Annotated in this window: 57 protein-coding genes (1 of these 57 running past the window's edge); 38 read left to right on the top strand and 19 right to left on the bottom strand. The window is 44.9% G+C overall.

What is annotated here, in order from left to right:
- Positions 1-420: the 3' portion of a GGDEF domain-containing protein gene (locus tag I8J31_RS13635; RefSeq protein WP_199469128.1), read on the top strand. 1,260 nt of this gene lie to the left of the window's left edge; only the last 420 of its 1,680 coding nucleotides appear in the window; its start codon lies beyond the left edge, outside the window; it ends in the stop codon at positions 418-420.
- A gap of 2 nt (positions 421-422) precedes the next feature.
- Here I8J31_RS13635 and ilvY read toward each other — a convergent pair whose 3' ends face one another.
- Positions 423-1,307 (bottom strand): HTH-type transcriptional activator IlvY, encoded by an 885-nt coding sequence (gene ilvY, locus I8J31_RS13630; RefSeq protein WP_199469127.1) that lies wholly within the window; start codon positions 1,305-1,307, stop codon positions 423-425.
- 241 nt (positions 1,308-1,548) lie between these two features.
- Here ilvY and ilvC point away from each other — a divergent pair, with 241 nt between their 5' ends.
- The gene (ilvC, locus tag I8J31_RS13625; protein ID WP_199469126.1) at positions 1,549-3,024 is read left to right on the top strand and encodes a ketol-acid reductoisomerase; all 1,476 of its coding nucleotides are present in this window, start codon (positions 1,549-1,551) and stop codon (positions 3,022-3,024) included.
- Between the two features lie 122 nt (positions 3,025-3,146).
- Positions 3,147-4,631, top strand: a complete 1,485-nt coding sequence (gene modF, locus I8J31_RS13620; protein ID WP_199469125.1) for a molybdate ABC transporter ATP-binding protein ModF — start codon at positions 3,147-3,149, stop codon at positions 4,629-4,631.
- Positions 4,632-4,826: 195 nt separating this feature from the next.
- Here the strand turns inward: modF and I8J31_RS13615 are convergent, their stop codons facing one another.
- From I8J31_RS13615 to I8J31_RS13595, 4 genes are all read right to left on the bottom strand, one after another.
- The gene (locus I8J31_RS13615; protein WP_233402774.1) at positions 4,827-5,531 is read right to left on the bottom strand and encodes a lipase family protein; all 705 of its coding nucleotides are present in this window, start codon (positions 5,529-5,531) and stop codon (positions 4,827-4,829) included.
- Positions 5,532-6,138: 607 nt separating this feature from the next.
- Positions 6,139-6,846, bottom strand: a complete 708-nt coding sequence (locus I8J31_RS13605; RefSeq protein WP_233402773.1) for a ZIP family metal transporter — start codon at positions 6,844-6,846, stop codon at positions 6,139-6,141.
- Positions 6,847-6,886: 40 nt separating this feature from the next.
- Positions 6,887-7,471, bottom strand: a complete 585-nt coding sequence (locus I8J31_RS13600) for a hypothetical protein (RefSeq protein WP_199469124.1) — start codon at positions 7,469-7,471, stop codon at positions 6,887-6,889.
- A 110-nt stretch (positions 7,472-7,581) separates the two neighbouring features.
- Complete coding sequence (locus tag I8J31_RS13595; RefSeq protein WP_199469123.1) at positions 7,582-9,174, bottom strand: L-lactate permease; 1,593 nt, start codon at positions 9,172-9,174, stop codon at positions 7,582-7,584.
- A 448-nt stretch (positions 9,175-9,622) separates the two neighbouring features.
- Between I8J31_RS13595 and rsgA the strand changes: the two genes are divergently transcribed.
- Positions 9,623-10,732 (top strand): ribosome small subunit-dependent GTPase A, encoded by a 1,110-nt coding sequence (gene rsgA / locus I8J31_RS13590; RefSeq protein WP_199469122.1) that lies wholly within the window; start codon positions 9,623-9,625, stop codon positions 10,730-10,732.
- A gap of 81 nt (positions 10,733-10,813) precedes the next feature.
- On the opposite strand, the gene I8J31_RS13585 is transcribed toward rsgA, so the two are convergent.
- A complete protein-coding gene (locus I8J31_RS13585; protein ID WP_199469121.1) occupies positions 10,814-11,893 on the bottom strand; it encodes an alkene reductase in 1,080 nt (359 codons plus the stop codon).
- Between the two features lie 377 nt (positions 11,894-12,270).
- On the opposite strand from I8J31_RS13585, the gene I8J31_RS13580 reads away from it, so the two are divergent.
- The 3 genes from I8J31_RS13580 (at position 12,271) to I8J31_RS13570 (ending at position 15,857) form a co-directional block, all read left to right on the top strand.
- Positions 12,271-12,504 carry a YgaP family membrane protein gene (locus tag I8J31_RS13580; RefSeq protein WP_199469120.1) on the top strand — a complete coding sequence of 78 codons (234 nt, stop codon included), beginning with the start codon at positions 12,271-12,273 and terminating at the stop codon, positions 12,502-12,504.
- 8 nt (positions 12,505-12,512) lie between these two features.
- Complete coding sequence (locus I8J31_RS13575; RefSeq protein ID WP_199469119.1) at positions 12,513-14,492, top strand: putative bifunctional diguanylate cyclase/phosphodiesterase; 1,980 nt, start codon at positions 12,513-12,515, stop codon at positions 14,490-14,492.
- Between the two features lie 141 nt (positions 14,493-14,633).
- On the top strand, positions 14,634-15,857 hold the full coding sequence (locus I8J31_RS13570) for a sensor domain-containing phosphodiesterase (protein ID WP_199469118.1): 1,224 nt from the start codon (positions 14,634-14,636) through the stop codon (positions 15,855-15,857).
- Positions 15,858-15,928: 71 nt separating this feature from the next.
- Here the strand turns inward: I8J31_RS13570 and yghU are convergent, their stop codons facing one another.
- Together yghU and I8J31_RS13560 are read right to left on the bottom strand one after the other, a co-directional pair.
- On the bottom strand, positions 15,929-16,792 hold the full coding sequence (gene yghU / locus I8J31_RS13565; RefSeq protein ID WP_199469117.1) for a glutathione-dependent disulfide-bond oxidoreductase: 864 nt from the start codon (positions 16,790-16,792) through the stop codon (positions 15,929-15,931).
- 34 nt (positions 16,793-16,826) lie between these two features.
- Entirely contained in the window at positions 16,827-17,603 is a 777-nt protein-coding gene (locus tag I8J31_RS13560) for a ferredoxin--NADP reductase (RefSeq protein ID WP_199469116.1), read from the bottom strand.
- A gap of 250 nt (positions 17,604-17,853) precedes the next feature.
- Here I8J31_RS13560 and msrA point away from each other — a divergent pair, with 250 nt between their 5' ends.
- Positions 17,854-18,462, top strand: a complete 609-nt coding sequence (msrA, locus tag I8J31_RS13555; protein WP_199469115.1) for a peptide-methionine (S)-S-oxide reductase MsrA — start codon at positions 17,854-17,856, stop codon at positions 18,460-18,462.
- Positions 18,463-18,498: 36 nt separating this feature from the next.
- On the opposite strand, the gene I8J31_RS13550 is transcribed toward msrA, so the two are convergent.
- Positions 18,499-19,164, bottom strand: coding sequence for a 4'-phosphopantetheinyl transferase family protein (locus I8J31_RS13550; RefSeq protein ID WP_199469114.1), 666 nt, complete (start codon positions 19,162-19,164; stop codon positions 18,499-18,501).
- A gap of 250 nt (positions 19,165-19,414) precedes the next feature.
- On the opposite strand from I8J31_RS13550, the gene I8J31_RS13545 reads away from it, so the two are divergent.
- Genes I8J31_RS13545 through I8J31_RS13465 form a run of 17 tightly spaced genes read left to right on the top strand, consistent with a single transcriptional unit; the run spans position 19,415 to position 34,015 of the window.
- Positions 19,415-20,137: a beta-ketoacyl synthase chain length factor gene (locus I8J31_RS13545; protein ID WP_199469113.1), complete on the top strand. Its 723-nt coding sequence runs from the start codon at positions 19,415-19,417 to the stop codon at positions 20,135-20,137.
- Between the two features lie 9 nt (positions 20,138-20,146).
- The gene (locus I8J31_RS13540) at positions 20,147-20,911 is read left to right on the top strand and encodes a lysophospholipid acyltransferase family protein (protein ID WP_233402772.1); all 765 of its coding nucleotides are present in this window, start codon (positions 20,147-20,149) and stop codon (positions 20,909-20,911) included.
- Positions 20,904-21,170 (top strand): phosphopantetheine-binding protein, encoded by a 267-nt coding sequence (locus I8J31_RS13535; RefSeq protein WP_199469111.1) that lies wholly within the window; start codon positions 20,904-20,906, stop codon positions 21,168-21,170. The genes I8J31_RS13540 and I8J31_RS13535 overlap by 8 nt, the downstream gene beginning before the upstream one ends.
- Positions 21,167-21,424 carry an acyl carrier protein gene (locus I8J31_RS13530; RefSeq protein ID WP_325101208.1) on the top strand — a complete coding sequence of 86 codons (258 nt, stop codon included), beginning with the start codon at positions 21,167-21,169 and terminating at the stop codon, positions 21,422-21,424. Before I8J31_RS13535 ends, I8J31_RS13530 begins: the two co-directional genes overlap by 4 nt.
- A 9-nt stretch (positions 21,425-21,433) precedes the next feature.
- Complete coding sequence (locus tag I8J31_RS13525) at positions 21,434-21,973, top strand: COG4648 family protein (RefSeq protein ID WP_199469110.1); 540 nt, start codon at positions 21,434-21,436, stop codon at positions 21,971-21,973.
- Positions 21,970-23,676, top strand: a complete 1,707-nt coding sequence (locus I8J31_RS13520; RefSeq protein WP_199469109.1) for an ApeI family dehydratase — start codon at positions 21,970-21,972, stop codon at positions 23,674-23,676. Before I8J31_RS13525 ends, I8J31_RS13520 begins: the two co-directional genes overlap by 4 nt.
- Positions 23,654-24,418, top strand: coding sequence for a glycosyltransferase family 2 protein (locus tag I8J31_RS13515; RefSeq protein WP_199469108.1), 765 nt, complete (start codon positions 23,654-23,656; stop codon positions 24,416-24,418). Before I8J31_RS13520 ends, I8J31_RS13515 begins: the two co-directional genes overlap by 23 nt.
- Entirely contained in the window at positions 24,411-25,364 is a 954-nt protein-coding gene (locus tag I8J31_RS13510; protein ID WP_199469107.1) for a lysophospholipid acyltransferase family protein, read from the top strand. Before I8J31_RS13515 ends, I8J31_RS13510 begins: the two co-directional genes overlap by 8 nt.
- A 26-nt stretch (positions 25,365-25,390) precedes the next feature.
- Positions 25,391-25,798, top strand: coding sequence for an acyl-CoA thioesterase (locus tag I8J31_RS13505; protein ID WP_199469106.1), 408 nt, complete (start codon positions 25,391-25,393; stop codon positions 25,796-25,798).
- A complete protein-coding gene (locus tag I8J31_RS13500; protein ID WP_199469105.1) occupies positions 25,795-26,355 on the top strand; it encodes an outer membrane lipoprotein carrier protein LolA in 561 nt (186 codons plus the stop codon). Before I8J31_RS13505 ends, I8J31_RS13500 begins: the two co-directional genes overlap by 4 nt.
- A gap of 2 nt (positions 26,356-26,357) precedes the next feature.
- Complete coding sequence (locus tag I8J31_RS13495; protein ID WP_199469104.1) at positions 26,358-28,664, top strand: MMPL family transporter; 2,307 nt, start codon at positions 26,358-26,360, stop codon at positions 28,662-28,664.
- Positions 28,665-29,894, top strand: coding sequence for an NAD(P)/FAD-dependent oxidoreductase (locus I8J31_RS13490; protein ID WP_199469103.1), 1,230 nt, complete (start codon positions 28,665-28,667; stop codon positions 29,892-29,894).
- Positions 29,882-30,436: a DUF3261 domain-containing protein gene (locus tag I8J31_RS13485; protein ID WP_199469102.1), complete on the top strand. Its 555-nt coding sequence runs from the start codon at positions 29,882-29,884 to the stop codon at positions 30,434-30,436. Before I8J31_RS13490 ends, I8J31_RS13485 begins: the two co-directional genes overlap by 13 nt.
- Complete coding sequence (locus I8J31_RS13480) at positions 30,433-31,614, top strand: beta-ketoacyl-[acyl-carrier-protein] synthase family protein (protein WP_325101207.1); 1,182 nt, start codon at positions 30,433-30,435, stop codon at positions 31,612-31,614. The genes I8J31_RS13485 and I8J31_RS13480 overlap by 4 nt, the downstream gene beginning before the upstream one ends.
- Positions 31,611-32,066: a hotdog family protein gene (locus tag I8J31_RS13475; protein ID WP_199469101.1), complete on the top strand. Its 456-nt coding sequence runs from the start codon at positions 31,611-31,613 to the stop codon at positions 32,064-32,066. The genes I8J31_RS13480 and I8J31_RS13475 overlap by 4 nt, the downstream gene beginning before the upstream one ends.
- Entirely contained in the window at positions 32,059-32,784 is a 726-nt protein-coding gene (gene fabG, locus I8J31_RS13470; protein WP_199469100.1) for a 3-oxoacyl-ACP reductase FabG, read from the top strand. Before I8J31_RS13475 ends, fabG begins: the two co-directional genes overlap by 8 nt.
- A 1-nt stretch (position 32,785) precedes the next feature.
- Positions 32,786-34,015: a beta-ketoacyl-ACP synthase gene (locus I8J31_RS13465; protein WP_199469099.1), complete on the top strand. Its 1,230-nt coding sequence runs from the start codon at positions 32,786-32,788 to the stop codon at positions 34,013-34,015.
- Between the two features lie 60 nt (positions 34,016-34,075).
- On the opposite strand, the gene I8J31_RS13460 is transcribed toward I8J31_RS13465, so the two are convergent.
- Entirely contained in the window at positions 34,076-34,972 is an 897-nt protein-coding gene (locus tag I8J31_RS13460; RefSeq protein ID WP_199469098.1) for a dienelactone hydrolase family protein, read from the bottom strand.
- A 215-nt stretch (positions 34,973-35,187) separates the two neighbouring features.
- Between I8J31_RS13460 and nfsA the strand changes: the two genes are divergently transcribed.
- Both nfsA and I8J31_RS13450 read left to right on the top strand, forming a co-directional pair.
- Complete coding sequence (nfsA, locus tag I8J31_RS13455) at positions 35,188-35,925, top strand: oxygen-insensitive NADPH nitroreductase (protein WP_199469097.1); 738 nt, start codon at positions 35,188-35,190, stop codon at positions 35,923-35,925.
- A 52-nt stretch (positions 35,926-35,977) separates the two neighbouring features.
- Entirely contained in the window at positions 35,978-36,502 is a 525-nt protein-coding gene (locus tag I8J31_RS13450; protein WP_199469096.1) for a peroxiredoxin, read from the top strand.
- Positions 36,503-36,601: 99 nt separating this feature from the next.
- Here the strand turns inward: I8J31_RS13450 and I8J31_RS13445 are convergent, their stop codons facing one another.
- Entirely contained in the window at positions 36,602-37,837 is a 1,236-nt protein-coding gene (locus I8J31_RS13445; protein WP_199469095.1) for an NAD(P)/FAD-dependent oxidoreductase, read from the bottom strand.
- Positions 37,838-37,992: 155 nt separating this feature from the next.
- Between I8J31_RS13445 and I8J31_RS13440 the strand changes: the two genes are divergently transcribed.
- The 3 genes from I8J31_RS13440 to I8J31_RS13430 are packed head-to-tail and all read left to right on the top strand — an operon-like array spanning position 37,993 to position 39,057.
- On the top strand, positions 37,993-38,418 hold the full coding sequence (locus I8J31_RS13440) for a VOC family protein (RefSeq protein WP_199469094.1): 426 nt from the start codon (positions 37,993-37,995) through the stop codon (positions 38,416-38,418).
- 42 nt (positions 38,419-38,460) lie between these two features.
- The gene (locus I8J31_RS13435; RefSeq protein ID WP_199469187.1) at positions 38,461-38,754 is read left to right on the top strand and encodes a type II toxin-antitoxin system RelE/ParE family toxin; all 294 of its coding nucleotides are present in this window, start codon (positions 38,461-38,463) and stop codon (positions 38,752-38,754) included.
- Positions 38,755-38,766: 12 nt separating this feature from the next.
- Entirely contained in the window at positions 38,767-39,057 is a 291-nt protein-coding gene (locus I8J31_RS13430) for an addiction module antidote protein (protein WP_199469093.1), read from the top strand.
- 34 nt (positions 39,058-39,091) lie between these two features.
- Here the strand turns inward: I8J31_RS13430 and I8J31_RS13425 are convergent, their stop codons facing one another.
- From I8J31_RS13425 to hutU, 6 genes are all read right to left on the bottom strand, one after another.
- Complete coding sequence (locus I8J31_RS13425) at positions 39,092-39,334, bottom strand: DUF2442 domain-containing protein (RefSeq protein WP_199469092.1); 243 nt, start codon at positions 39,332-39,334, stop codon at positions 39,092-39,094.
- A 9-nt stretch (positions 39,335-39,343) separates the two neighbouring features.
- Positions 39,344-39,613, bottom strand: a complete 270-nt coding sequence (dhiT, locus tag I8J31_RS13420; protein ID WP_199469091.1) for a type II toxin-antitoxin system toxin DhiT — start codon at positions 39,611-39,613, stop codon at positions 39,344-39,346.
- A 152-nt stretch (positions 39,614-39,765) separates the two neighbouring features.
- Positions 39,766-40,596 (bottom strand): N-formylglutamate deformylase, encoded by an 831-nt coding sequence (gene hutG / locus I8J31_RS13415; protein ID WP_199469186.1) that lies wholly within the window; start codon positions 40,594-40,596, stop codon positions 39,766-39,768.
- A complete protein-coding gene (gene hutI / locus I8J31_RS13410; RefSeq protein ID WP_199469090.1) occupies positions 40,596-41,828 on the bottom strand; it encodes an imidazolonepropionase in 1,233 nt (410 codons plus the stop codon). The genes hutG and hutI overlap by 1 nt, the downstream gene beginning before the upstream one ends.
- A gap of 9 nt (positions 41,829-41,837) precedes the next feature.
- Entirely contained in the window at positions 41,838-43,376 is a 1,539-nt protein-coding gene (gene hutH / locus I8J31_RS13405; protein ID WP_199469089.1) for a histidine ammonia-lyase, read from the bottom strand.
- Positions 43,377-43,559: 183 nt separating this feature from the next.
- The gene (hutU, locus tag I8J31_RS13400) at positions 43,560-45,245 is read right to left on the bottom strand and encodes a urocanate hydratase (protein ID WP_199469088.1); all 1,686 of its coding nucleotides are present in this window, start codon (positions 45,243-45,245) and stop codon (positions 43,560-43,562) included.
- A gap of 267 nt (positions 45,246-45,512) precedes the next feature.
- On the opposite strand from hutU, the gene I8J31_RS13395 reads away from it, so the two are divergent.
- Positions 45,513-46,922, top strand: coding sequence for a formimidoylglutamate deiminase (locus I8J31_RS13395; protein ID WP_199469087.1), 1,410 nt, complete (start codon positions 45,513-45,515; stop codon positions 46,920-46,922).
- The gene (locus I8J31_RS13390; protein WP_199469086.1) at positions 46,912-47,520 is read left to right on the top strand and encodes a HutD/Ves family protein; all 609 of its coding nucleotides are present in this window, start codon (positions 46,912-46,914) and stop codon (positions 47,518-47,520) included. The genes I8J31_RS13395 and I8J31_RS13390 overlap by 11 nt, the downstream gene beginning before the upstream one ends.
- Before the next feature lie 23 nt (positions 47,521-47,543).
- On the opposite strand, the gene hutC is transcribed toward I8J31_RS13390, so the two are convergent.
- Together hutC and I8J31_RS13380 are read right to left on the bottom strand one after the other, a co-directional pair.
- The gene (gene hutC / locus I8J31_RS13385) at positions 47,544-48,299 is read right to left on the bottom strand and encodes a histidine utilization transcriptional repressor HutC (RefSeq protein WP_325101206.1); all 756 of its coding nucleotides are present in this window, start codon (positions 48,297-48,299) and stop codon (positions 47,544-47,546) included.
- 48 nt (positions 48,300-48,347) lie between these two features.
- On the bottom strand, positions 48,348-49,004 hold the full coding sequence (locus tag I8J31_RS13380) for a cytochrome b/b6 domain-containing protein (protein WP_199469084.1): 657 nt from the start codon (positions 49,002-49,004) through the stop codon (positions 48,348-48,350).
- 135 nt (positions 49,005-49,139) lie between these two features.
- Between I8J31_RS13380 and I8J31_RS13375 the strand changes: the two genes are divergently transcribed.
- The 6 genes from I8J31_RS13375 to I8J31_RS13350 all read left to right on the top strand — a co-directional run bounded on the left by I8J31_RS13375 (position 49,140) and on the right by I8J31_RS13350 (position 57,624).
- Complete coding sequence (locus tag I8J31_RS13375; RefSeq protein ID WP_199469083.1) at positions 49,140-50,177, top strand: AraC family transcriptional regulator; 1,038 nt, start codon at positions 49,140-49,142, stop codon at positions 50,175-50,177.
- A gap of 155 nt (positions 50,178-50,332) precedes the next feature.
- Complete coding sequence (gene pepQ / locus I8J31_RS13370) at positions 50,333-51,619, top strand: Xaa-Pro dipeptidase (RefSeq protein ID WP_199469082.1); 1,287 nt, start codon at positions 50,333-50,335, stop codon at positions 51,617-51,619.
- Between the two features lie 170 nt (positions 51,620-51,789).
- Positions 51,790-52,782, top strand: a complete 993-nt coding sequence (locus tag I8J31_RS13365) for a tripartite tricarboxylate transporter substrate binding protein (RefSeq protein ID WP_199469081.1) — start codon at positions 51,790-51,792, stop codon at positions 52,780-52,782.
- Between the two features lie 84 nt (positions 52,783-52,866).
- Positions 52,867-53,382 (top strand): tripartite tricarboxylate transporter TctB family protein, encoded by a 516-nt coding sequence (locus I8J31_RS13360; RefSeq protein ID WP_199469080.1) that lies wholly within the window; start codon positions 52,867-52,869, stop codon positions 53,380-53,382.
- An 8-nt stretch (positions 53,383-53,390) separates the two neighbouring features.
- On the top strand, positions 53,391-54,893 hold the full coding sequence (locus I8J31_RS13355; RefSeq protein ID WP_199469079.1) for a tripartite tricarboxylate transporter permease: 1,503 nt from the start codon (positions 53,391-53,393) through the stop codon (positions 54,891-54,893).
- 586 nt (positions 54,894-55,479) lie between these two features.
- Positions 55,480-57,624, top strand: coding sequence for a methyl-accepting chemotaxis protein (locus I8J31_RS13350; RefSeq protein ID WP_199469078.1), 2,145 nt, complete (start codon positions 55,480-55,482; stop codon positions 57,622-57,624).
- Positions 57,625-57,671: the final 47 nt, after the last annotated feature.

The following is a 57,671-nucleotide window of genomic DNA, read 5'->3' as shown; positions in this document are numbered from 1 at the left end:
TCTATTCTACTGATTGACGTGGATTTCTTTAAACAATACAACGACACCTACGGCCATCTCTGTGGTGATGAAGCACTACAAAAAATAGCGCTTATACTAAGCGGGAGCGCCCCAGACCCTACCACCCTAATTGCTCGCTATGGCGGTGAAGAGTTCACCATTTTGTTACCCAATACAACAAAACAAAAGGCTCAAGCCATAGCGCTAAAAATCATGAACAACATGCAAGTGGAAAACATTGAGCACAGTTCAAGCGAAGTGTCGGACATGCTCACGGTAAGTATCGGCATAGTGACTCGACAACAAAGCACAATCACCAATAGCGACACACTAATGAAGCAAGCAGATATCGCCCTCTACCATTCCAAAGAACAAGGTCGAGCTCAAATCACTCATATCGACGATATTAAGAAACCTTAACCTTATCGTCCTACCATCAAGTTCCAAAAAGCCTCAATTACAGGTTTTTTCAGGCTTTTCTTTAGGGTGAATAAACCAATATTGTAGGGTTCCAGTTCGGGCTTTACTTCTAGCACTTGCACCCTATCAACCAGCGGGCTGTTGTCGAGTACGATTTTAGGCACCACGCCGATACCAAAGCCCAAACTCACCATACTCACTATGGCTTCATTACCTGCTACTTGGGCGTAGATGGTTGGGGTAATGTCGAACTTACGGAACCACTGATCAATGCGATGGCGCGACACCCCTGCTTCCGACAAAATCATCGGCACCTTCGCCCATTCCTGTGGTGTCGCAGGAATGCTGGTCGGAACATTGGGTTGTTTTTCGTTCGGTGCGATAAACACCAAGGGGGACATGGTTATAGGCTTGAACGCCAAACCTTTATTCAGAATGGCTGGGCGAGCTGTTATGGTAATGTCTTCCTTGCCATCTAAGATTCGCGCTATGGCTTCATCTGGGTCGCCTGTGTGTAACTTAATTTCAACCCCTGAGTGGACTTGGCGAAAGCGGTTAAGCAATTCAAACAAAAAGCTGTAACTGGCGGTCACCGAACAATACAGGCTGATTTCCCCGTGGAGTTGGTCGGCACTGTCGGTTAATTCATGACGGATCAATCGCCATTGACTACTGGCTTCGCGGGCATAGGAAAGAAACTTTTGCCCCTCTTGCGTGAGTGTCACCGTACGATTGTCACGAGTGAACAGCGCCACGCCGAGTTCTTCTTCTAACTGGCGAATATTCCGCGACAAGGCCGAAAGGCTGATATTGCACTCTTCACTGGCACGCCCAAAATGCAGGGAATCGGCCAAGGCGAGAAATTGCTTTAACGTTCGTATGTTCACTTTAAACCCCTCGCTCGTGTGCTGACCTTGTTACTCAGTCGTTTGTAAAATGAGTCGTTTATAAAAGATGTTATCGGTAAGAATACTCCATCATTGCATAAAATGGGATACTGTATTGCGAATATATCAATTTACGAAAGACAACCTTTTCTATAAAGTCACCTCCATAGCATTTGATCGCAGTATGTCACTGGCGACAATACGTCTCTTTTTAAATATAAAAACCTTAGGATTACTAACAATGGCTACTAACTACTTCAATACTTTGCCGCTACGCGAGCAACTTGCTCAACTGGCTAAATGTCGTTTCATGGACAGCTCTGAATTTTCCGATGGCGTAGATGCGCTTAAAGGTAAAAAAATTGTTGTGATCGGTTGTGGTGCTCAAGGTCTTAACCAAGGCTTGAACCTACGCGACAGTGGCCTAGATGTTTCTTACACACTACGCGCTGCGGCCATTGCTGAAAAACGCCAATCTTGGAAAAACGCCACTGAAAATGGTTTTGTTGTTGGTACTTACCAAGAACTTATCCCAACGGCTGACGTTGTTTTGAACCTAACACCAGATAAGCAGCACACACCTGTTGTGACTGAAATCATGCCGCTTATGAAAAAAGGCGCTTGCCTATCTTACTCTCACGGTTTCAACATCGTAGAAGAAGGCATGCAAATCCGTGAAGACCTTACAGTCATCATGGTGGCACCTAAGTGCCCAGGTTCTGAAGTTCGCGCTGAATACGTACGTGGCTTTGGTGTTCCAACGCTTATCGCCGTTCACGAAGACAACGATCCTAAAGGCGAAGGTCTTGCACTAGCCAAAGCATACGCTGTGGGTACTGGCGGTCATAAAGCAGGCGTTTTGATGTCTTCTTTCATCGCGGAAGTAAAATCTGACCTTATGGGTGAGCAAACTATCCTTTGTGGTATGTTGCAAACAGGTTCTATCCTTTGCTTCGACAAAATGGTTGAAGAAGGTATCGATGCAGGTTATGCCTCTCGCCTAATCCAGTACGGTTGGGAAACCATCACAGAAGCTTTGAAATACGGCGGTGTGACGAACATGCTAGATCGCCTTTCTAACCCAGCTAAGATCAAAGCTTTTGATCTTTCTGAAGAACTTAAAATCATCATGCGTCCTTTGTACAACAAGCACCAAGACGACATCATCAACGGTACTTTCTCTCGCGTTATGATGGAAGACTGGGCGAACGATGACAAAAACCTACTAGGTTGGAGAGCGGAAACCGCAGAAACCAACTTCGAAAAAACACCTGCTGGCGATGTTGAAATCTCTGAGCAAGAGTTCTTCGATAACGGTATCCTAATGGTTGCCATGGTTAAAGCCGGTGTTGAGCTTGCTTTTGAAACTATGACAGCAGCGGGTATCATCGCTGAATCGGCTTACTACGAGTCTCTACACGAAACACCACTTATCGCGAACACCATTGCTCGTAAAAAACTTTACGAAATGAACGCGACTATCTCTGATACAGCGGAATACGGTTGCTACCTATACAACCACGCTTGCCTACCATTGCTAGCGGATTTCATGAAAGACATTAAAACTGACGTGATCGGTAAAGGTCTTTCTTTAGAAGATACGGGTGTTGATAACGCACGTTTGATCGAAGTAAACACAGCCCTACGCAGCCACCCAGTGGAAGCGATTGGTGGGGTGTTACGCGGTCACATGGCGGATATGAAGAAAATCGTTTAATTTGATTATACGACTACTGCGTTAATAACTCGTAACGTCGTGTTTTAAACTCAAAAAGCCGAGATCATTTTTAAATGTCTCGGCTTTTTTGTTTATCGTTTTATTCATTGAGATTGCATTTTATGGACAATACCACTCGTTTAGATAGCATCCACTTAGGCTCTATTCAATTAGAAAAGACAACCGTGAACTTTGATGACCGCTTCACACTGAGCGAGGTGGATTGGACCATAGAGCCAAACCAGCATTGGATGATTACCGGCACCAACGGATCTGGGAAATCGGCTCTTGCGGCGGTACTGGCGGGTGTGGGGGAAATAGAAAGCGGCACCATTACCAACCTACCTAAAAAAGTTGGTTTGGTCTCCTTTGAAGCGCAAGCGGAATTGATCGCCAAAGAGCTGAAAAAAGACGATGCCGATATTATGGATGTGATCGCCATTGGCACCCCAGTCCATGAGATGATTTTCGAGCACTGCGAAGACCAAACACTGGCCAAGGCACTGGTAGAAAAGTTCGGCCTAACGCCCCTACTCGACCGCGCTTTTCGTAAGCTTTCTACGGGCGAAACCCGCAAGGTGATGTTAATACGCGCCTTGTCTAGCAAGCCGGATTTACTCATCTTAGACGAACCTTTTGATGGTTTAGATGCCGACACCCTTGCCATGTTGCAAGCGCATTTAGCATCCATCATAGACACCACGCCCATGGTGTTGGTGCTCAACCGCTTTGATGAAATGCCCGACTTCATCACCCATGTGGCCTTTCTTGATAAAGACAGCTCAGATAAAAGCAGTTCAAATAAAGGCCGTTTGGCGCTGACCATAGAACGCCAAGACAAAGCGGCTTTTAACGAGCTTTACCAACTGCTGCATTTAAAAACTACCGATTTGAGTATTCCAGATGCCGACCCCACATCGGCTTTGCCCGCCCTTGATCCTAACCAACCCTTGGTCGCCCTCAAACAAGCGACGATCAAATACGGCGATACCATCATTGTCGATAAACTCGATTGGACGATAGAAGCCAACCAGCATTGGCAACTAAGTGGCCCAAACGGCAGCGGCAAAACCTGCGTTTTGTCCTTGATCACCGGCGACCACCCCCAATGTTATACCAACGACATTTTTGTATTCGGATTCCAACGGGGCAATGGCGAAAGCATCTGGCAGATCAAGCAATTCATCGGCTATGTCTCCACCGCTTTGCAATGGGAATACCGCGTTAGCACCAGCTGTAAAAACGTGATTATTTCCGGCTTTTACGACAGCATCGGCATGTATTCCAAATCATCCGATAACCAAAAGGCAATCGCCGACCAATGGCTAGCATTACTCGGCATGAAAGACCGCGCTGACCAACCCTTTAACAAACTTTCCTACGGCGACCAACGTTTGTTGCTCATCGCCCGCGCCATGGTCAAACACCCGCCCTTATTGATATTAGATGAACCCTGCCTCGGGTTAGACGACATGAACCGCCAACTAGTTTTGGCCTTAATCGAGAAGATCTGCCAAGGCTCGGAAACCACCGTGCTGTACGTCAACCACCACGCGGAAGATAAGATCAAAGGCATAGAAAACTACTTAGGGTTGGTGAAAAACTAGGTTTTTATATTAGCTCACTGCCTCAGATAGAAAACTGCAACTTATTAACGCAAGGCATTGGGCTTTTTGTACTTCTGGGGATAAATAAAACAGCGACGAAAATCGAATTCTTTGCATTGCGGAAAAACTCTTTATTTGACTAATATTCATCTCAACAGTGATGTTTTATTAGGGGTAACCGCTCTAATGAGAGCTTTACCTTCTTTCAAAAGCCCCTTCGTGCAGAAATGCCTTAACTTGCCGGATTACGTCTTTATCCCTCATTAGAAACGGGTGAGATACAGAAACCACTATATGGTCTGTCATGCCCTCTAACTTTGTACGTTCTACTGATACTTTTCCATCGTCTGGATTAGGCAGCATTTGAGAGAGTATTGGATTAATAGTAGAGCGACCAGCGATAATACCCACAGGGTAATTTACAGGTCCTAGTGAATTAGGAGCACTACTATCATCTGTTCCTAGCTGCATGCCAGCAGGGCCATTAATAAGTTTAAAACCTGGAATATTTTTAAGCTTATCAACCACCTCACTGCCTTTATTCGGCGGCCCGAGCATGACGACTCGCCCTAAGTTCTCTAACATATTAATGCTCAAATATTTACGTAGAACAATTCCGCCAAGAGAATGCGTAACAAAATTCACTGTCACATCAGGCTTACATTGAGCAACCGCTTTGGGAAGGTATTCTTTCGCAATGGTGGTGATGTCGTAACGAGTAGAGGGATAATCATAATTAATAACGGTATAACCCTCCGCCTTTAATACCTCTTCCATTTTATCCATGGATCGGTCTGTGCGCGCCATGCCATGCAGCAATACCACACATTCTTCGGCAATTGATGACGTACTCAATAGACACAGTAAAAAAACTAATGCTATCTTCTTCGTATGAACCATTCTTTATTCTTCTAACCGCTTAATTATGCCCATATATGGAGTCGCTTTTTAATGAATAAACGAAACCACACTACCTCGTAAAGCTGATTCTGCCACTCTTTTTGAATTCGAGTTTATAAGTCAGCGATGCTGACTGAGACGTTTTCTTCATTGGCGCGTTCCTTCGCGAGTAGTATCAGTTCCATGTCTTCCAGCTTATCCATTAACGTTTCATAAGCTTCAGCTGGTACACAGTAAAACGCAGGTTCGTTACGATTCAGTATCGCAATCGCTTCCCCATTCGCACTGCTAGCGACTTTATTGGGTTGGCTTTGAACTCTGTAATACTCACAGCCTCAAGGATAGAATTCTAGCAGTCATTTAAAAGTACCTTTAATCAACCTATTTAAAGGTCATTTAATTTTTAAATTGATCATTAAATAAGCACTTTAATGTATCAGAAACATCTAGGCACTCACTCCAATCAGACGTTTTGTCTAATTTGATTCTTCAATATCCAGATAAAAACCAGATCAATGCCGAGCGGATGTTTGCGCGCTTGCGCGCCGAAGCGAGGTGTTGTCTGGTTTCTTAATTCATCAAAAAACCTAATCGACAGCAAGCTCAATTATAGTACTTGCTTTCCTATCATCCCAACCGCGAAGCCCAATACCGCGCCGAGTGCTGGCACCCAATGTTGGTTAATCTTCGCTTGGGGAGCAATGTCTTGAAAGATGAGATAAACGATGCCACCGCCAGCAAAGGCCATGATGCTAGAAGTTATTATCGCTTGATCCTGAAGCAAGGCGTATCCGGCCCATGCTGCCAGCGGCCCAAATAAGCTAATAGCGAACAGAATCAACAGCGCCATACGAGAACGAATGCCAGAGTTTTCCATTTCCCGAAAAGCATTAAAACCCTCAGGTAAATTCTGAGCACCAATAAAAACAGCGAGTAATATACCGAGATGGGGGTCATGTACAAAAACAGCACCGAGGGCTAAGGCTTCCGGTAAAAAGTCCATTAGCATGGCTAACAGCTGCGCCTTGGGGCCACCATGTCGGCTTAACAACGCATCCAATAAACAAAACAACAATCCACCAAAACAGAACATCGCACCAAGAACGACAGGACGAAGCACAGCCATGGCTTCAGGCAGTAACGCAAACGCCACCGCGGCAATGAGAATACCGCCACCAAAGGCAATTATGCCGTGGTTTATCTCGCTCTTTGTTTCGGTATTTTCACCGCCAGAAACCAAGGCAACAATCCCACCAATGCAACCAGCTAAACCTGCAAGCCAAGCGGCAATAATAATGATAGTGAGTTGACTCATATTCCCCTACGCCCACTGTTTTTAAATTTAAACTGCCCTTTTATGGTCGATAGGGCTCTTCTTTTACTAAGTGGCTCACCAACAGTTTCAAATAAAACAATGGTAAAAACCACTCCAGCCCATATGGCGTTTCAAAAGCATACAGAACAAGTAATACAGCAATGGCATAAAATAATAATGAGATCGTCCGCTGTAAATATTGAGGGACTAAGAGAATGATTATTGCTGCAACCAGTAAATACCCGCCTGAATAGCCTACCCATAATAGGTCTAATGATAGATAGACCCAAGACACCAAAAGAAGGTGAAACAGGTGCAAGACAACGAAACTGAAATGTTTGGAAAATGTTTGTTCTTTTCTGTGATACCAACGTTTTGCGCTCGACGTTGAGTTAGTAATAACGCCTCCTGCAATATCGAAAGCTAATAACCCACAAAGACAATACTGCATAAAGCTCCATTCAACACTAATCGCCGCGGCATAAAGTGGCGCAGTGATTAGCACAATAAATGGTATCCCTAGCTGCAGAATAATCTCAGTAGATGTGGCACCAGGACCGACAAACTTGTCAAAAGCACCGAGAAGTCCTTTTCGTGGCTCTGGATACTGCCAATTAGTTTTCATAATAACGAAGCCCCTTTATTTTCTGTCAAACATCCACTCAGCAAAACAACGACATGAATACGGTAGTAGTTTTATATCTCAACAATTCCATACCCTTTCAAAAGTCTAACTTACATCACTATCAAAGCAGCCCCTACCAGCGCGGCAACCACGCCGTAGATCACCATAGGCAATATAGTTTGTTTGATTATATGGCCTTCTTTATTTTCAATACCTAAAATAGTCGCTACAGCGATGATGTTGTTGATGCAGACCATATTGCCCATAGCGGCACCAACAGATTGCAGGGCGAGTACAAGGGTAATCGGCAAGCCAACTTGCTCTGCAATACTCTGTTGAATGCCACCAAATGTCAGATTAGAAACCGTCGAAGAACCAGAAAAGAAGCTCCCTAAAGCGCCAAGAAAGGCGGCAAAGTAAGACCAACTGTCTCCCGTCAAACTAGAGAAGGTTTGCGCGATCAAAAAGATCGGCGAGTTATCTCCTCCTAGCATCATGAAGTTCACCATGATGAGTGCACCAACTAGCGATACCAATGGCAATTTAATACGACGGCCTGTATCGACAAAAGCCTCAAACGCTTTTGCACGAGACATGTTAAGTACAGGAATGGCAATCAGCACCACCAGCAAAAAAGGAATCAACGCGGGTACATACAGCGTCTTATAAGACCAGCTCACCGAGGTCTGCAAGATATGTTCAACCGATAACACCAAAGACGGGCTGATGCTGAAATAAGTACCGCCAAGGTCAATACCCAGCCAATGGCTAGTATCGGTCAATAAGTCTTTGATACCTAGCTGCCCAATACGGGTGACGATCAAAATAACAATTAATAAGACCAGTGGGGAGGCGGCCAATGCGAGTTTATGAAACTCGACCTTTTTGCCTCTTGGTAAATCGTTCTCATGGGCTTTCAATCCAATATGCCGCTTAGCTAGGAAAATACTCACCACCAACCCAATCGCGCCGCCGATCAAAGAAGGGAATTCATAATTCCAACTGGCAATCCAGTAATAAGGTAAGGTACAGGACAATATACTGAGGAAAATAAAGGCAATGTTGTTACGGATCAGCTGCCAACTGACCACGAATTTTAACGCCAGAATAGGAATAACCAGACCAGCCACTGAGTTGATTAAGGCCGTTTGACTCGATACGTCAAGCAATTGCTCTTGGCTTAGATTTAATGTCTCTAACCCAAACCAAATAGGTGTCCCCACCGCCCCAAAAGAAACTGGCACCGAGTTCATGATTAGCGCGAGTATCGCCACCTTGAGAGGATGAAACCCCAAGCCCACCAGCATGGGGGCAGCAATGGCGGCTGGCGTACCAAAGCCAGACGCCCCTTCTAACATAAAAGCAAAGGCCCAACCGATAATCATCAATTGCGCGACAGCGTTAGTACTGATGGACTCTAACCATTGGGCAATCACACTCTCGGCCCCCGATAGGGCCAGCACTCGGTTCAGTAAAATAGCCCCAGCAATAATAGAGATGGGCGTAAGCACGGATAACACACCAGAAATGCTATTGGCGACCAATAAACGACCGTCTGCCTGAAAATACAATAGCTGGATCAAGCCCACTAACAACGCGGTGATAGGCAAAGCGATATGCGAAGGCACCGCCTGCTTTTTGGTCATTAACCAAATCAGTAAAACAATAGGAAAAGCGGAAATTAGCGTGCCAGTAAAGTCCATGTCTACGTCACTTATGATGTGAAAACTCTAATAAGTCTTTTACCTTAGAGAGTTTACTTACTTTAGAAATAAAAAGCCGTGACCTTCATCATGACTTAACTCAACTATAATAAAAAATAATGACTCATCATCGTTTTCTCACACATTCTTTACAACTCACCCAATCTAGGGAAGATCCTTAGGCTTGACCTATTTGAAAAACGCCACCAATATGGAACCTTATTCAACAGGGCAAGGAGATTTTTAATGATTGTATTCAATTCAACGCCGACTCAGACAGCACAGAGCGTTAGCTTCTAAAATAGGCTTTTAGTACTTTCAACAGCCTTCATTTCAGTTTTCTGCGAACTGTTTCTCTTTTAAGGCCCCTTTCTAAGTGTCTTGATTCGCACTGTCGCATCCGGCGTTTTAGTTTTTACTTAACTATTTTTTTAGCCGGAGCTAAACATTGAATATTTCAACATTACAACCTTTGGGTTGGAGTCACTTTTTTCTACAGCAAATCGACACAGACACCTTTGAAAAACTGCAAAGCAATGAACTGGAGATTTTTCGCATCAGTGCAGTACATCGATCTGTCATCAAGGGCCTAGGTAGTACTTGGTCAGAAGGCGAGGTTGAGTTGCTCTGCCCTGACAGCTTTCACCCCGTGAGTGAGCATTTCTGTGTGGGTGATTGGGTTATCGCTCAACGCACTCATGAGCACTTGCGGATCGTTCAGGTACTCGACGCTAAGAACCAATTAGAGCGGTTGAGCAATCAAAAACGCCAGCTGATGGCGGCGAATCTAGACTACCTATTCATCGTTACCAGTGCGAATAGTGACTTTAATCTCAAACGATTAGAACGCTACCTTGCTATGGCTTACGAATCTCATATTGAGCCAGTTATTGTGCTCAATAAAATCGATTTAACTGACGATGTAGATTCTTTTTTAGACCAAGTTCGGGCTTTAAAGGTGTCTGAGGTCATGACCATTTCAATGCTAAAACCCGACTCCTTTTTATCGCTGACGCATTTCCTACAAGTGGGAACTACCATTGCTATGGTTGGCTCTTCTGGGGTGGGCAAGTCTTCTCTGATAAATGCGCTGTTCACTCACGTTCGAACTGAGAAATCATCTGATTCGGTTAATCTTCAAGCTATTGGAGAAATACGCGAAGACGATGACAAAGGCAAACACACAACCACATCAAGGCAGTTACTGATCAATGAACAAGGTGTCTTGTTCATTGATACACCCGGTATCCGTGAGTTGCAATTGCTCAATGCTCAGGAAGGCATAGAGCAAACCTTTGGCGACATAGTCAATTTTGCACAGCAGTGTAAATTTACCAACTGTACTCATCAAACCGAACCCGGCTGCCAAATACTAGCAGCGTTAGAGAGCGGGTCATTGACGCAATCGCACTGGGATAATTATCAGAAACTACTCAAGGAAAACGCTTTTAATGCCCGTACCGCACAAGGCTCGTACGCACAAAAGCAACACATGAAGACCTTTAGCAAGATGGTTAATCGAGAGCAAACACGGCACCGACAAGACAAGGGGAAATAAATTATGATGTAAAAAAAGAGGCCTTTCATTTGGGCCTCTTTTTTTATTACTCTGATCTAAAGCCGTTAAGAATTTTAACGTTTAAGACGCCGTCATAAAAGGATAGTCTGTGTAGCCTTCAGCACCCGGAGAATAAAAAGTATTTTGATCTGGCGCATTCAATTCGCTGCCTACTTTTATTCTCTGTGGAAGGTCAGGGTTGGCTAAAAAGGCGGTACCAAATGCCACACTATCGGCTTGTTTATTCGCTAACGTTTGGCTCGCTTCTTCAGCACTGTAACCCATATTTACCATCAGGTGTCCTTGGTAATTTTTACGGGCAACCGTCACCACATCCGCCGCTTGTACGCCAAAGAAATCAGCACGCATTAGGTGTAGATAAGCGAGGTTAAATTGATTTAAGTGACTCGTTAAAAAGCGCGTCCATTCAATGGGGTCACTGTCTTTCATGCTATTAAAGCTGTTTAGTGGCGATAGTCTAAGGCCAACACGACCACTGCCCATCACCTCTGTCACGGCGTGAATAATGTCGCTTAAGAAACGAGCACGATTTTCCAGTGAACCACCATATTCGTCGGTGCGTTGATTGCTACCATCACGTAAGAACTGGTCTATTAGATAACCATTAGCGCCATGAATTTCGACACCATCAAAACCAGCCGCTTTAGCATTGATCGCTGCTTGGCGGAAATCATTGACGAGATCCACTATTTCTTCTTTCGTTAACGCGTGAGGCACCGTATAAGGTTTTTTACCTTCCGGGGTATGGGTTTCATCGTCGATGGCAATGGCACTGGGGGCAACACAGTCTTTACCGCCATTTAACAGTGGGTGAGCGGCGCGACCAGCATGCCAAATTTGCATAAAAATACGCCCGTCTGCTTTATGTACCGCATCGGTTGTCAGTTTCCAGCCTTCTATTTGCTGCTCAGAGTAAATACCCGGATCATTACCAAAAGCCGAGGTACCTTCTGTCACCATGGTGCATTCCGTAATCAATAAACCCGCACTCGCACGTTGTGCATAGTATTCAGCCATCAGTGCATTAGGCTGATGATCGACAGCGCGACAACGGGTTAAGGGCGCCATGATAAAACGATTATTAAGCGCTACATCGCCTAATTGAATGGGGGAGAATAATGCATTTTCAGTAGTTGTCATATGAAGACTCCATTAGAAAATTTTGGTACTTAGACCAAAGACCTTCTATATCTATAGTTCCTAGGTAAAAATTCAATTGTGATGACAGTAATTCCTTAATTGCCTAATACTAGTATTGATAATGATCATTCTGTTACAAAAAAACACATAGTAAAAATATCTTTTCCAGACAATATAAGAATGCCCCCACCCCCTTTAAATAGAGACATTCACCAGCTTCATGCAAACCTGAGGCCCTAATAGATAAGATTACAAACAGAATATCGACAACATCCTTAGTACCTAAATATGCACTTCATTACAGTATTCAGCTTGTTTATCCATCACACAGGGTCGAAAATTTAGCCTATTAAAAATAAATTCAATGAAGGCAAAACATGGCGATTACCAAGAACCTGCATATTATTGACCGTACCATTCGAGGCGTAGTCGGCCTAGTACTAACTGGACTGGCGCTATTCAATGGGGATTTTCTACAAGACCCTCTTTTAGAAATTCTGTTAGGTATTTTTGGTACGCTCAACTTTATTTCATTACTCGTCGGATGGTGCCCTGTTTATCAGCTATCTAATATCAGCACACTGCCTTCTAACAAAAATAGCGCAGCCTAAGAGACCCCATGCCACCAATTTTAGAATTCCAAAGAGACAAATCCTTCCGCTTAAGGCTTATTGTTGTTTGCCTAGGCGTTGCTCTTTTGGTTTCTACTATTTATGTCACTGTCTCCTATCGACTTGCTTCTGACCTAGGTATTAACGCCGAGCAAACCTCCCTTCACCGGCAAGCCATGCTGCTTCATGCAGAATTACTTGAGGAAGGTGACGAAGGCGAAGATAACCTAGAAGAACGCATGGCCGAGCTCGTTAACCTTATTTACCTAAACGATCATATCCGTGCCAACAGCCTATATGTAGAAGCCCGTAGCAAAGACTTTGATTGGACACTTAGTAACAACATGAGCATCTATCAAATCGTGTCCCTCAAGAAGCGTCTAACGATAAAAAAGCAAGAAAGCATGAACCCGATGGCGAATGGTGTGGAGAAGCTCGATGGACAACGCTTTCTTTGGCAAGTGGTAGAAATGCAAGACTATAACATCCTCATCATTGAAGCACCGAAGAGTATTGAAGAAGCTCTTAGTCTTATTATTCGACGTTTATCTATTACCTCAATTATGATTTTTTGGCTGGCTGCTTGGCTGGCAATCACGATTTCTTCTTGGATGACTAAACGCGTTCAAGACAAAAATGACGCCCTCGCAAGATTAGCAACCCATGACTCACTTACCGGTTTACCTAACAGACTGTATTTAACGAACTTACTGCAAGACCTAATGCCTGATACACCACTCGCCGAGCTAGCGAAAGTAGATGACGCATTAATAGAAGAGCAAGTGAGTGGCAGTTTATTTGTGATTGACTTGGATAAGTTTAAAGAAGTAAACGATGCTTTCGGACACGCCGCAGGGGATACTTTATTAAAGAAAGTGTCGCAACGAATCTCAGCGACCTTAGAAAATAACCACACCCTAGTACGTGTAGGGGGTGATGAATTCATTGTTTGGGCTCCAGACCTTGAGATTGAAAAAGCCATTCTACTCGCTAAAGAACTGGTTTTAGTTTGCGACGAGCCTGTCATGATCAACAAATTGGCGATCAACACAGGCGCCAGCATTGGTATTTGCCATTATCCCACCCATGCCACCAATGCAGAAGCCTTGATCATTGGTGCGGACACCGCCATGTACGACGCCAAACAAGAGCGTACTGGTTGGAGCCTCTTCAATGAGCGAGATACAGAAATTGATCGCTTGCGCTTGCGCCTACGTGCAGACTTAGGAGAAGCACTGGTACAGCATCAAATTAAATTGTATTACCAGCCTAAAGTAGAACTAAGTACTGGTCGCATTGCGAGTGTGGAAGGTTTAGCCCGCTGGCATCACCCTACGGATGGCATACTAACGCCCCATAGCTTTATTGACTTGGTGGAACATAGTGGGCGGGTTCAAGAGTTTGGTCGCTACATTATTCACGCGGCAATAACTCAACTTGCTGAATGGCAAAAACAAGGCGTTCACATTCCTGTTGCCATCAATCTATCGCCCTATAACCTACTTGATCCAGGACTATTAAACTTTACGCTTCAACTACTAGACGAGCTTCGCATTAGCCCTAATATGTTGGAAATCGAATTAATCGAATCTTCTACCAACATTACTATTGAGCAAATTGCACCTCGCCTTAGTAAATTTAAAGAAGCTGGCATCAAATTGGCTATTGATGACTTTGGCACAGGCATGAGCTCCTTGTCTTACATTAGCAGCCTAAATGTGGATACCATCAAGATTGACCGCTCGTTTATTACGGAGATTAATATCGACCCTAAAAAACAAATCATCGTAGCGGCCGCACTCACCTTAGCCAATTCCTTTGGCAATCAAACCATCGCAGAAGGTATTGAAAACCAAGCCCAGTTAGAGATGCTCAAGCAGATGAACTGCCTTTATGGACAAGGTTATTACTTCGCTCGCCCTATGCCTGCGGATGAGATGTTCTCTTTGTTACAAAGCAAGCAATCTCTCCCAATAAGCGATACATAGATCCAACAAATGTACGCATAATAACCACTGTCAAATGTCTGCCAAAGACTACACTCACTATATCGGGTTTCAACAAAACAATAGGTTTAATCAAGCCCCTAGCCTAAAGCTTGAACAGACATCGTTCAAAGTGAGGAAAAAATGCAAGTTGATACAATAGAAAAATTCATTTTATCCGAGAAAAAAGCACCTACGGCAGCAACCATGGAAGAACTAGAAGGCATAGTTTCAGCAATAAGAGTTTATCTAAAAATGGACATCGCCATCATCTCTGAAGTAAAAGATGATAACTTGTACTTTCGCTATTTAGATGCCTCCCCAACCAGTACCTTTCCTCAAAGTAAGGCCCCTCATCCTTATCAAAACTCCTACTGCCGAGCATTGGTTGAAGGGCTTATTCCTGGCCTTATTCAAGACACGTTTAAACACCCAACGGCCTGTAAGCTACCGTCTACTCAGATGTTTCACATTGGCTCCTTTGTAGGGGCGCCTATTTACCTAGAAGATGGCGCTCTTTATGGCGCCATTTACTGTTTTCAAAACAAATCAGATAACACCCTCAATGACAGAGACCTGTCAATTATCACTTATTTCTCCGACCTAATTGGCAAAACCCTCGACTCTCATAGCAAGCAAAAACACAAGCACCATGAAGTAGAAAATCGGATTAATACAATCCTAGACAATAATTTTATTACCATGCATTACCAGCCTATCCTTGATCTCACTACCAACGATATCAGTGGCTATGAGTCCCTTGCCCGCTTTAACAGCGACCCTTATGTCACACCCGATATTTGGTTTGAAGAAGCACAACTGGTGGGGATGGGCGAGAAGCTTGAAATGCTCGCAGTGAAGTCTGCGCTTAAGCTTGATTACTACTTTCGCGACCATAACCGCTACTTATCGATTAATACTTCACCCGACTACATACTCAGCGGGGCATTAGAAAAAACCATAGGTCATCTGGCTTGCAATGTATTAATTGAAATCACCGAACACCAGCCTATTGCAGACTATCAAGCCTTCCAAAAAGCGCTTTCCCCTTTAAGAAGAGAAGGGGTAAAGCTGGCAATAGATGATGTGGGAACCGGCTATTCCAACCTCACTCACATTCTAGAACTAGAGCCAGATATTATTAAATTAGACTTGAGCCTAACAAAAGAGATTCATATGGATAGAAAGCGATGTGCACTGGCCTCTGCGCTTTGTACATTTGCGAAAGAAATACAGTGTGAGATTATTGCTGAAGGTATCGAAAGCGCAAAAGAACTGCACACACTCAAAGAGTTAGGCGTCAATAAAGGCCAAGGCTATTTTATTGGCAGACCTGCGCCTTTGCCATTAACGCGTTCCTGCGCATGAAACGAATAAGTCTAGTTCCAACTACCTTGGCCCTAGACTTATGAGGCTAGCGATATCACCTGAAGGTGGGGTTACAAGCCTAAAGCATCGAGATCAGAGGCATCATGACGCTCAGCAAGTTGTTGTCCCTCTCCCCACACGCGGTTAACTACACAACCACGTTTTACCGCTGGACGCAGCTCAATAGCTTTCGCCCAACGTAGAACATTTTTATAGCTGGCCACATCAAGAAACTCCGCCGCATCGTACAGGTTACCTAAGACTAAATTGCCATACCAAGGCCAGATCGCAATATCAGCAATCGAATATTCTTCGCCTGCCATATAAGTATTACTCGCTAATTGCTTATCCAATACATCTAATTGGCGCTTAGTTTCCATGGTAAAACGATCAATCGGGTACTGCATTTTAGTCGGTGCATAAGCGTAGAAGTGGCCAAAACCGCCGCCTAAATAAGGCGCAGAGCCCATTTGCCAAAATAACCAATTACGGCACTCGGCTTTCGCCGCAACATCTTTCGGAATCAATGCATCAAATTTTTCAGCAAGATACTGGAGGATAGAGCCAGACTCAAATAAGCGTGTCGGTGGTGTCGTGCTGTGATCCATCAAGGCAGGAATTTTAGAGTTCGGGTTGATCTCCACAAAGCCAGAAGAAAACTGATCACCTTCACCAATATTAATCAGGTAAGCATCGTATTCTGCTTCGGTTTTCCCCATGGCTAAAAGCTCTTCTAGCATGATGGTCACCTTCTGACCATTCGGCGTAGCAAGAGAATGCAATTGCAGTGGATGCTGACCAACAGGCAAAACCTTTTCAGCGGTCGCACCCGATATTGGACGATTGATGTTGGCAAATTTACCACCACTTCCGGCATCCCACTTCCAGACTTTTGGAGGAAGATAATCTTGACTAGACTTTGTATCAGAACTCATAACATCTCCTAAAATATGTATCTGCTAATAAGTATTAACGTTCAACAAACGCCCGCTCAATGACATAATCACCTGTCACACCAATTTTTGGTGACTCTTTAAAGCCTAACTCATCAAGCAAAGCGGATGTGTCTTTGAGCATATTAGGGCTACCGCAAATCATCACCCTGTCATTGGCTGGATCAAGCTGCGGCAAGCCTATGTCTTGTGCTAATTTGCCACTGCGGATCAAATCCGTCAAACGACCTTGATTACGAAACGGCTCACGGGTCACTGTTGGATAGTAAATCAATTTTTCACGTACTTGGTCACCAAAAAACTCATTATTAGGCAATTCTTTTTCGATAAAGTCAGCGTACGCTAACTCACTCACATGGCGTACACCATGAATTAAAACAATTTTTTCATACTCTTCATAAGCATCAAAATCTTGAATCACGCTCAAAAAAGGCGCTAACCCAGTACCGGTTGATAATAAATACAAGTGTTTACCCGGATGCAAATCCCGTGTCACCAAGGTACCAGTAGGTTTACGGCTCACTAAAATATCATCCCCAACCTGTAAATGTTGCAAACGAGAAGTTAATGGCCCATTTTCGACCTTAATGCTGAAAAACTCTAAATGCTCTTCATAGTTCGGGCTCGCAATACTGTAAGCACGCATCAAAGGACGTGTTTCGGTTTCTAAACCAATCATCACAAACTGACCATTGTCAAAACGTAAGCTCGGATTCCGAGTGGTTTTAAAGCTGAATAAATTATCATCCCAGTGATGGACACTTAACACACGCTCAGTAACAAATGCACTCATAATTACCCCATTAAAATTTGAAAAAACGGCTTAGATCTACGGTTTGATCACAGCAAACGTCATTGACTGATACGCATACTATAAGACAAGTCTATATTTGTTTAATTGATAATTTAGATGACTTTAATATGTTAAACATATATAGAATTCGTCAACGACAAATGTTTTACCTTTCACTGTAAGAAAACCACTCTCTGAAACGTCAAAGAACCACATAACATAATCGGTTAATGATTAAAGGGCATTTGAAATGAAGATATTAAACACCACATTGGGATTGCTAGTATTCGCTACAGCGACCTTCAGCGGCGCATCACAAGCCGCTCACCAAACCATGATTGTCGCTGGCGGTTGTTTTTGGTGTGTCGAATCTGACTTTGAAAAAGTACAAGGCGTACTCGATGTGGTCTCTGGCTACACAGGAGGACACACAGAAAACCCAAGCTATAGGCAGGTATCCTCTAAAGAGACAGGCCACTTCGAAGCCGCGAAAATCACCTTCGACGATGAAATCGTGTCATTAAAAACACTCTCTGATTACTACTGGAAAACCATCGATCCAACGGACCCAAAAGGCCAGTTCTGTGATAAAGGCAGCCCATACAAAACCGCCATGTTTTATCAAAACGACAACCAAAAAGCGGTTTTTCAAGCTTCTCTCGCTAAAGTAGAGAAAACCAAGCCCTTTAAAGCCGATATAGTCACACAACTGTTACCAGCCAAAACCTTCTACCCAGCTGAGCAATATCACCAAGACTATTATAAGAAGAACCCGATTCGCTATCGCTACTATCGCGCCAGCTGTGGCCGAGATAGCAGGATAGAAAGATTATGGGGAGAAGTGGCCAGTAAACACTGACAAAAACCTGCAAAGTTAAAGCACCATGCAGCTTATTCAGATCAAAGAAAGCAAGTCAATCTGTCTAAGCTGCACCCGCTCAACCTTCCCCATATAAGCAAGAGAAAGATGGTAGTTTTCAATATCAGTATCGAATATTGACCACCTCTTCTCGCCGTCAACAACACCGGAATAGGGCAATGTGTGTAAACTAGTTGTATTTTGTTCAGCTGGGCTCAATGCTTTAAAAATGGCTTCTTTTGTACACCAAACCTGATAAAAATAGTGTTTTTTTGCTTCGTCACTCACCAAGAGTTCTAATTCAGCCACCTCTTCCGCAGTCATAAAAAAGTGACTCTTTTCAATCGGGTTTGTTATGTCCTTTTTAAACTCAATATCCACACCAATAGGAGAGTTATGTAGCACGCAACAAACTAGTTGGTGACTATGTGAAATAGAGAGATACCAGTCATTTACGCCTTTTAGCTCTGGTGCTGAAGATGGCTTTTCCAAGATATCAGGCAAAGCAGAAAACGCATTATAAGTAACCAAAGCTTGTAACAATAATGTCCGCCCAACGATAAACTCTCTGCGTCTTTTATGAGTTTCAAACTTAAGCGCCTTCGCCTTTTGAGCATCAGGCAAACGGCTCAAAAGGCGATTCAACAGATCGTCTGATATTTTTTCACTGTCTGTAAGGAATAGCTCAATTACTTGCTGCATTTAAAACGACCTACCTGTGCTGACCATATCCAATTTACATCAGTTCTTTTTATAGGAAAAAAAGGCTTTTTGCATTGAAGTTCGTGGAAAAACATTAAAAACCGCAATATATACAGACATTTGAAATGAACTCCGTGATTTTCTTTACATAGACACTCCTTCATAAGTAAAATCCGTGTTCGTAAGAAGTAAGATAGCATTCTTAAGGCAGTCACTGTTGCAGACACAGTAAATATAGGGAATATGAAAAGTGCTAAGTTTTAAACTCAAGACTTGGAATGCATATGCACCAAGTCTGGAGTCCATTGATTCTTGGGGAAATTGGTTAAACGACAAAAACCAATCATCAGAAAAACAGCGGAACCCATCCTTAAAAAAACTGCCTTTAATGCTACGTAGACGATTTTCTGCTATTGGAAAATGCGCGGTAGAAGCAAGCATGCCTATGCTTGCAGAGGGTCAACACATTCCCCTAGTCTTCGCTTCACGCCATGGCGATGTCGGCTTAACCTTGTCCTTGCTTGAATCCATCGCAAAAAATGAACCGCTTTCACCGACCTCTTTTAGTTTAGCCGTACACAATGCAGTCAGCGGCTTACTTTCTATTGCCCGTAAAGACCCAAGTGAAACCACCGCTATCGCAGCAACAGAAAACCTAATCCCCTTAGCGTTATTGGAAGCGGCCAGCCAATTACAAGTACACGACCAAGTACTCTGCATTATTTGTGATATGCCTCTTCCGGATCTTTACAAGCCATTTGCTGATTCGCCTTTATTCCCCTATGCCATTGCCATCGTTTTAAGCCGGCAAGAAGGAGAGACTCTTTCTTTAGAAAACCAGCCGCTAAACAAATCGACTAGCTCACCTCAAGACGATGAGTTAAAAGAACTTATTGCACTACTTTGCCATCAATCCAGCACTGCGCATTTCTTGAATAAGCAGCTCAATACTGAATGGATCATCAAGAGGTAGAGTATTTTGTTGAGTAACATAGAATATTGTTGGCGCTGGCTCGCTACTGCGTTTAGTTTCTTTATATTTGGACTGGGGGGCATTTTACTGCCCATTATCGCCATACCTATTTTGTATTGTCTTCCAGCGACGACTTTAGTTCGTGAAGGCAGAGCACAGGCCATTATTCACCATGCCTTTCACTTCTACATTGAGCTGATGCGAACACTCGGTGTGCTCAGTTACGAAACGAAAGACCTATCTAAATTAAAGGATGCTCAACTGATCCTAGCCAATCATCCATCGTTAATTGATGTGGTTTTTTTAATCGCTTTCGTGCCCAATGCAAACTGTGTTGTAAAAGGAAAATTAGCTAAAAACCCTTTCACCCGAGGTCCGATAAAAACCGCAGGGTACATTATTAATGAAAATAACGAAGAAGTAATCGACATGGCCTCTCAGGCTTTTTCTAAGAATCACGCTTTAATTGTTTTTCCCGAAGGGACTCGGTCAACACCCAAGCAAGCTTTAACACTAAAACGCGGTGCGGCAAATATTGCTATCCGCACTCAAGCAGACATTACACCAGTTATAATTAACTGCACACCATCGACACTGACAAAAAGTGACCGCTGGTATCAGATCCCTAAAAAACGTGCACATTTTACGATTCGGGTAAAAAACAAGATCGCAATAAGCGATTACCTAGATGGAAGCTCACCCTCCGTCGCAGCAAGAAAACTGACCTATGACCTAACGAACTATTTTAATTCGGAGTTAAAGTTAAATGGCTAACTTACAGTTAGAACTAAAAGAAATGATCATTACAGCACTCGATCTGGAAGACATAGAAGCAGATGAAATTGATGACGCAGAACCACTCTTCGTAGAAGGCCTTGGCCTAGATTCAATTGATGCCTTAGAAATTGGTCTCGCACTACAAAAACAATATGGCATTAAATTGAAAGCGGATTCAAAAGAAACCCATGATCACTTTGCGAGCATCAACGCTCTTGCCGCACTGGTTGAATCACACAGAGGAACAAACTCGTGAGCACGACGAATATTAACCAAGAAGTCTACAATAGGGTATGCAATATCCTAGCGGAATTGTTTGAGTTATCTGTAGAAGACATAACACCAAGCTCAAATTTATACCAAGATCTGGATATTGATAGTATTGATGCCGTCGACTTGGTCGTTGAACTTAAGAAGATGACAGGAAAAAAAGTCAAACCGGAAGATTTCAAAATGGTCCGAACGGTTGAAGATGTTGTGACTGCTGTTGAAAAACTAATGACATCTTAAGGCTGTACCATGTTACTCAAAAGCATTCTGGTCATCATCACGATTTCGTACCCTTTTATTGTGTACTTTGGGCTTAATCGTTTTGAACCGAGTGTAGTCCTGTATTTTCTCGTCGTGCTACTCGCATTAAGATGGCGCATAGAAAAACAAAGCAGCATGCGTAAAGTCCTTATTTTTTCGGCCCTAGCAATATTAGTCATTGCTTATTTCATAGGGGATCTAGAAGGGTTAAAAATGTACCCTGTGACCGTCAACCTAGCCATGTTAATCCTGTTTAGCAGCAGCCTTTATGCCAAACAAAGCATCGTTGAAAAGCTCGCCCGCTTAAAAGAGCCAGACTTGCCTCCTGAGGCAGTCGCCTATACCAGAAAGGTAACTCAAGTATGGTGTGCATTTTTTGCCATTAATGGCAGCATCGCTTTCTTCACAGCCCTATGGACATCTAACGAAACATGGCTGTTTTACAATGGTTTTTTAGCATACATATTGATAGGCACATTGGTTTCTGGTGAATGGCTTATCCGCTATCGAGTTAAACGCCGTTTATGAAAAAGCTTTCTACATGGTTATCAGACACAAATGACAAGCCTATTGCCATACTGGCCGGCCAAGTCATCAGCAAAAGACAATTTTGCACCAAGGTAGCAGCTTGGCAAACACGCCTGCCACTCGTCCCGAAACAAAAGTGGGCGGTGTATCACAACGATGCAATTGAGTTTTTAGCGATTCTATTTGCCCTATGGCACTCCAAATGCATGGCTTGTATTCCCAGTGATAACTGCGAAGCAACCGTCACACGCCTGAGTGCAAACGTCGCGGGCTTTATTGGTGAATTTAGTCTTGTTGGTGATCAAGCTAGCGTATGGCAACTGGCGGACGGTTTTGATGAAAACAGCTTGGCCCAGCCTCTTTGGAACACCTTAGAAAAGAGCTTTCCGGCACTGGAAGTTTACACATCAGGATCTACCGGTGAACCTAAGCCCATCATCAGAACGCTTGAGCAAATTGATCATGAACTCGCGTCTTTAGAATTACTATGGCCGCTTTCAGCCTCTGCCATGGTGCTGTCAACGGTCACCCATCAACACCTTTTCGGCCTAACCTTTCGACTATTTTGGCCATTAGTAAAAGGACAGATATTTCAGGCTAAACATTGTCCATTTACCGAGGACATTTACCACCTAGCCACACAGTGTGAGCGCTTCATTTTGATTTCTACACCCGCTCACCTGAAACGCTTAAACGACCAACTTGACTGGTTAGGCTTAGCAGGCAAATGCGAGGCAACCATTTCATCTGCGGCACCATTAAAATATGAAGACAGCCTCTACGCCGCTCAATTGCTAAATGCCCCCATATTTGAAATTTATGGCAGTTCTGAAACCGGCGCGCTAGCATGGCGAAACCAATCTAAAAAAGACCAAGATTACTGGACCCTATTGCCTAACGTTAAACTAGAAGCCACCTCGACATCGGGCCGTTTTCTAGCGATAGGCGCTCATATTGCCCCAGAGTATCAAGCGTTATCGGATAATATTGAGCAAATTGCTGAAGACCGCTTTTATTTACGAGGTAGAACAGACCGTATTGTAAAAGTAGAGGGCAAACGCTTATCGCTTGCCAAACTAGAAAAGTGCCTTGAAGAGAGCGAATGGGTCCACACAGCAAAAGCATTGGTTGTTGTCAGAAAACGGGAAGAAGTCGCCGTTGTCATCGAATTAAGCAACTTGGGCTTATCCCTACTCAAACAAAGATCTGAAAAATGGCTCGCAACGCAACTTAAGACGCAATTAAAAGCATCCTTTGAGCCTGTACTACTACCAAGACGGTGGCGCTTTGTAAAAGCATTACCCTATAACCAGCAGGGCAAACTCCCAATGGAATCACTACAAACCTTATTCCAGCCAGTTCAGCCAAAATGGCCAACCGAGCTAGATCGCAAGCACTCAAACAATCACTGCGAATTTACTTTTCATATACCAGCGGAATTAGTTTATTTTGAGGGCCACTTTGATGGCAACCCTATCTTACCTGGCATTGCACAAACCCATTGGGCACAACATTACGGTAGAAAAGTCTTCGCTTTTTCTGGAAAATTTGTCCGCTTAGAAGCAATTAAGTTTCAGCAAATTATTTTCCCCGATTCAGAAGTCACCTTGAAGCTTGAGTTTCTACCAAAGAAAAATCGTCTCGCCTTCCAGTACCTTTCTAGCAAAGGAGTGCACTCCAGTGGACGAATCTGTTTCGAATAATAATTTTAAGCCGGCGATTATTATTCCTGTCTACAATCATGAAGACGCCATATCAACAACCTTAGACGAAGTTTTAGTCTATGGTTATCCGATTGTTTTAGTGAATGATGGTAGCTCTGAAGCCTGTACCAAGGTGCTTCAAACACTGGCTAACAGACATAATGAATCCGTACACTTACTGCACCTAAACACCAACAGTGGCAAAGGGGCAGCCGTAAAATCTGGCATGAAATATCTATTAGAACAAGGTTTCAGCCACGCCTTGCAAGTGGATGCAGATGGGCAACATAATGTCACTGATATCCCTGTTTTTATGCGTACAGCGGAGCTGTCCCCCGCCAGCATCATCAGCGGTTACCCTATCTATGATCAGAGTGTTCCTCGTCACCGCTATTATGCTCGTTACTTAACGCACGTTTGGGTATGGATAAATACGCTCTCTTTTACTATCAAGGATTCCATGTGCGGCTTTCGTGTTTACCCACTACATTTGATCTGTGCACAGCTCAATAAATCCCCTTGCGGCGACCGTATGGATTTTGATACAGAAATCATAGTGCGTTGGATATGGACAGGGCACCCAGTAAAAAACATTCCGACCAGGGTTCGCTACCCAGAGAATGGCATATCTCACTTTAATGCGGTAAAAGACAACCTACTTATCTCATGGATGCATACTCGCCTATTTTTCGGCATGGTATGGCGCTTGCCCCCTTTGCTATGGAGAAAGTTTAATGGCTGATCGCCCTCAACATTGGTCTAACATAACGGAAACCAGTTCCATACTTGGCATGAAAATCCTCTTAACCTGTTACCAGTTATTTGGTCATACAGGTTTTCGCTTATTTCTCGCCCCCGTAATTCTCTATTTTTATATTAAAAATGCTTCTGCCCGAGCGGCATCAAAAGAATATTTAACGAAAATAGCGCCTTTTTTCCCCATAGAAAAACAGAAAAAAATGACCTCGTTACGCCATTTTTTCACCTTTGGAGAAATGCTATTAGACAAGTTCTTAGTCTGGATGGGGCAAATAGAAAAACAAGATATTGTCTTTGAAACCGCAGAGGCTTTTAAAAAAATAAAGCTTGATTCACGCGGCGGCATTATTGTGGTTTCCCATCTTGGTAACACCGAAATTTGCAATGCAATAGGTAACCAGCTACCAGACGTTAAAGTCACTATGTTGGTTCACACTAAGCATGCACAAAAATTTAACAAGATGATGCAAAAGACAAAGAGCAAGGCCTCCTTTAGCATCATGCAGGTCACCGAGATAACACCAGCTACCGCAATGATACTGTCTGAGCGAGTTGCTAATGGGGAATACGTCGTCATTACAGGTGACAGAACGCCAGTTAATGGTGGTGGTCGAGTTTCTCATGTCGATTTTTTAGGCAGCAAAGCGGCTCTGCCACAGGGCCCTTTTATCCTAGCCAGCCTCTTAGCTTGCCCTGTGTACTTAATGTTCTGTTTAAAACAGGATGCTAGCTATCATATTTATGTGGAGTCTTTCTCAGAAGACCTTGCCTGCCATCGTAAGGAAAGACAGCAAAAATTAGAAGAGGCAGTCACTCGCTATGCCCGACGTTTAGAGCACTACTGCCTATTGGCGCCATTACAGTGGTTTAATTTTTTTCCGTTTTGGCAATCCAATCCCAGCTCAGACGAAGCATCAGCCAAAAAATAACCGCTGAGAAAATATAGGGGAAAGCAATGATTGAAACAGAAATAGACTTGGAAATTCCTTTTCACGATGTCGACGTGATGCGCGTCGCATGGCACGGGCATTACGCTAAATATTTAGAAATCGCACGCTGTAAAATGATGGATCTAATTCATTACAACTGTTCTGAAATGGAAGAAACTGGCTACGTTTGGCCTGTCATTGATATGCACATTCGCTATGCTCAGCCATTAAAATTTCAACAAAAAATCAAGGTCCGCGCCACCCTAGTCGAATGGGAAAACCGCTTAAAAGTGAATTATCTGATTTTTGATGCAGAAAGCGGAAAGCGATTAACTAAGGCTTCCACGGTTCAAGTCGCCGTTGATATTGAGTCCGGTGAAATGCAATTTTTTTCCCCAAGTATTCTGTTTGAAAAACTAGGAATCCCACAATGATAAAGTACTGTCTCAGTCTAATGGTTCTCTCTTTTAGCCTGTTTACATCGGCAGCGAGTCTTGATGAATTAAAAGCCATCACCAGCACACCAAACACCCTGTCGGGTACTTTCACTCAAGCAAAATATCTAGCACAACTAGATACTTCACTACGTTCGACAGGTGAGTTTCATTATTTACGGGACAAGGAAATCACATGGCATACCCTAACGCCCATCGACAGCAGGTTAAAACTGACACCTGAAACCATGTCCAATTATCAAAATGGCAAACAGGTCAACAAAATGGACAGTGGCTCCAATCCTGTAGTGGCCATTCTGAGTGACATATTCTTTGCCGTCATGACCGCCCAATGGCAAGTATTAGAAACCTATTTCACCGTCAATACAAAAGTCGCAGATAGACAATGGCAAGCCACATTAACACCGCTAAATGCCAACATTGGCAGCTTTGCCAACAAGATAATCCTACAAGGCGACCAATACCTACGACACATCACATTGTATGAAGCGGAAGGTAACCGAACACAAATAGACTTTAGTCAGCTGCAGCCATAACGATGAGATTAAACCTTAAATTAGCCGCTGTCGGCTGGGCCGCTTTGTTCTTTGTTATTTGCCTATTGGCACTCACAAAACAAACGGCCTTTGATACCAGCATCATGGCCTTGCTACCAAAATATGAGCAGCGTATTTTGGTGTCAGAAGTGCAGCAAGAACAAGCCGAACGCTATGCTAATCATGTTTTCATTCTGGTGTCAGCAGAACAAAAAGAAGCCGCTAAAGCGGCAACAACAGAAGCCATCGCTCAACTGGCCACCTTAAAAGACCGAGTAAGCATCACTGCGTCAGCGGATCAAGCAAACGCTCAATCTAACAATCTATTTGCTTATCGTTTTTCAATACTCAGTGATGCTGTGCGCCAGCGCCTGCTCACTAAAGACTATGAAAGCCAACAGCAACTCGCCCTAAGCCAGCTATTTTCTCCTATCGGAGCTGGAAAAGCAGACCTAATTCAAGACCCATTCTTTTTATACAGCGACCTTTTACTGACACAAAAGAGCGGTATCAAGGTCAAACCAGAAGAGGGTCTATTACGTTTAACGGAAAGCCAACAGCCCAGTTATCTGCTCATCTTAGCATTACACCAGAACCCTTTTGACCTGCCGACTCAAGCGCAAATCATGCCCGTGCTGGAATCCATCAAGAAAGACCTAGCAACACAAGGTGCACGTGTTTCCTACTCAGGTTTATTACTGCATGCTGCGAAAGGGGCGGAACAAGCGAAATCTGAAATATCTACCATTGGGGTCGGCTCAATACTGGGCATCACTCTCATTATCTGCTTGGTTTTCCGCCGAATTGGACCGCTCTTCCAAGTGTTATTTCCAGTCGCAATTGGCTGCCTTGTGGCTATCTCTGTCACCATTCTATGCTTTGATAGAGTTCACCTTATCACCATCGCCTTTGGCGCGGGCTTGGTTGGAGTCGCAGTAGATTATTCTATGCACTTGGTGTGTGAAAATAGCCTTGAACATAGTGAAGGTGTGGTTAAAAAGCTTTTCATTGGGCTGCTTTTAGGCTTGATTTCAAGTGTGCTCGCCTACGGTGGTTTAGCACTAACGCCTTTTCCGGGCTTGCAACAGATCGCCGTATTCTCCTGCGCCGGATTAATCGCCGCTTGGTTGACCGTTATCCTATGGTTGCCAGTTACCATGCCGAACACAAAAACAGCCCTATTGCCTGCGGCTAGAATATTAAATCACTGGAAAGAGACGCTTCCGAGACTGGATCAATACCCTGTCATGGGGGCTTTTCTGGTTGCATGTTTGATATCTGTCACGGCCGGACTGGTTTATTTCGCACCAACCCAAGACAGCATTCGTTTGCTACAGACTTCTCCTTCCTCGTTATTGAAAGAAGACCAGCATGTTCAACAAGCGTTAGGGAACAATGTTAATTCGGCTTTCTTAATGGTGTCTGCCAATAACATGGAAAGCCTGTTACAACAGGAAGAAGCGCTCAGACAACGGCTTGACCCTCTAGTGACATCACAAGCCCTACTTGGCTATCAATCAATCAGTCAGTCATTGCCGTCTTTGCAACGCCAGCAGCAAAACCAACAACTGGTCAATCAGCTCTATCAAACCGAATTGGAAAACTATCTCGGTAAACTCGGTTTATCTGAGCAACAAAAAAGCTTGGCTTCTCACTCTTTAGATCAAAACCAGCCCAACTTAACCGCGGATGAATGGTTAAATATGCCGATCAGCGCACCTTGGCGAAGCTTGCTCATCCAGCATGCTTCTGGCGAGTTTTCTTCCGTCGTTCAAATAATCGGCAATATGCCAACAGCGACCACAGCACAGCTGAAAAGCATCGCTCTCTCAACGCCCAATGTCGATTATGTAAACCAAGTTGAAGACATCAGCAACACCCTAGCCCGTTATCGAGCCAAAATGACCGACTGGTTAATGATCGCCTATGGCGTTATCACCATCATGCTGTTTTTCCGCTATCGATTGAACGTGTGGCGCGTCATGCTGCCACCTATTGCCGGCTCTGTCTTAGCCCTAAGCATTGCGGTGGCAATAAACGGAGGCTACAACCTATTCAACCTAATCGCGCTAATGCTGGTATTTGGCATCGGTCTCGATATGGGGATCTTCTTACAAGAATCAAAAAACAGTCCACATACGTGGTTAGCGGTATCATTGTCGACAGTGACCAGCTTACTCGCCTTCGGTTTACTGGCACTCAGTCAAACCCCTGTTCTATATCACTTTGGCATTATTGTATTACCGGGTTTGACTCTCATCTGGTTGATATCACCTTTAATGCAGTCAACTCGATTGGAGAAATTATAAATGGAAGAACTAAAAGCAGATTTTGATGCCATTGTTATTGGCGCTGGCCCAGCCGGAGCCATGGCTTCATCACTATTAGTTGACCAAGGACACAACGTACTGGTACTCGAAAAACAACACTTTCCGCGCTTTTCAATAGGTGAGAGCCTATTGCCACAAAGCATGGAATTCTTAGAAGCCGCTGGTATGTTGCAAGCTGTGGTTGAAGCAGGATTCCAGTACAAAAACGGCGCGGCCTTTTCAGAAAAAGATACCTACAGCTATTTTGATTTTAGAAAAAAATTCTCTCCGGGTTGGGGCACCACTTACCAAGTCCAGCGGGCTCAATTTGATAAAGTACTGGCCGATTGCGCTCAAGCGAAAGGAGCGGATATACGCTATGGCCATAGTGTAACGGCATTTGAAGAAAATAATGAGCAAGTACAACTGAGCGTTTCTTCTGCAACTAACACTTATAAAGTGACAGCGAAATTTGTACTCGATGCCAGCGGCTTTGGTCGTGTCTTGCCAAAACTTTTAGCGTTAGAAAAAGACTCCGCATTATCCCCTAGGGTTTCTCTATTTACGCATATCGAGGATCAGATTACCGATCCACAATTTGACCGTAACAAGATACTTATCTCAGTACACCCCGAAAACAAGGAAATATGGTATTGGCTGATTCCTTTTAGCAATGGTCGAGCATCGGTTGGTGTGGTCTTACCAAGAGAGCTTTATGATAACCACAACGAAGATAACAAAGCGCTATTGCAACACTACATAGGCAAAACAGAGTTGATGAATAAGTCTCTGGCGAATGCCCAGTTTGATAGCGACGTAGGTAAAATGGATGGCTATTCTTGCAATGTAAAAAGCCTGTATGGCGATAAATTTGCCCTGCTCGGCAATGCCGGTGAATTTCTTGACCCTGTCTTCTCTTCCGGTGTCACCATAGCACTCAAATCGGCTACGCTAGCCGCCCAAGTATTAAACAAGCAACTCAAAGGTGAGACTGTAGATTGGCAAGCTCAATATGCCCAGCCGCTACAAAAAGGCATTGATACCTTCAGAGTATTTGTCGAAAGTTGGTACGATGGCAGTTTACAAGATGTTATTTTTAAGGAAGAAAAGTCAGACGCGATTGAAGGCATGATTAGCTCTATCCTTGCTGGCTATGCTTGGGACACCAAAAACCCTTACGTCAAAACTCCTACTAGATTAAAAGCGTTGGCCGAATTATGTCGAGGTTAATACAAGTTGTTCTAATCTCCATCAGTGTGGCATTAACAGGATGCAGTCTATTCACACCTATCGAACAAACTGTACCTAATTTGGTGTTATTAGCCCCGGTTGCTGGAACGCCGACGCAAGTTCTAAAACAAGGTGTCACCTTCAAAAAGCACGAGCAAGAAAAGCAATTTATTGCAATTACTCGTTTTACCGAGCAACAAACCAAGCTTGTGGCACTACTCCCTACAGGGCAGTCCTTTTTGTACCTAGAATATGATGGGCAAAATTTTAAAGAAAAAAATGAAGCAGGAATAGAACTGCCCAGCAAAGACATTCTCGCCATGATCCAATTTACCTTGTGGCCAGAAGGCAAGGTGAAAGAGTCCTATCCATCTAACCTTGGCTGGCGAGTAGAAATATCACCTAACCTCCGTAGCCTATATTACAAGGCTCAACTGCGACTGAAAGTAGAGCTGAACGGTGATAAAACAAACATCACTAATTATGCCGATGATTACCAAGTAAACATTGATACATTCGAAAAAGAGGAGCTAGCTCAGTGAACTCTTACCCTATGGAGCCATGCTTCCTTAATTCCATGGCAATGATGAGCGCCTTAGGCAGTCATCCAGATGATATAAAACAACGTTTATTACACGGTAACCCTGTGTTGGATTTGTCTCAGGACTATCATAGTGGCCCGCCACTGCCGATCGGACGAATTCAGGAAACGCTCCCAGAGATTCCACTAGACGATGCAAAATATCAAAGCCGTAACAACCAACTAGCTTGGGCCGTGGCGCAAAAAATAATGCCGGATATAAAAGCTGCCATTAACCAATACGGTAAACATCGCATCGGGGTAATTATTGGCACTTCCACCTCAGGCATCAGCGACAGTGAAGTCTATTTGCGCGAACACGCAGAATCTGGAGAAATGCCTGCAGGCTTCGACTACCGCATGCAAGAAATGGGAGCGACAGCACGCTTCTTAGCTGTTGCCCTTGGCACCTGCGGCCCGACCTTCAGTATCTCAACCGCTTGCTCTTCCGGTGCAAAAGCGCTGGCTTCTGCTCGACGGCTGATTCGTTCCGGTATCTGTGATGCGGTTATTGCTGGTGGTGTAGACACATTGTGTCAATTAACCGTGCAAGGCTTTGCTTCTCTAGAAGCTGTCAGTGAACAACAATGTAATCCGTTTAGCGAAAACCGTAATGGCATTAATATTGGTGAAGCTGGCGCGCTCTTTTTAGTCTCCAAAGAAAAGTCTGCCATAGAACTCGCTGGCGTAGGAGAAAGCTCCGATGCCCATCATATTTCTGCACCAGACCCTTCCGGTGCGGGTGCCATTCGCTGCATGTTGGCTTGCTTAAAAGACGCTAATATTGACTCTCAAGCAATAAATTATCTCAACCTTCACGGCACAGCCACTCAGCTCAATGACCAAATGGAATCCAAAGCGGTATCCGAAGTCTTTGGTGCTAACACTCCTTGCAGCTCCACCAAACCCTTTACAGGGCATACGCTTGGTGCGGCAGGAGCATTGGAAGCCGCCATTTGTTGGTTATCACTCACTGAAAGTTTTATCCCCAAACACCTATGGGATGGTTGCCAAGACCCAAATTTACCAAACATTGGCTTAAGCGAGGGTGCGCAGCACAGCTCAATCTCTTACGCATTAAGTAATTCCTTTGCCTTTGGCGGCAACAATATTTCCCTCATTTTGAGAAAAACATCATGACATCTACTTATACCGTAGAGGATCTGGTACCTCATTCTGGGCGCATGAGCTTACTGACTCGTATCGTAGACCATGGCGAAGACTGGCTATTAGCCGAAGTCGATATTCGACCTGACTCCATGTTTGCTGATGAAAAGGGCGTGCCTGCTTGGGTGGGGCTGGAATATTTAGCCCAAGCTATTGGTGCTTATTCAGGATTGCAGGAGCGCCGAGCTGGCAGCAAACCAAAACTGGGATTTCTACTGGGCACAAGAAAATACAGCAGCTCAGCAGAGTATTTTCCTACTGGGTCCACGCTAACCATAAAAATTAACGTAAACCTGCAAGCAGAAAATGGCTTAGGGTCTTTTGACTGCACCCTGAGCAGTGAGCATTGTGATGCCAGCGGCCGATTAAATGTCTTCCAACCCGACAATGCTAGTGAATTCTTACAAGGTGAAAAAAGTGAATAAAACCATATTAGTGACTGGCTCTAGTCGAGGCATTGGCAAGGCCATTGCTCTACGGTTAGCAAAGGATGGCTACGATATCGTCTTACATTGCCGTACCAAAATAGATGAAGCCGAAGTGATTGCTCAACAAATTAAAGAACTAGGAAGGGAGGTCCGTATTTTACAGTTCGACTTAACCGATAGAAAACTGGCCTGCGATACCTTAGAGCATGATATTGAAGCCTTTGGAGCCTATTATGGTGTGGTTTGCAATGCTGGAATCGCGCGCGACAATGCCTTTCCCGCTATGCCAGCGGAAGAATGGGACGAGGTACTACGTACCAATCTAGATGGCTTTTATAATGTCCTTCACCCTGTCGTCATGCCAATGATTCGACGTCGCAAAGCAGGCCGGATTGTCACGTTATCGTCGGTTTCTGGAGAAATGGGTAATCGCGGACAAGTCAACTACAGCGCTGCCAAAGCTGGTATAATCGGCGCGACAAAAGCACTGGCGGTAGAATTAGCGAAACGAAAAATCACCGTTAACTGCGTTGCCCCCGGTTTAATTGAAACCGACATGACTGAACACATCCCTCTTGAAGAAGCGTTAAAAATGGTTCCTATGCAAAGAGCAGGAAGTACCAGCGAAGTGGCTGGTACCATCAGCTTTTTAATGTCTGAAGATGCGGGTTATATAACGCGACAAGTGATCTCTGTAAATGGCGGTATGCATTAATATGAAACGAGTAGTAATAACCGGAATGGCTGGTTTCTCTCCCATAGGAAATGATTGGGACACCATCTATTCTAATTTAAAGAATCTAAATACTGGTATTGTTCACATGGAAGAATGGGACAAATACGATGGCTTAAATACTCGCTTAGCAGCCCCAGTTACAGACTTTAAAATGCCTAAGCACTACTCACGTAAAGATTTACGCAGCATGGGTCGTGTCGCCCAACTGGCGGTATACAGTACCGAGCGAGCTTTAGAAGACGCAGGTCTGCTTAATGACCCAATCTTAAAAAGTGGTCAAGTTGGTATTTCATATGGTTCTTCCTCTGGCGACACCTTATCCTTCATCGACTTCGGCAACATGCTAACCAATCACTCGGCTGATGGTTTAAACGCAAACTCCTACATAAAAATGATGGCACATACGGCACCGGTGAACATTGGCGTCTATTTTGGGCTAAAAGGCCGTGTATTCACCACATCCAGCGCCTGTACCTCTGGTAGCCAAGGCATAGGCTACGCTTACGAAGCCATTAAATATGGCATGCAAACCGCTATGGTTGCAGGTGGCTCTGAAGGCTTATGTGTTACTCAGTCAGCCGTCTTCGATACCCTATATGCCACCAGCGTCACCAACGATACTCCTCATCTCACACCCAGCCCTTTTGACAAAAACCGCGACGGTTTGGTCATTGGCGAAGGCGGTTGTACATTAATCTTAGAAGAGCTCGAACACGCCCAAAATCGTGGCGCAACCATCTATGCTGAAATCATCGGCTTTGGCACCAATTCAGATGGCAGCCATGTTACTCAGCCCAATGCGGAAACAATGAAAGAAGCCATCGATCTCGCCTTAACAGACGCTCATATTTTGGCGTCAGACATTGGCTATATTAATGCCCATGGCACCGCCACTGAGCGTGGCGATATTGCAGAAAGTCTCGCCACTGCGGAAGCAATGGGTAGCACTGTGCCAATCAGCTCATTAAAAAGTTACACAGGACACACCTTAGGCGCATGTGGCTCGTTAGAAGCTTGGTGCAGCATCGAAATGATGCGTAACAACTGGTTCTGTCCAACCGTCAATTTGACAGAGATAGACCCAGAATGTGGTGATCTGGATTACATCACAGGAAACGGGCGAGAAATAGAAACCGACTACATTATGAGCAATAACTTTGCCTTCGGCGGAATCAATACCTCGTTAATTTTTAAGCGTTTTGACAACTGAAAATACAAAAAATGGGCGAAGGGGTTTTAACCTCCTTGCCCATACATCCACTCTTTTACTTTAAGCCAAGTGTTTATTAAAGAACTCAAGCGTACGCTTCCATGACAACTCAGCGGCTTTTTCGTCATAGCGCGAGGTAGAATCGTTATGGAAACCATGATTCGTCTTTGGATAAACATACGCGGTGTAATCCGCGTTAATGGCTTTCAGGGCTTTTTCATAATCCGGCCACGAGGCATTTACCCGCTTATCTAGCTCTGCATATTGCAGCAACATAGGCGCTTTAATTTGTTTGATGTATTCAGGTTTTGCCGGTGTACCATAATAAGGCACAGCCGCATCGATCATTTCAGGCACGCGTGCCGCTAGCATGTTACTCACATAACCACCGAAGCAAAAACCCACCACTCCTAGTTTATCCGTGGTTAATTCATGGTTTTTCAAGAAGCTCGCCGCATTAATAAAGTCCGTTTCTACCTTAGCTTTGTCTAAGCTTTTCTGCATAGCACGACCTTCATCATCATTCCCCGGATAACCGCCCAAGGTATGCAAGATATCAGGGGCGAAGGCGATATAACCCTCTTTTGCTAAGCGACGAGCGACGTCTTTGATGTAAGGGTTAAGACCACGGTTCTCATGTACCACCAAAACCGCAGCAGTTTTTGCAGGTCTATTTTTGGGCAAAACAAGATAACCGCGTCCACTGCCTAAACCGTCTGGGGAATCAAATTCCGCATAACTGGCCACAATGTCCGCATCATTAAATGAAACCTGCTCTGCCAGTGCATAGTTAGGAATCAAACCACCCGCGACAGCCGCAGAGGTTAAGCCAATCGCGGCAAGGCGTGCAAGAAAGGTACGTCGGTCAATGTCGCCATGGGCATATTCGTCATACCAATCAAAGGCTTCTTGAGGAATCGTATCGTTAGATCTGGTGTGCAAAGGCTGAATAGACATTCTATTTTCTCCATGTGAATGAATCGGTATTAGTCTGTACGTTTCATACTCAGTTTTGGATACATAAAAGTGAAAAAAGTTTACTTTTTTCTTCCATAAATCGCATAAGTACACAAATAGCTGTCCGTTTAATAATGATCAAGGTTATTGGTTTTGACCAGTTCAACCTAATTAACTAGTATCACTGTTCAATATTTTCTAGACGATAACCTACTATGAATCCGATTTTAGAAGCCCAGTTAGCCCACAAATCCATTCGCCAATATACTGATCAAGCAATTGAACCAGCCCTGTTACAGCAACTTATCGCATGCGCACAGGGTGCAGCGTCGTCTAGCTTTATCCAAGCCTATTCTTTGATACGAGTGACGAACAAAGAGAATCGCCAAAAAATTGCCTCCCTAGCTGGCGGACAAAAATGGGTCGAATCTGCTGCGGAGTTCCTGGTGATCTGCGCAGACCTCACTCGCGTAGAATATTGCAGCGAACAACAGGGCTTAGGAAAGTTAGCAGGCAATACAGAACACTTCATCGCGGCGACTACCGACGCCACCTTCATGGCACAAAATCTGATGCTGGGAGCCGAATCCATTGGTCTTGGTGCCGTCTTTATCGGTGGTATTCGTAATGACCCTGCACAGGTAGCCGAACGGCTTAACCTACCCAATCAAGTCTACCCTATTTTTGGACTATGCTTAGGTTGGCCTGATGCCACACCAGATTTAAAACCACGCCTACCGGTGGAAGTGATTCTTCACCAAGATCGCTACGATAGCAGTCGCTGCGAAACTGACGTCAAAGCCTACGATGCGCAGATGCAAGCTTACTATCAAAGTCGAGGTGGCAATCAGAAAAGCAGCAATTGGTCAGAACAGACCGCTACCGCTGTGCAAAAAAAGAAACGCGAACATATGCTAAGCTTCTTGCAGGAACGAGGCTTTTTGAAAAGCTAACTAGCCCACTAATCAGCCTTATTTATTCATCTTAAAAAAGAAAGGAAAAACCATGCCAACAACTGTCCCTAATGTCGTATTTAAAACCCGTGTTCGTAATGAGTCCCTTGGTGGTCCAAATCCGTTTGAATGGAAAGATGTCAGCACAGACGACCTTTTCAAAGGCAAAAGTGTTGTCGTCTTTTCTTTACCGGGTGCTTTTACGCCAACCTGCTCCACTTCTCATTTGCCACGCTACGAAGCACTCTATGAAGAATTCAAAGCACAAGGTGTTGATACCGTAATTTGTATTTCAGTGAATGATGCCTTCGTCATGTACCAGTGGGGCAAGAGCCAAAATGCCAAAAATGTGTTCTTGCTACCAGACGGCAATGGTGACTTCACCCGTCAAATGGGCATGCTAGTGAAGAAAGACAACCTAGGTTTCGGCATGCGCAGCTGGCGCTACGCCATGTACGTAGAAGATGGCGCAATCAAAAAAATGTTCTCTGAAGCCGGCTTCCAAGATGACGCACCAGCCGACCCATTTGAAGTGTCTGATGCGGACACCATGCTTAACTACTTAAAAGCACGTTAAAACCTAATCTCATCAGGTTTTCTCAATAACAAAAAGGACAGGTGATACATTCTCATCTGTCCTTTTTATATTGTAACCATGTCTGCCCAAGCAAGGGTATCAAGACAAACGCAGCTCTGGTGAGAGCGCGCTGATCAATTCACTACACTCGCCATTCATCATATCCATCAATAAAGCCGAGGTCGTTGGCCCAAGGGTAAAACCCTGATGACCATGGCCAAAATGAAACCACAAGCCTTTATGATTCGGAGCTTCTCCCACCAAAGGCAGCATATCCGGCATACAAGGCCGCGTTCCCACCCACTGGGGTTCTGCCACGCGTTCACCCACGTCTATTATCTCGTTTAAAGCCTTTGCTCCACGCTCTAATTGCTTCGTATCCACAGGCGAATTGTGTGGCACCAACGCCGCGCCGGTGGTCACCCTCAAGCCTTTTGTCATGGGTGCCGCTAACACACCATTCGCCACATCAAGAAAAGGACGTTTAAGCCGCTGCGGTGCATCATAATGACCATGGTAACCACGCTTATAAACCATGGGGATACGATAACCAAAACGCTTCAATACCTCAGGTGACCAAGGCCCTAAGGCAATCACGGCTTGCTCCGCGCTCAATTCCCCCTCATCAGTATGCACCTGCCAACCACTTGCACTCTGCTGCAAGGTATTCGCATCACCCGAGACAAATTTACCGCCTCGGGACACAAATAAATCAAAATAAGCGCGGGTTAAATCTCCGGGCGATGCACAACTCCAACTTTGCGTAAAGTGCACCACACCAGCGGGCGTTTTTTTCAAAGCGGGCTCTTCTTTTTGGTAACGTCCCCCATCTAAAATACGTGACGTCACCCCATATTCATTCAGTAAAAAATCTGCTTTTTTCGCTGTTTTATCAAACTCTTTTTGATCCCGTAGTAAGATGGCAAGTCCATCACGAGAGATCAAATGCTCAGCTTGAGAATCACGAATCAAACCGGCATGATCTGCCGTTGAAGAACGAATTAAACGAGAATAATACTGGGAAATTTGGGCGTGCTTCGCAGGCGATGAATGCCTAAAATACGACCATAATGCAGGCAGCATTTGCAACGCACCATCCATACGCCAAGTCACGTCGTTACTGATTTCAAGAGCATATTTACAAAGCGTTAATAAGTCTCTTGGCAAGGCGTAAGGCTGCACCGCCTCCATCTGAATAATACCCGCATTACCATAACTGGTTTCACAGCCAGCTTGGGTACGATCAATAATGGTCACGCTATGCCCATGAGCTTGCAGCGCTAAGGCACTACTCACCCCAACCATCCCAGCTCCTAAAACAACAAACTCAGCCATACCATCCCTACCTAGACGCCATTTCAGACATTGAAAACTGATTAATTTATCACTATAGCAACACCAAACAAGCAGAAACGTAAATAATCGTTATTGTGGAACAACTATCGTCACTGATATGAGACTATTTATTTACGTATTTATAGGAGATCACCATGAGCTTACAACCTTTTCACCTAGCTATTCCCGTCTATGACGTTCCATTAGCCCGTGTTTTTTACCGTGATGTATTTGCTTTAGAAGAAGGTCGCTCAGCTGAAACATGGGTAGACTTTAACTTTTTTGGTCATCAATTAGTGATTCACCACCACCCAAAAACCCCCAGCCAAGAAAACGCCACCACCAACCCAGTAGACGGACACGACGTCCCTGTGCCGCACTTTGGCGTGGTACTCACATGGCAGCAATGGGAAGAGCTAGCAGAACGCCTCACCTCACAAAACATACAATTCGTCATCGAACCTTACATACGTTTCAAAGGCCAAGTGGGCGAACAAGCCACCATGTTCCTCCTCGACCCCTGCGGCAACGCCCTAGAATTCAAAGCCTTTAAAGACATGGGACAACTGTTTGCGAAATGATGAGAATAGGGAGAGTGTCATTCAACAAATGACGACTGTTTTATACAACATCAGAAAAACGGATTTTTTGATAAATGGCTACAAAAACTAAAAGACACTAACGCCAAGATTCAGATATTAAACCGAATCGCCCGGATTGAAAGCGAGGGATACTTCGGTGACTGTAAGCAAATAGAAGGGGAATTAAGCGAACTTCGCTTTTTTATTGGCCCAGGTTATCGCATCTACTTCACAGAACGAAACGGTCAAATCATCATTCTCCTTTCTGGTGGCGATAAATCCAGCCAGAAACGAGATATTGAAAAAGCCAAAACCCTAATGAGTGAATTACCTTAAAGGAGAGGCATCATGACAAACACAACGGCCTTTGATGTGGCAAGCTACCTTGAAACCGATGAAGACATACGAGACTTTTTATCCGCCGCTGCCGAAGATGGTAGCGCAGAGCATTTGCTTCACAGTTTAGGCATTGCCGCCAAAGCGAAAGGCATGACACAGGTTGCCAACGAAGCCGGCGTGACCCGCGCAAGCCTGTATAAATCCCTTTCAGAAAACGCCAACCCCAAGCTCGAAACTATTACTAAATTATTAGGCGTGTTTGGCTGCAAGCTACAAGTCACGTCGATTGAAGAGCGGTAAATCACTAACATTAAAAAGGCTTCTTCAAGCAACCTCAGGCAATTTCAGGTGAGCTTAATAAATACAGCGTATCCTTACTGAAATCCTGCTCGTGAGGCCATTGTATCCCCCCAAAAGCCACTGACGCCTGCTTGAAATAACTCATCTCCTTCAACTCCTGAAAAATGCCTTTTTCCAGAAATGGAGCAACATCAAACACACGTACTTCTTCGTTTTCGAATGTCAGTTTAAGATGGTAAGTGTTCATCACTTCTACATGGATAACGTTAGGATTCATAGGACACATTTATTTAAGAGGATCTATTTTAAACACGGATTCGCCATTCACAGCTAACTCCCAGTCTGCCATCAACTCATCTTTATGGATTTCAACCCAAGCATCGACAAGCTTTTGCTTTGGTTTAGGTAAACTCCCTTCTAGAATAAGTCCACTAGCAATATTAATTATGGCTTCATTTTCCTGATAATACACATGAATATGAGGGCTTTTATGTTGCTGGTTATCGAAGTAATACATACGTACTATAATCCCATAGAACATCGAAATGGTTGGCATAACTGTCTTCCTTGACATGATTGAGCTTCATTATAAAAATATTCTTAATTCATTGCAGAAACATCAGAAAAATACAGAATACTCAAATATCACTTTACATTGTAGCCACTTTTGGCAGCACGCCATATCAAAAACAAGAAGTTAATAACACCTCACAACTTAGTATTAAGTAAAGCCTCTACCAGCGCTTGTAACTGCTGCTGGATCACGGGAAGTGTGCTGTCGTCCAGTTGGTATGTGGATTGTTTCGCCAGTTCGTCGTTTAGATAAGTGGCTTGGGAAAGTTCGAGTTGGATGGCATGAATGCCGGAGCGTGGCTGGCCGAAGTGGCGGGTGATGTAGCCGCCTTTGAAGCGGCCGTTGGCCACTTGACTGTACTGACTAGAAAGACAATTTTGCGCACTTTCCAATAGAGCAACAGAACAAGATTGCCCTTGATTCGTGCCCCAATTAAAGTCAGGAAGTGTGCCCTCAAACAACATAGGGACTTGCGCGGCGATGCTGTGGGCATCCAGTAAAATGGCATAGCCAAACTTGGCTTTTAAACGAGCTAATTCTGTCGCTATGGCACTGTGATAAGGCTGCCAAATGGCAGATTTATAATAGCTTCGTTGCGCGGCCGAAGGGGCAACCGATTCTTTAAAAACAGGGCTTTCATCAAACAATATGTCAGGAAAGAGCCCTGTGGTCTTAGTAGTATAAAGCGGTTTATCGTCTACAGGTCGATTAAGATCAATCACATAGCGGGAGTAATTAGCCTTAATACAGCTCACCCCAAGCGACGCTAAATCCCCATAGAGCTCAGGAATAAACCAGTCGGTATCAGGCAATTTTTGTGCTTGTTCGGTCAGCCCTGCGACGATTTCAGAGGGCACATTCACCCCCGAATGAGGCATGCTGATTAACAGCGGCGTATCGCCTTTCAAAAAATCAAAAGGGTCGTCTATGTTGCTACATAAAGACTGTCGTTCCACTTGGTTCATCACGTAATTATTCCTTGCTGAATGCGCTGCTTAACCAGTTGACCTCCTAACCAGTAACAAAGTTCACCCGGGCTTTCCACCTCCCAACAAACAAAATCCGCGACTTTCCCTACTTCCAACGAGCCATGGGAATCACTCATACCCAATGCTTGGGCGGCATGGAGTGTGGCACCAGCTAAAGACTCTTCTGGTGTCATACCAAACAAGGTACAGGCCATATTCATCATCAAGCGCAATGACAAGGCGGGCGAGGTGCCCGGATTGGCGTCTGTGGCAATGGCCATAGGGACACCATATTGTCGCAGTAAATCCATTGGCGGACGCTGGGTTTCTTTTAGAGTATAGAAGGCGCCGGGTAATAACACCGCAACCGTTCCCGCTTCCGCCATCGCTTTTACATCGGCCTCTTCGATGAATTCAATGTGATCTGCCGATAGGGCTTTGAAGGAAGCCGCCATACGAGCTCCACCCAAAGGTGACAATTGCTCTGCGTGAATTTTTACGGGTAAACCCAATGCTTGCGCGGTTTCAAAATAACGCTGTACTTGTGCTGTGCTAAAGGCGATGCCTTCACAAAAGGCATCGACGGCATCGGCCATGCCGAGCTCGGCGACTTTTGGCAGCATGGTATGGCATAGGTAGTCGATATACGCGTCTTTGTCGTCGTATTCTGGCGGCATGGCATGGGCGGCTAAGCAGGTACGTTTGATGGTCACTGGGAGCTCATCGCTTAACACCCCAGCCACTCGCAGCATTTTCAATTCACTATCAAGAGATAAGCCATAGCCGGATTTAATCTCGACCGTGGTCACGCCGTCTGCCATTAGGCTTTTCAGACGACGTTTTGCACTGGCGATGAGTTCCGCTTCGCTGGCTTTTCGGGTGGCGTTGACAGAAGCCGCGATGCCACCACCTTGCTTGGCGATCTCTTGGTAACTCACGCCATTCAAGCGCTGTTCAAACTCCCCTGCGCGATTGCCAGCAAACACTAAGTGTGTGTGGCAATCTATCAGGCCCGGAGTGACCCAGCCACCGCCCAGATCATGTTCTTGCTGAGTTTCATAAGCAGGTAAGTCACTCGCTTTGCCAAGCCAAGCAATACGGCCACCCGATACAGCAATGGCCGCATCCTCAATAATGCTGTAGTGCCCATTTTGCATGGTCGCCACATGAGCGCCAGTCCACAAACTGTCTAGAACCAAAGGCGTATCGTCTGTTTTCGAAAAGCGCATCAAGACACCCTATGCCATTAAACTTGGTAACAGATCGGCTGGCATGCTGTCATTATGGGCCGCTTCTAGTAGCAGCTCATTAGCCTTTTCAATGTCTGTCGCGAAATAACGGTCTTTATCATAAAAAGGCACACGAGCACGAAGTGTCGTACGCGCTTGCTCTAAACGTTCGCTACTTTTTAATGGTGCACGGAAATCCAGCCCTTGTACCGCAGATAAGATTTCTACTGCCAAGATACCGCGTGTATTTTCTGCCATGTCTTTCAATCGACGCGCTGCAAATGTGGCCATAGAAACGTGGTCTTCTTGGTTCGCCGAGGTGGGTAAGCTGTCTACAGACGCTGGATGTGCGTAGCTTTTGTTTTCACTCGCCAATGCCGCCGCGGTCACTTGTGCGATCATGAAGCCTGAATTTACGCCGCCATTGTCCACGAGGAACGGCGGTAATTTACTCAGGTTACTGTCGATCAATAAGGCCATACGACGTTCTGATAAGCTGCCAATTTCAGCGATTGCCAAGGCAAGGTTGTCCGCTGCCATGGCCACAGGTTCTGCGTGAAAGTTACCACCCGAAATAATGTCGCCCTCTTCTGCAAAAACCAATGGGTTATCGGAGACGGAATTGGCTTCCACGCATAAGACGCTCGACGTGCTACGAATTTGCTCTAAGCATGCGCCCATGACTTGCGGCTGGCAACGTAATGAATAAGGGTCTTGGACTTTCTCACAGTTTTCATGGGAGTTGCCCACTTCGCTGGTTTCGCCCAATAAATGACGATACGCGGCCGCAGAATCAATTTGTGTTTGATGGCCGCGCACTTCATGAATACGTGCATCGAAAGGGCTACGGCTACCTAGGGCCGCTTCAACCGATAAGGAACCACACACGATAGCAGAAGCGAATAAGTCTTCTGCTTCAAACAAGCCTTCTAGGGCAAAGGCTGTTGAGGCTTGAGTACCATTAAGCAGAGCCAAACCTTCTTTTGGTGCCAAGGTAATGGGCTCGAGGCCAGCAATAGACAGGGCCGCTTGACCAGAAATAACCTCACCACGGTAACGGGCTTTGCCTTCCCCAAGTAAAATCGTGCTCATGTGAGCCAAAGGCGCTAAATCACCCGATGCACCGACAGAGCCTTTTTTCGGAATGCAGGGATACACTTCTTTGTTGATGAGAGTTAACAAGGCTTCGATCACTTCTAGACGAATGCCCGAAAAGCCACGGGCAAGGCTGTTCACTTTAAGCGCCATGATCAGTTTAACGGTTTTGTCTTCCATCAATTCGCCAATACCAGCGGCGTGGGACAAGACAATGCTGCGTTGTAGCTCATCTAAATCTTCTGGAGCAATACGAGTATTGGCTAACAGACCAAAACCGGTATTAATACCGTAAACCGTGCGGTTTTCTGCAATCACATCGTTTACGACTTGGGTGCTGGCGTGAATGGCTGGAATCGCACTGGGGTCTAAGCTTAATTTCACCTTACGACGGCTAATCTGGCGCAATTCATTTAGGGTTAATTGACCCGGCTTAATCGTTAATTCAAACATGATATTCCTCAAATTTTATATCGCATCGCGTTAACTATTTCTAATACATTGAACGCTAAGAAAACTCGCTAACCCAAGCAAGGTGTGAAAAAAGCGACGCCCATGGATAGGCGCGGTAGACCATTGCCTACATGGATGTAGGCTGGTCGGCGTTTTCATACTTGTTTGGATGTCTGCAATCCGTTATTTAATTGCCATGGGTAAATTCAATCCCTGCTCTTTGGCGCAGTCAATCGCAATGTCATAACCGGCATCCGCATGTCGCATCACCCCTGTCGCCGGGTCATTATGAAGCACACGAGCAATACGAGCCGCTGCGTCGTCGCTGCCGTCACACACAATCACCATGCCAGAATGCTGAGAGAAGCCCATGCCGACACCACCACCGTGGTGCAAAGACACCCATGTCGCGCCAGAGGCTGTGTTCAATAAAGCATTCAGTAGCGGCCAATCGGATACGGCGTCAGAGCCATCTTTCATGCCTTCGGTTTCACGATTTGGGCTAGCCACCGAACCAGAATCCAGGTGATCACGACCGATCACAATAGGAGCAGATAATTCACCGCTGCGTACCATTTCGTTAAAGGCTAGACCAAGTTTTGCCCGCTGCCCCAAACCGACCCAACAAATACGCGCTGGCAGGCCTTGGAATTGAATGCGTTCACGGGCCATGTCTAGCCAATGGTGTAGGTGTGCGTCATCGGCGATTAGTTCTTTTACCTTGGCATCGGTTTTGTAGATGTCTTCTGGGTCACCCGATAAGGCCGCCCAACGGAAAGGGCCAATACCACGGCAGAATAAAGGTCGAATATAGGCTGGCACAAAACCTGGGAAGTCAAAGGCATTTTCCACGCCTTCTTCCATGGCCATTTGACGAATGTTGTTGCCATAGTCGAAAGTAGGAATACCCATGGCTTGAAAGTCCAGCATGGCTTGTACGTGTTTCGCCATGGATTGTTTGGCTGCGGTGACGATGTCTTTTGGCTGGGTTTGGGCTTTCTCTCGGTATTCTTCCCAGCTCATGCCGACAGGCAAATAACCGTTTAAAGGGTCGTGGGCCGAGGTTTGGTCGGTCACCATGTCTGGACGTATGCCTCGTTTGACCATTTCTGGCAGAATCTCAGCGGCGTTGCCACACAAGGCAATAGAAACCGCTTCGCCTGCTTGCGTGTATTTTTTAATGCGCGCCAGTGCGTCATCTAGGTCGGTTGCTTGTTCATCCACATAGCGGGTTTTCAAACGAAAATCGATGCGGCTCTGTTGGCATTCGATGTTCAACGAACAAGCGCCCGCCAACGTAGCCGCAAGTGGCTGAGCACCGCCCATGCCGCCTAGGCCTGCCGTTAGCACCCAACGACCTGTCAGTTTGCCATCATAATGTTGGCGACCGGCTTCTACGAAGGTTTCGTAGGTGCCTTGCACTATGCCTTGGCTACCGATGTAGATCCAAGAGCCGGCGGTCATTTGGCCGTACATGGCCAAGCCTTTTGCGTCTAATTCGTTAAAGTGTTCCCAGTTTGCCCAATGGGGCACGAGGTTGGAATTGGCAATCAATACTCGTGGCGCATTGCTGTGGGTTTTGAAAACGCCCACCGGTTTGCCAGACTGAACCAATAGGGTTTCGTCTTCTTCCAATTCTTTTAGCGATTCAACAATCTTGTCATAGCATTCCCAGTCACGAGCAGCACGGCCAATACCACCATAAACCACGAGTTCTTCTGGGTTTTCTGCCACCTCAGGGTCAAGGTTGTTCATCAGCATACGCATAGGTGCTTCAGTGAACCAAGATTTAGCCGTCAACTTTGTTCCTGTGGCGGCCTTCACTTCACCGGCACGAAAACGCTTTTGAGCAATCGTTTGTTTGGTCATCTTGCTTACCTTAAAACAGTGTTAAAATTTAAATGTATATACAACTTAAACAAAACATAATTTCTAACTCCAATAGATGCAAGGTTTTTTTATTATAATTAGACCGACACGTGTCAAGAAAACGAAATGCAATAGAGAAAAAGCCCATTAAATTAATGCTTTAGTCCACCAAGAAAGAGAATAAGAAAATAAACCAAAAGACAAAGTTGTATATACAACATATTTTCTATTACACTCAAAGCATTCAAATCAACCTAGGAATGGATTGTGACCAGCCAACCCCCAGCCAATTTTGATCACCAATACTATTATGCTGAACACGCTTTGCTTCCCTCAGGCTGGGCAAGCAAGGTGCTTTTTTCGACAAAAGGCGGTCAATTCGACTCTTTTAACGTCGGCAGTGCACCAACCCCAGACTGCCATATCCTATCAGGGCCGGTATTGCCGACGATGGCAAATGTGCATTCCCATGCCTTTCAACGCGTCATGGCAGGCGCAGCCGAAGTCAGCTTAAACCCCCACGACAGCTTTTGGAGTTGGCGGGACTTGATGTACAAGATCGTCCATAAACTCACGCCCGATGATGCTCGCGTTATTGCCACTCAGCTTTACATCGATATGTTGAAAGCAGGCTATAGCCAAGTAGGCGAGTTTCACTATTTACATCACGACCAAGGTGGCAAGCACTACAATCAACCGTCTGAAATGTCCTTGCAATTGATCCAAGCCGCAGACCATTCTGGTATGGGTTTAACCCTATTGCCTGCGCTTTATGCTCATTCGGGGTTCGGTGGACAAGCCCCACATGAAGGGCAGGCACGTTTTATCCATTCGACCGATTCTTACTTGGCACTTCATCAGGAATGCCAAGGCCACTTGGCAAACCACCCTCGTCACCAGCTCGGCGTTTGTTTTCACTCCTTACGCGCTGTCACCAAGTCACAAATAGAAACCGTGTTGGCGGAATTAAACGTCGCTTCAGATAGTAAAATGCCGATTCATATTCATATCGCTGAGCAGCAAAAAGAAGTGCAAGATTGTTTGCATTGGAGCGGACAACGCCCTGTTGAATGGCTCAATAATGAAATCGGTTTAAACGAGAATTGGTGCTTGGTTCATGCGACTCATCTTGATGTAAAAGAATTGAAAGCCATCGCCACCAGTAAAGCCATTGCGGGCTTGTGCCCAACCACAGAAGCCAATTTGGGGGATGGTATTTTCCCTGCGGTGGATTTTGAGCAAGCCAATGGTCGCTGGGGAATTGGTTCCGACAGTCATGTGAGCTTATCCATCGTCGAAGAATTACGCACCTTAGAATACGGACAACGACTACGTGACCAACAGCGCAATCGTTTACACAGACCAGAACAAAACAGCATTGGGGACAACCTTTTCCAGCAAGCGTTACTGGGTGGTAATCAGGCCTGTGACGTGACATTCGGCCTTGCCGCAGGCAACCGGGCTGACTTTATGGTACTGGATGATTCGACCCCCTTTATCGCAGCAAGCCAAACCGAAAACCTGCTCAACCGCTGGTTGTTTGCGTGCAATGAGAACCTTATCAAAGATGTTTTTGTGGCCGGTAAACACACCATAAAAAGCTTCAAACACGAACAACAAGAAGCCAGTCAAAGGGACTTTATCAGGGTCATTAAAAAGGTGATGTATGACACTTAATTCAAACGCCTATTCAAACTCAAATTACGACATCCTTTGTCCACGTGAATACAAACGTATGCTGTGGAAAAACGGCCTTGGTGAAACCCTAGAGATTTTTCAAAGTGAAGATGGCAGTGGTCAACGCTTTCGCATCAGCCAAGCGGCCGTGAAGGAAGACGGCCTATTTTCAAACTTCGAAGGAATGCACCGTACCTTGGTGTTGCTGTCTGGCGCAGGCATGACCCTTTCCCATAAAAATGCTCAAGGTGAATATACAGAGCATAGGTTGAGTTCCCCCTTGGACATGGCGAGATTTTCGGGTGGAGACCAAACCACAGCAACACTGAGTCATGGTCATATTGAAGACTTGAACATCATGGTGCGCGAAGCCGATACAACAGCAATCGTCACCGCCTGCTTTGCCACTGAGAATAGTAAACTAAAGTCAGCAGCACATAGCCTGCTCAGTGCCTTCTATAGCAATCAAACCTGTAAAGTCATGATAGATGAGACAGAAGAATGGGTATTAGAAGAAAATAGCTTGTTAATCATTAAACAGGGCGAAACACCCTGTTTAATCGAAGGAAGTGGTGTCTTTATCTGCATTACGGCATAGCGTTTTTAGAATCACAAAGTGAACTAACGACCAAAATGCCCAAATAATTGAAAACGAGAACCTGGGTGTAACAAACGCGTTGCGGTAACCAGCTCCTCCCCCGCCCAAGTACGACGCTGAATTTGCAAACAAGGCTCGGTATCAGAAATCTGCAATCGCTCGCACTCTTGTGGCGTAGGCAGGACAGCTTCGACCAAATGCTCCCCTTCTGTCATGGGCGCCACTCGCATTAGGTATTCATAAGACGTGTGTTTCGCAAAGTCTTGTTTGTCGTATTCTGGCGCGAGACTGGCGTTTACCACTCGTTCTTCGATTTGAATCGGCAGATCGTTTTCATAATGCAGAATCACGGAACGAAAAATAGCATGATTGGTACGCACACCCAGCACCATGGCTTCTTCTACTGTCGCCTTAGCGGCTTCTAATACTAACAATTCCGAGCGGTGTTTATGGCCTCGAACGGCGATCTCTTCCGCAATATTGTGTACTTCAAACAAGGCCGAGTGGGCCTTCTTTTCAGCCACAAACGTACCTAAGCCTTGATGTCTCACCAACAAACCTTCTGCCGTTAATTCTCGTAAAGCACGGTTCACCGTCATACGGCTCACACCAAGCGCTTTCACCACTTCTGCTTCAGAGGGAACCCGCTGATTTACTTGCCATTCGCCCGTGGAAATTTTCTGCGAAATGGCCAATTTCAGTTTGGCATAAATCGGCTGAGAGACATCTGGTAAATCATCAAATAAATTTGCGAGTATTGGCGTTGTTTGGTCAGACACTAGGCATTCCATGTGGTTATAAATTCAGGGTAAATAATAACGAGTGCTCTAAATAGGAATCATCCATAAGGCCGCCAACCAAGAAAGCCCTATTAATAAAGAAAAAATCACACCCCACCTAGGAGTTTTCACCGCAGGGACAGAAGCATAGGTTGCTTTACGACCATGAATCATTGCCATGATCAATCGTTCTTTAAAACAAAGCTCATGGTAGAGCACGGCCAATAAATGCATCGCGACCAAAGCCAAGAGTATATTTGGCAATAGGTGATGAATAGAGGCTAACTGACTTGATAAGTCCTCCGAGATTAAAGCATTAAAGGGACCGAACCAAAAAACTTCATCGCTCGTAAATAGGCCGCTTCCCCACTGAACGCTCAGCGCAACCAATAGAGCCACTACCATTAAAGCACCTAACGGATTATGACCCAGATAATGTTTTGGCTTGCCCATCATGAGAGATTTAGCATACCTAAAAACGACTTTTGGCCCTTTCACAAACTGACTAAAGAGCGCATAGCGAGAGCCATACAAGCCATATAAAACACGAGCAATGATGACGGCTGACAGACCGTAGCCCATATAAAAATGATACTGCACATAGTCAGCTTCTACTTTGCCAGTGATGATCAGACCAGTAAATAAAATCACCATAAGCCAATGGCTTATGCGAACAGGCCAGTCCCAAATCAGCTCTGATTTCATCACTGCTACTCCTCTTTATACTGAAAGAAAATACCTCTGCACTACACAGAATGACATTAAACACTTAGTTTTAAAATACAAGATCAAGTTTGCCGTCTATAGTTTAAAAGAAAGTATAGATAAGAAGGAGAAAAGATGTTTCTCGTTGTACTTGTCACCACTCTTGTTATTGTCACATTACTTACCTACTTACTATTCAGTGAAGGAAAGATTTTTGTCCGTCGGAATTCCGTGATTGATCTTTCCATAGAAGAGATTAGTAAAGACCTTGCCGACCTCACTCACTGGCCTCGCTGGTTGCCTTGGCTAATCTATGAAACAGACGCAGACATTTATTATGAATACGCTGAAGCTAAAGCTGACGTCATGTCGGCCTTACCTTCCTGCTTAAAATGGCAAGGTAAGTTAATTAAAGATGGCTATTTATGTTTGAAACCCGCTCGTTCAAACTCACACTCCTTCCAAATTTTACTCGAAATACCTGCTTTTTATCCCAATAATCTGCATTTCAGCATTAATCTCTCTAAACAAGGCTCACAAACACTGATTACTATGCAAATTAGTGCCAAAATCTCTTTTTTAAGCCGTTGGACAAGCAATCTACAAGCGATCAAAGCGAATAAGGATTTAGAGCTCGCTTTATTAAAACTAATCGATCATCTAGCACAATACAGCGAGCCTTCAAGCCACGAATGCCATGCCCCCTCTTTTGAGTGGCTAACCTGTGCAGAGCTAGACTGCTTCGATGCTGTTATGCGCCCTTTTATTGCCAATGAACAACCCATATCCCAAAAAATGACCCAAGGATTCCATGACTTAGCCATTGCCCTAGGACCAGAAAACCCACCGGCAGGGCCAAGCTTTGTGCTCTACAACAAGATAAATCTAGCCCAACATTATTTCTCTGGTTATTTAGGGATTCCTATTCAAAATCTCGTGCCCTGCGATATCCACCCAAAACGTTTAGTCTTAAAAGGAAAATACATACAAATTCGCTATGTTGGCATCTATAAAAACCTCGCACTCGCTTGGCACGTTGCCCACAATTACAGGCGTCTACATGGTTTACACCACCCCAAACATCGACCTAGTGTAGAAATATATGAAGTCAGACCTTCAAAAAAGAACTCAGCAGAACACTTTGTGACCAAGGTTTGCTTACCGGTTAAATAGCAAGATAAATACGGTAATTTGCATTTTCTAGACTATAAATGATCAACCATTTTCCTGTATGGTAAACACTTCTGGACTCCCCCTTTCCACGTCAAATTTCGGCACGATGCCTGTCTTTTGGCAGACATAAGTTTCACTTTTTGTGAGTACATTTTATGGGTAACAACACTTACCAAGCACACCTTTTTGTATTACAAGGTCGCTACGACAAGGCCATGGTACATTTTGAACTCGATGCGGTCGTCTTGGCGTCAGGGGAAAAAACTTATTATTTTCAAGATGACCATAGCCATCCGTTCCACGCCTATTCTGGTGCTCAACAATGGCTGCCTTTCCCCCTAAGCGCAGAAACCTACATTGTTCTGCAAACAGGGCAAAAGCCAACCCTAATCTGGCCTGTTCGTGACGACTTTTGGCACGCTCCAAACCCGATTCCAGAAGGAGATTGGCAACAGCACTGGAATATCATTCTCGCCAGAAAAACAGATAAATGGTTTTCTCATTTACCGAAGCAAACCGCTTGGCTCGGCCCACAGCCTATGACGTTTTCTACGCCTTGTGACGGTTTAAAAGCCTATGTGGATTTTGATAAAGCGGTTAAGACACCTTTTGAAATACAAGCCATCCGCCGCGCCAGCGAACGCGCAGTAAAAGGCCATATTGCCGCTAAAGAAGCCTTTTTGGCCGGCATGAGTGAACTAGACATTCACCTCGCCTTTTTACAAGCTAGCCAGCAAACCGCCACCCAAGAACCTTATCCTGGCATTGTTGGTATTAACCAGCATGCCGCTGTGCTGCACTACGAACATAAAGACATTCAGCAACAACCCAATTCGCTGACCCTATTAATTGATGCTGGCGCCAATGAGCACGGTTACGCCAGTGACATCACACGAACCTCTGTTCGTCACAACGATGATTTTAGTGCGCTAGTGGATAATATGGACACCATGGAACAAAAGCTGTGCAATAACGCCATGTCCGGTGTGTCTTATCAAGACCTACACCAAGAAACCCTTGGCGGAATCGCAAGGTTATTGCATGACCATAAAATTTGTTCATTGGGTGTTGAAGAGCAATTGGCAAAAGGGATTCCGCAAATATTTTTCCCGCATGGTTTGGGGCATCTGCTCGGTTTACAGGTTCATGATGTTGGTGGCCATCAAATTGATCGCGAAGGCACTCTAAACCTGCCGAACGCAAAAGCCCCTTTCTTACGTCTTACCAGACAACTAGAAAAAGACATGGTGATCACCATAGAACCGGGCTTGTACTTCATCCCCATGTTGCTAGAAAAAATGCAGGCAGAGATCGCCAACCATGGTTGTGACATGCAAAAAATACAACACTTTATGCCCTATGGTGGCATCCGTATTGAAGACAACCTAGTGATAAAAGATGACTTACCAGAAAATTTAACCAGAGAAGCCTTTGCAAGTTAAATTCAACAGCACATAAAGCAAGAATCCAAAGCCTTTTATGGGTAATATAGGCAGCCGACGTCCTCCTCAATCGCCTTTTATTAACAAAGGAGATTGAGGTTGAATTGCACCACCAGTGTCCAAGACACTTATAATAACACGGCTCTTACTAGAGCAAGCTGGAGACGATAATGAAAAAAACAACCATTGCTTTACTCGCTGCATTCTCCCTTTCTTCAACAGCAAGTTTTGCAGACTATCCAAGCAAAGACATACAAGGTGTGATCATGTGGGGAGCAGGCGGCTCAACCGATACCGTCATGCGCTCTATTGCCCCCCATGTAGAAAAAGAGCTAGGCACCGATCTCATCCTGACCAACAAAAGTGGTGGCGTTGGCGCTATCTCAATGAAGTACGTCAATAAGAAAAAAGCCGATGGTTATACCTTGTTAATGGGCGCCGAAAACCCTCAAATGCACAAGGTATTAGGGCTGTCTAATATTGATTACAGTGACATGACCCCTATTTCGTTATTGGCCCGCGGCACGCCTATGATTATGGCGCGAAACGATGCGCCTTATAATACGATGCAAGAGTTTATTGACTACGCCAAAGCCAACCCAAACAAGGTAAAAATTGGTTCCACAGGCAAAGGCGGCTTAACCTCCATCGTCTTAGCCATGCTGGCCTCGCAAGTGAAACTAGACTACATCAGCATTCCATACAAGGGGGATGGGCCTGCACTAACGGCTCTTCAAGGCGGCGCGATTGACGTGATGCCAGCGGTACTAGGTGCAGCGATTGAACAAATTAAAGCTGGTCGAATGAAAGCATTAAGCATGGTCGATGTGGAAAGAAACGCTTTGCTACCCGACGTAGCACCTATCACAGACACGCTTCCGGGCATGAAATCTTACCTACCATGGGGCCCCTTCTTTGGTGTGTTTGTGAAAAAAGGCACCCCTGATGAGGCGATAGAAAAACTGCAAAGCGCCTTTCAAAAAGCTGCCACTAACCCTGAATTTGTAAGTCTGATGCAAAACCGTGGTTACACCATCATGAATACCTCAGGGGAAGCCGCAAGTACCTTCCTTGAAGCTTACCGTTCTACCTCTTCTTGGCTCGTCCATGACGCGGGTTTCAGCAAATTTTCCCCAGAGAAGTTTGATATCCGCAAACCATAACAGCCCAATTATCTACTGACCTCATGGAATGGGGAGGCTAAAAATAGACTCCTCATTCTGTTTCCTGTTTCCTCTGGAGTCGTAATGCTCAGTCAACTTTCCGCTCAAAAAACACGTAAGCCAGGTGAGCGCTTGTTCTGTTTATTATTAGTATTAGGCAGTGTTTATTTATTTTGGCAAGCCTACAGTATTGCAGGCTTCAGCGAGTTAAGCTCTGCTGGTGCCTTTCCTATGGCGGCCTCTGCCGTGATGATTTTAGCTTCATCTATTATTTTCGTGAATACATTGAAGCTCCCCGCCGCCGAAGGTGTGCGTTTCATTTATCACTGCTTTCCACCCGTTGTTGCCATTATCATGGCGCTGATTTTAGTGTACGCCGTCATACTAGAAAACTTAGGCTTCATTCTTTCTAGCTTTTTGTTTTTATTTATCGCGATTCAGTTTTTATATCGTCGAAGTGTACTAACCACATTGTCGATTACCTTACTTGCCTTGATTGTGGTCTACATTATTTTTCGTCTCGTTTTTCAAGTCGTACTGCCGGAAGGCATAGTCCCTGAGCGCGACATCATTGCCTCAATAAAAGCCTTATGGAGATAGTCCCCCCTATGGACGCTTTGAACTTTTTCGCCATGTCTTGGCTGTCACCAGAATTATTAGGGTTAACCGCATTAGGCACTTTTTTAGGCATCTATGTCGGCGCGATTCCGGGCCTTTCTGTCACCATGGCCGTGTCAATATTGATATCATTCACTTTTTCATGGGATGTAAATAACGCCCTCTGTCTGATGGTGGGAGTTTACATGGGCGGTGTGTATGGCGGCTCCCGTACGGCCATTTTACTTAATATTCCGGGGGCGCCTTCTGCCATCGCAACCGCATTAGACGGTTATCCGCTAGCGAAAAAAGGCCTAGCAGGAGAGGCCATTGGTTTATCGACAGTAATGTCCGTGGTCGGCGGTTTTGTCGGCATCATTGTACTGGCTCTGGCGGCCCCAACAATTAGTGAATTCGCCATAACCTTTCAACCAAGGGATTACATGATGCTGGGGATTTTGGGCATTATGTTAGTGGGTTCACTGTCTGGCAATAGCTTAGCAAAAGGCATTTTCGCTGGCGCCTTTGGTTTGCTCATTGGCACCGTTGGTCTAGACCCAATGACAGCAGAGGAACGCTTTACCTTTGGCATTATTGAGCTTTGGGATGGCATTAACCCTGTCGCTGTCATGATAGGCCTGTTTGGCATTTCCGAAGCCCTACACCAGTTACATCACATGGATAAAGCCATCATCAAACAGAAGATTGCTCGCATTATTCCAAAAGGGTCCGATGTAAAAAAATACCTGCCCCTTAGCCTGCAAACTTCTTTTATTGGTGTCATCGTGGGTGCACTACCAGGAACTGGCGGCGACATTGCCGCACTCATGGCCTACGACCATGCTAAGCGGGTTACCAAAGACCCAGAAGTGCCTTTTGGCGATGGGGCAAAAGAAGGGTTAATCGCACCTGAGTCCGCCAACAACGCGGCAGTCGGTGGCGCTTACATCCCAATGCTAACCTTGGGTATCCCCGGCGATGCGGTAACAGCGGTCTTTATTGGCGCATTATTCATTCATGGTCTAAATCCCGGCCCACTGCTAATGGTAGAACAGCCTCACATGTTTTGGTTCACTGTGGGCAACCTAACCTTGGCGAATATTTTCGTATTGATTTTTGGCCTGACAGGCATTCGCTTATTTTCAAAAATCGTCGAATGCCCAAAAGGCGTGTTGATTCCGCTCATCTTTCTGCTTTCTATCGTAGGTGCTTACGCAATCAATAACGCCCTTACAGATATCTGGTGGATGCTGGCTTTCGGTGGGTTGGGTTACTTTATGCGCCTCTACGGATTCCCCGTCGGCCCTGTCATTTTAGGTGTGATATTAAGCTCTTTAACGGATGAGAACTGGCGACGAGCCATTCTTACCGAACGCAACAGTATGGCCGACCTGTTCCTTAACTTGTTCAGCAGCCCATTATCAACGCTATTATTCGTCACCATCGTCCTTATTCTTTTTACCCAGACCCCCATTTGGACAACCTGGTTAAAGCCGAAATGGACAAAAAAATAATGTCATTACCTCCCCCTTTTGGAAAAAGGGGGAATTAAAAATAAGAAAAACGAATGCTCACAGGTATGTGAGTATTAGACAGATTCATACCTTCCCTAAATCTACCTTATTATTCATCGATTTCTCCAAGTAAACCGCCATCAAATACTCAATAATCCTTACATAACGCGCACCCAAAGTGATCATAGCAAGCCCTTAATACCAATGGGCAAAGGAAAAACCTAATGCGTTGTTTCATATTGCTTTTTTACTTGAATAGTAAAGTTTTAATCAAACGCATTCTAACAACAACACTCAGCAATATTTTTTATTCACCTAACAGCGAAGTGAAAACGGACCAAAATATCGCAAAAAAGACAAGACGAACCAATTTGGTGCGCCACGTTATGCCGTATAAATTTAATAAATCACTGCTTTTTTCCTTCAACTCAGAAGAAAAGCAATGTCACCCCATAAGTTTAAGGTGAATCAAACTGAAGTTTTATACTGGCAAAACAATGGCAGAAAAATTGCTTTGTAAGGGTCTGTAAGTAGATGTAACTTTTTTGCAACGAGGCAAAAAATAACGCAGTGGAGCGGTTTAGATATGAGCTTAAAAAGCACTCAGATGTCCCTCACGCCAAAGGAGCGTCGTTGGTTAAATTGGTTTGGGAGTAACGGCAAACTCTCTCTTTTCTGGTCATGTTATTTAAATAAAGACACCTACCAAAATGTTGAAAAAACCTTTGAAGGCATTGCCAACACTAGGGTTAAATTACTCAACAGCTGGATAAATAATCAATGGTCTCAACTCGAAGTCTTATTAGAAAGAGTAAAAGGAAATTTCCCTAATATTGAGTTATCGGCCTTAGAAGAACGCCTAGGCATAGTGATTGATGTGTCCGAGTATTTTGTTATTGATGCACAAGGAAAAGTGATCAACTCCACTTTTAAAAAGCGCATTGGAACAACCGACTTACCCATGAAAGCGGTAAAATCAGGCCTAGAAAAGCCTTTTCTCCACGGCCCCTATATCGATCCAAACACCCTTAGCATTGGTGCATCCAGCTCCAAATTCCATGACGCTGTTACCCTAATGCTTTATCTGCCTATTAAACAAAATGGCGTCAGCGTTGGGGCTGTCTGTGCACGCGTTCCCAATGATGTATTGGGCGATCTAATCCAGCGTGAGGCGGGACATATTTATAAAGAATCCGGTGATAACTACCTATTCATGGTAAAAGCTGAATTCGATAAAAACATTTTACCGGGTACAGCGCTGTCTCGTTCACGCTTTGAAGACGACACCTTTAGCCATGGTGAAAACCTCAAAGGTGGTGTCAATACCAACTGGGGCACAGTCAAGGTTCAGCACCATACAGAGTTTGAAATCCGTTTTACTGACCCAGCCACCGAAGAGCTGCATCCAGGAGTACGAGAAACCATTAAAAATGGCCACAACCTCTTTGTGACTTACCCGGGCTATTCCGACTATCGACACATTCCTGTTATTGGCAAAGGCGTTACCTTTCAGCTAAAAGGCAGTCCAGATACTTGGGGCATGATGTGTGAAGGGGATTTAGAGGAAGTGTATCGCCGTCGCTCTATTAACCTAAAACTGATGAAAGGTTATTTGCTGGCCGCCTGTTGCCCTCTTATTCTCAGCGAAGCCCTGTCAGTCTATAGCAGCTTATCCACCACTGCCATTAGCGCCATTTCCTTTGCTACGCTAGCCATTACAGGGTTGTTGTTCCATGCCTTTGGGTCCAAAAAAATCAGCCACAGCATGACGCAAATGACAGAAGTTATTCAAACCATCGCGGAAGGGGAAGGCAACCTAAAACAGCGCCTAGATGATGCGACCCTCAAAAACGATGAAACCGGTGATATGGGGCGCTGGATGAACAGCTTTATTGATAACCTAGACAACACCATGGGACAGGTAATCTCGGCCAGCACCAATGTTAAAAACTCCAATGAATTTATGGTACGAACCAATGAAGAAGCCCTACAAGCCTCCCATTATCTAGATTCCACCGTCGAATCCATGCTGAACGTATTTCAACAACAGGTTGATGAAGTACAAAGCGCCTCACAAACCGCCGATGCCCTCAAGCAAACCATGGAACAAGTCGTTTCAGAAAGCAAATCTCGATTAGAAGTGGCCAAAACCGGCACCCAAGAAATACGTGACGTGGTACGTAAAACCGCAGAATCGGTTAAATCACTGGACCAAAGAACCAACGAAGTGGCAAGCATCATCTCGGTCATCTCGGACATCACCAACCAAACCAACTTACTCGCCTTAAATGCCGCGATTGAAGCGGCTAGAGCAGGAACACATGGCCGAGGCTTTTCCGTCGTTGCCGATGAAGTACGTAATCTCGCTTCGAAAACCGCACTAGCGGCCGAAGAAATTCAAACCATGTTAGAAGGCATACAAGCAGAAACTCAAAGTGCCGTCGCCTTTATGGAAAAAGGCGCGGAAAATGTGGATAAAAACCTACAGGCCAGTGAGCAAACGAATACCGGAGATCAAGCCCTGTACAGCTTAGTCGATACCATGTTTGAAGCCATTTTGTTACTCAATGACAGTAACAAGGAAAACGCCAATACCGCGCAGGAAATGGGCGCCGCAACAGAACAAATGAAACGCTCCATCGCCGCCCTGCAAAGACGCTCGTCTCGGGTAGGGTTATCCGCGCTCAAACTGAACTCCTTGGTCGGCGAGTTTCAAGTAACGGCAAGGTAAGCCATTGCGGTAAGGAATACTCGCTTTAAATGAACCTTTGCTCCTGC

The sequence above is a fragment of the Marinomonas transparens genome (assembly GCF_016463975.1).
Classification (GTDB): Bacteria; Pseudomonadota; Gammaproteobacteria; order Pseudomonadales; family Marinomonadaceae; genus Marinomonas; species Marinomonas transparens.
The sequence above is the reverse complement of the archived record's forward strand: the minus strand, read 5'-3'. Positions and strand labels throughout refer to the sequence as shown.

Bases quoted from the DNA above. Each gene is read 5' to 3' on its own strand.
- I8J31_RS13605 (WP_233402773.1), bottom strand. From the start codon at position 6,846: ATGAGTCAACTCACTATCATTATTATTGCCGCTTGGCTTGCAGGTTTA.
- hutH (WP_199469089.1), bottom strand. From the start codon at position 43,376: ATGTTTGAATTAACGATTAAGCCGGGTCAATTAACCCTAAATGAATTG.
- ilvC (WP_199469126.1), top strand. From the start codon at position 1,549: ATGGCTACTAACTACTTCAATACTTTGCCGCTACGCGAGCAACTTGCT.
- I8J31_RS13500 (WP_199469105.1), top strand. From the start codon at position 25,795: ATGATAAAGTACTGTCTCAGTCTAATGGTTCTCTCTTTTAGCCTGTTT.
- dhiT (WP_199469091.1), bottom strand. From the start codon at position 39,613: ATGCCAACCATTTCGATGTTCTATGGGATTATAGTACGTATGTATTAC.
- modF (WP_199469125.1), top strand. From the start codon at position 3,147: ATGGACAATACCACTCGTTTAGATAGCATCCACTTAGGCTCTATTCAA.
- I8J31_RS13380 (WP_199469084.1), bottom strand. From the start codon at position 49,004: ATGAAATCAGAGCTGATTTGGGACTGGCCTGTTCGCATAAGCCATTGG.
- hutG (WP_199469186.1), bottom strand. From the start codon at position 40,596: ATGAACCAAGTGGAACGACAGTCTTTATGTAGCAACATAGACGACCCT.
- pepQ (WP_199469082.1), top strand. From the start codon at position 50,333: ATGGGTAACAACACTTACCAAGCACACCTTTTTGTATTACAAGGTCGC.
- I8J31_RS13535 (WP_199469111.1), top strand. From the start codon at position 20,904: ATGGCTAACTTACAGTTAGAACTAAAAGAAATGATCATTACAGCACTC.
- I8J31_RS13495 (WP_199469104.1), top strand. From the start codon at position 26,358: ATGAGATTAAACCTTAAATTAGCCGCTGTCGGCTGGGCCGCTTTGTTC.
- I8J31_RS13475 (WP_199469101.1), top strand. From the start codon at position 31,611: ATGACATCTACTTATACCGTAGAGGATCTGGTACCTCATTCTGGGCGC.
- I8J31_RS13390 (WP_199469086.1), top strand. From the start codon at position 46,912: ATGACACTTAATTCAAACGCCTATTCAAACTCAAATTACGACATCCTT.
- I8J31_RS13450 (WP_199469096.1), top strand. From the start codon at position 35,978: ATGCCAACAACTGTCCCTAATGTCGTATTTAAAACCCGTGTTCGTAAT.
- I8J31_RS13550 (WP_199469114.1), bottom strand. From the start codon at position 19,164: ATGCAGCAAGTAATTGAGCTATTCCTTACAGACAGTGAAAAAATATCA.
- I8J31_RS13430 (WP_199469093.1), top strand. From the start codon at position 38,767: ATGACAAACACAACGGCCTTTGATGTGGCAAGCTACCTTGAAACCGAT.
- I8J31_RS13490 (WP_199469103.1), top strand. From the start codon at position 28,665: ATGGAAGAACTAAAAGCAGATTTTGATGCCATTGTTATTGGCGCTGGC.
- I8J31_RS13355 (WP_199469079.1), top strand. From the start codon at position 53,391: ATGGACGCTTTGAACTTTTTCGCCATGTCTTGGCTGTCACCAGAATTA.
- I8J31_RS13360 (WP_199469080.1), top strand. From the start codon at position 52,867: ATGCTCAGTCAACTTTCCGCTCAAAAAACACGTAAGCCAGGTGAGCGC.
- I8J31_RS13350 (WP_199469078.1), top strand. From the start codon at position 55,480: ATGAGCTTAAAAAGCACTCAGATGTCCCTCACGCCAAAGGAGCGTCGT.
- I8J31_RS13375 (WP_199469083.1), top strand. From the start codon at position 49,140: ATGTTTCTCGTTGTACTTGTCACCACTCTTGTTATTGTCACATTACTT.
- I8J31_RS13600 (WP_199469124.1), bottom strand. From the start codon at position 7,471: ATGAAAACTAATTGGCAGTATCCAGAGCCACGAAAAGGACTTCTCGGT.
- I8J31_RS13445 (WP_199469095.1), bottom strand. From the start codon at position 37,837: ATGGCTGAGTTTGTTGTTTTAGGAGCTGGGATGGTTGGGGTGAGTAGT.
- yghU (WP_199469117.1), bottom strand. From the start codon at position 16,792: ATGAGTTCTGATACAAAGTCTAGTCAAGATTATCTTCCTCCAAAAGTC.
- I8J31_RS13575 (WP_199469119.1), top strand. From the start codon at position 12,513: ATGCCACCAATTTTAGAATTCCAAAGAGACAAATCCTTCCGCTTAAGG.
- I8J31_RS13365 (WP_199469081.1), top strand. From the start codon at position 51,790: ATGAAAAAAACAACCATTGCTTTACTCGCTGCATTCTCCCTTTCTTCA.
- I8J31_RS13560 (WP_199469116.1), bottom strand. From the start codon at position 17,603: ATGAGTGCATTTGTTACTGAGCGTGTGTTAAGTGTCCATCACTGGGAT.
- I8J31_RS13485 (WP_199469102.1), top strand. From the start codon at position 29,882: ATGTCGAGGTTAATACAAGTTGTTCTAATCTCCATCAGTGTGGCATTA.
- I8J31_RS13460 (WP_199469098.1), bottom strand. From the start codon at position 34,972: ATGTCTATTCAGCCTTTGCACACCAGATCTAACGATACGATTCCTCAA.
- hutU (WP_199469088.1), bottom strand. From the start codon at position 45,245: ATGACCAAACAAACGATTGCTCAAAAGCGTTTTCGTGCCGGTGAAGTG.
- I8J31_RS13580 (WP_199469120.1), top strand. From the start codon at position 12,271: ATGGCGATTACCAAGAACCTGCATATTATTGACCGTACCATTCGAGGC.
- I8J31_RS13615 (WP_233402774.1), bottom strand. From the start codon at position 5,531: ATGGTTCATACGAAGAAGATAGCATTAGTTTTTTTACTGTGTCTATTG.
- I8J31_RS13440 (WP_199469094.1), top strand. From the start codon at position 37,993: ATGAGCTTACAACCTTTTCACCTAGCTATTCCCGTCTATGACGTTCCA.
- I8J31_RS13425 (WP_199469092.1), bottom strand. From the start codon at position 39,334: ATGAATCCTAACGTTATCCATGTAGAAGTGATGAACACTTACCATCTT.
- I8J31_RS13465 (WP_199469099.1), top strand. From the start codon at position 32,786: ATGAAACGAGTAGTAATAACCGGAATGGCTGGTTTCTCTCCCATAGGA.
- I8J31_RS13570 (WP_199469118.1), top strand. From the start codon at position 14,634: ATGCAAGTTGATACAATAGAAAAATTCATTTTATCCGAGAAAAAAGCA.
- I8J31_RS13585 (WP_199469121.1), bottom strand. From the start codon at position 11,893: ATGACAACTACTGAAAATGCATTATTCTCCCCCATTCAATTAGGCGAT.
- I8J31_RS13520 (WP_199469109.1), top strand. From the start codon at position 21,970: ATGAAAAAGCTTTCTACATGGTTATCAGACACAAATGACAAGCCTATT.
- I8J31_RS13595 (WP_199469123.1), bottom strand. From the start codon at position 9,174: ATGGACTTTACTGGCACGCTAATTTCCGCTTTTCCTATTGTTTTACTG.
- I8J31_RS13510 (WP_199469107.1), top strand. From the start codon at position 24,411: ATGGCTGATCGCCCTCAACATTGGTCTAACATAACGGAAACCAGTTCC.
- nfsA (WP_199469097.1), top strand. From the start codon at position 35,188: ATGAATCCGATTTTAGAAGCCCAGTTAGCCCACAAATCCATTCGCCAA.
- msrA (WP_199469115.1), top strand. From the start codon at position 17,854: ATGAAGATATTAAACACCACATTGGGATTGCTAGTATTCGCTACAGCG.
- hutI (WP_199469090.1), bottom strand. From the start codon at position 41,828: ATGCGCTTTTCGAAAACAGACGATACGCCTTTGGTTCTAGACAGTTTG.
- I8J31_RS13525 (WP_199469110.1), top strand. From the start codon at position 21,434: ATGTTACTCAAAAGCATTCTGGTCATCATCACGATTTCGTACCCTTTT.
- I8J31_RS13505 (WP_199469106.1), top strand. From the start codon at position 25,391: ATGATTGAAACAGAAATAGACTTGGAAATTCCTTTTCACGATGTCGAC.